The 56,207-nt window shown below is 36.2% G+C and carries 59 protein-coding genes and 1 pseudogene; 38 read left to right on the top strand and 22 right to left on the bottom strand.

The features are described 5' to 3' along the window. Window positions 1–221: LarC family nickel insertion protein (locus L6N96_02260; GenBank protein ID MCP8322988.1), on the bottom strand; the 221-nt coding region annotated here is incomplete at its 3' end. A gap of 92 nt (window positions 222–313) precedes the next feature. On the opposite strand from L6N96_02260, the gene larB reads away from it, so the two are divergent. Further along, on the top strand, window positions 314–1,099 hold the full coding sequence (gene larB, locus L6N96_02265; GenBank protein ID MCP8322989.1) for a nickel pincer cofactor biosynthesis protein LarB: 786 nt from the start codon (window positions 314–316) through the stop codon (window positions 1,097–1,099). A gap of 144 nt (window positions 1,100–1,243) precedes the next feature. Further along, on the top strand, window positions 1,244–2,086 hold the full coding sequence (locus L6N96_02270; GenBank protein ID MCP8322990.1) for a hypothetical protein: 843 nt from the start codon (window positions 1,244–1,246) through the stop codon (window positions 2,084–2,086). A 47-nt stretch (window positions 2,087–2,133) separates the two neighbouring features. Here L6N96_02270 and L6N96_02275 read toward each other — a convergent pair whose 3' ends face one another. After that, complete coding sequence (locus L6N96_02275) at window positions 2,134–3,837, bottom strand: ATP-dependent DNA ligase (protein MCP8322991.1); 1,704 nt, start codon at window positions 3,835–3,837, stop codon at window positions 2,134–2,136. Between the two features lie 141 nt (window positions 3,838–3,978). Here L6N96_02275 and L6N96_02280 point away from each other — a divergent pair, with 141 nt between their 5' ends. Then, window positions 3,979–5,142 (top strand): hypothetical protein, encoded by a 1,164-nt coding sequence (locus tag L6N96_02280; GenBank protein ID MCP8322992.1) that lies wholly within the window; start codon window positions 3,979–3,981, stop codon window positions 5,140–5,142. Between the two features lie 26 nt (window positions 5,143–5,168). On the opposite strand, the gene L6N96_02285 is transcribed toward L6N96_02280, so the two are convergent. Next, complete coding sequence (locus tag L6N96_02285) at window positions 5,169–6,257, bottom strand: site-2 protease family protein (protein MCP8322993.1); 1,089 nt, start codon at window positions 6,255–6,257, stop codon at window positions 5,169–5,171. 359 nt (window positions 6,258–6,616) lie between these two features. On the opposite strand from L6N96_02285, the gene rimI reads away from it, so the two are divergent. Beyond that, window positions 6,617–7,114, top strand: coding sequence for a ribosomal protein S18-alanine N-acetyltransferase (rimI, locus tag L6N96_02290; protein ID MCP8322994.1), 498 nt, complete (start codon window positions 6,617–6,619; stop codon window positions 7,112–7,114). A 24-nt stretch (window positions 7,115–7,138) separates the two neighbouring features. Here the strand turns inward: rimI and L6N96_02295 are convergent, their stop codons facing one another. After that, window positions 7,139–7,615 carry a GIY-YIG nuclease family protein gene (locus L6N96_02295; protein MCP8322995.1) on the bottom strand — a complete coding sequence of 159 codons (477 nt, stop codon included), beginning with the start codon at window positions 7,613–7,615 and terminating at the stop codon, window positions 7,139–7,141. Window positions 7,616–7,736: 121 nt separating this feature from the next. Between L6N96_02295 and L6N96_02300 the strand changes: the two genes are divergently transcribed. The 4 genes and pseudogenes from L6N96_02300 (at window position 7,737) to L6N96_02315 (ending at window position 13,700) form a co-directional block, all read left to right on the top strand. Further along, window positions 7,737–9,179 (top strand): TldD/PmbA family protein, encoded by a 1,443-nt coding sequence (locus L6N96_02300; protein ID MCP8322996.1) that lies wholly within the window; start codon window positions 7,737–7,739, stop codon window positions 9,177–9,179. 16 nt (window positions 9,180–9,195) lie between these two features. Beyond that, window positions 9,196–10,512: a TldD/PmbA family protein gene (locus L6N96_02305; protein ID MCP8322997.1), complete on the top strand. Its 1,317-nt coding sequence runs from the start codon at window positions 9,196–9,198 to the stop codon at window positions 10,510–10,512. A gap of 245 nt (window positions 10,513–10,757) precedes the next feature. Further along, window positions 10,758–12,247: pseudogene (locus L6N96_02310) on the top strand (thermosome subunit). 115 nt (window positions 12,248–12,362) lie between these two features. Then, window positions 12,363–13,700: an NAD(P)/FAD-dependent oxidoreductase gene (locus L6N96_02315; protein ID MCP8322998.1), complete on the top strand. Its 1,338-nt coding sequence runs from the start codon at window positions 12,363–12,365 to the stop codon at window positions 13,698–13,700. Window positions 13,701–13,781: 81 nt separating this feature from the next. Here L6N96_02315 and L6N96_02320 read toward each other — a convergent pair whose 3' ends face one another. After that, complete coding sequence (locus tag L6N96_02320; GenBank protein MCP8322999.1) at window positions 13,782–14,102, bottom strand: hypothetical protein; 321 nt, start codon at window positions 14,100–14,102, stop codon at window positions 13,782–13,784. A gap of 39 nt (window positions 14,103–14,141) precedes the next feature. On the opposite strand from L6N96_02320, the gene L6N96_02325 reads away from it, so the two are divergent. Further along, entirely contained in the window at window positions 14,142–14,774 is a 633-nt protein-coding gene (locus L6N96_02325) for a hypothetical protein (protein MCP8323000.1), read from the top strand. Between the two features lie 38 nt (window positions 14,775–14,812). Here L6N96_02325 and serS read toward each other — a convergent pair whose 3' ends face one another. The 8 genes from serS to L6N96_02365 form a co-directional block, all read right to left on the bottom strand. Next, window positions 14,813–16,087, bottom strand: coding sequence for a serine--tRNA ligase (gene serS / locus L6N96_02330; protein ID MCP8323001.1), 1,275 nt, complete (start codon window positions 16,085–16,087; stop codon window positions 14,813–14,815). 128 nt (window positions 16,088–16,215) lie between these two features. Further along, complete coding sequence (locus L6N96_02335) at window positions 16,216–16,470, bottom strand: hypothetical protein (protein ID MCP8323002.1); 255 nt, start codon at window positions 16,468–16,470, stop codon at window positions 16,216–16,218. Beyond that, window positions 16,460–17,875, bottom strand: coding sequence for a DHH family phosphoesterase (locus tag L6N96_02340; GenBank protein ID MCP8323003.1), 1,416 nt, complete (start codon window positions 17,873–17,875; stop codon window positions 16,460–16,462). Before L6N96_02340 ends, L6N96_02335 begins: the two co-directional genes overlap by 11 nt. A 16-nt stretch (window positions 17,876–17,891) precedes the next feature. Continuing rightward, window positions 17,892–18,419, bottom strand: a complete 528-nt coding sequence (locus L6N96_02345; protein ID MCP8323004.1) for a 30S ribosomal protein S15 — start codon at window positions 18,417–18,419, stop codon at window positions 17,892–17,894. After that, window positions 18,401–18,994, bottom strand: a complete 594-nt coding sequence (locus tag L6N96_02350; protein MCP8323005.1) for an XTP/dITP diphosphatase — start codon at window positions 18,992–18,994, stop codon at window positions 18,401–18,403. The genes L6N96_02345 and L6N96_02350 overlap by 19 nt, the downstream gene beginning before the upstream one ends. Next, complete coding sequence (locus L6N96_02355) at window positions 18,960–19,589, bottom strand: Kae1-associated serine/threonine protein kinase (protein MCP8323006.1); 630 nt, start codon at window positions 19,587–19,589, stop codon at window positions 18,960–18,962. The genes L6N96_02350 and L6N96_02355 overlap by 35 nt, the downstream gene beginning before the upstream one ends. Further along, on the bottom strand, window positions 19,586–20,653 hold the full coding sequence (kae1, locus tag L6N96_02360) for a N(6)-L-threonylcarbamoyladenine synthase Kae1 (protein MCP8323007.1): 1,068 nt from the start codon (window positions 20,651–20,653) through the stop codon (window positions 19,586–19,588). The genes L6N96_02355 and kae1 overlap by 4 nt, the downstream gene beginning before the upstream one ends. 240 nt (window positions 20,654–20,893) lie before the next feature. Then, window positions 20,894–22,279, bottom strand: a complete 1,386-nt coding sequence (locus L6N96_02365; protein ID MCP8323008.1) for a TrpB-like pyridoxal phosphate-dependent enzyme — start codon at window positions 22,277–22,279, stop codon at window positions 20,894–20,896. Window positions 22,280–22,379: 100 nt separating this feature from the next. On the opposite strand from L6N96_02365, the gene L6N96_02370 reads away from it, so the two are divergent. From L6N96_02370 to L6N96_02380, 3 genes are all read left to right on the top strand, one after another. Continuing rightward, on the top strand, window positions 22,380–22,814 hold the full coding sequence (locus tag L6N96_02370; protein MCP8323009.1) for a hypothetical protein: 435 nt from the start codon (window positions 22,380–22,382) through the stop codon (window positions 22,812–22,814). 428 nt (window positions 22,815–23,242) lie between these two features. Further along, complete coding sequence (locus L6N96_02375; protein ID MCP8323010.1) at window positions 23,243–23,446, top strand: hypothetical protein; 204 nt, start codon at window positions 23,243–23,245, stop codon at window positions 23,444–23,446. 6 nt (window positions 23,447–23,452) lie between these two features. After that, the gene (locus L6N96_02380; protein ID MCP8323011.1) at window positions 23,453–23,779 is read left to right on the top strand and encodes an Rpp14/Pop5 family protein; all 327 of its coding nucleotides are present in this window, start codon (window positions 23,453–23,455) and stop codon (window positions 23,777–23,779) included. A 41-nt stretch (window positions 23,780–23,820) separates the two neighbouring features. On the opposite strand, the gene L6N96_02385 is transcribed toward L6N96_02380, so the two are convergent. Beyond that, window positions 23,821–24,279, bottom strand: coding sequence for a PadR family transcriptional regulator (locus L6N96_02385; GenBank protein MCP8323012.1), 459 nt, complete (start codon window positions 24,277–24,279; stop codon window positions 23,821–23,823). A gap of 249 nt (window positions 24,280–24,528) precedes the next feature. On the opposite strand from L6N96_02385, the gene L6N96_02390 reads away from it, so the two are divergent. From L6N96_02390 to L6N96_02465, 16 genes are all read left to right on the top strand, one after another. Continuing rightward, window positions 24,529–25,806, top strand: a complete 1,278-nt coding sequence (locus tag L6N96_02390; GenBank protein MCP8323013.1) for an anthranilate synthase component I family protein — start codon at window positions 24,529–24,531, stop codon at window positions 25,804–25,806. Continuing rightward, window positions 25,803–26,384: an aminodeoxychorismate/anthranilate synthase component II gene (locus tag L6N96_02395; protein MCP8323014.1), complete on the top strand. Its 582-nt coding sequence runs from the start codon at window positions 25,803–25,805 to the stop codon at window positions 26,382–26,384. The genes L6N96_02390 and L6N96_02395 overlap by 4 nt, the downstream gene beginning before the upstream one ends. A 2-nt stretch (window positions 26,385–26,386) precedes the next feature. Further along, the gene (trpD, locus tag L6N96_02400) at window positions 26,387–27,448 is read left to right on the top strand and encodes an anthranilate phosphoribosyltransferase (GenBank protein ID MCP8323015.1); all 1,062 of its coding nucleotides are present in this window, start codon (window positions 26,387–26,389) and stop codon (window positions 27,446–27,448) included. Further along, entirely contained in the window at window positions 27,441–28,220 is a 780-nt protein-coding gene (locus tag L6N96_02405) for an indole-3-glycerol-phosphate synthase (GenBank protein ID MCP8323016.1), read from the top strand. The genes trpD and L6N96_02405 overlap by 8 nt, the downstream gene beginning before the upstream one ends. A 1-nt stretch (window position 28,221) precedes the next feature. Continuing rightward, window positions 28,222–28,851 carry a phosphoribosylanthranilate isomerase gene (locus tag L6N96_02410; GenBank protein MCP8323017.1) on the top strand — a complete coding sequence of 210 codons (630 nt, stop codon included), beginning with the start codon at window positions 28,222–28,224 and terminating at the stop codon, window positions 28,849–28,851. Continuing rightward, on the top strand, window positions 28,848–30,047 hold the full coding sequence (trpB, locus tag L6N96_02415) for a tryptophan synthase subunit beta (protein ID MCP8323018.1): 1,200 nt from the start codon (window positions 28,848–28,850) through the stop codon (window positions 30,045–30,047). Before L6N96_02410 ends, trpB begins: the two co-directional genes overlap by 4 nt. Further along, complete coding sequence (trpA, locus tag L6N96_02420) at window positions 30,044–30,853, top strand: tryptophan synthase subunit alpha (protein ID MCP8323019.1); 810 nt, start codon at window positions 30,044–30,046, stop codon at window positions 30,851–30,853. Before trpB ends, trpA begins: the two co-directional genes overlap by 4 nt. A gap of 224 nt (window positions 30,854–31,077) precedes the next feature. Beyond that, a complete protein-coding gene (locus L6N96_02425; GenBank protein MCP8323020.1) occupies window positions 31,078–32,292 on the top strand; it encodes an aspartate kinase in 1,215 nt (404 codons plus the stop codon). Between the two features lie 157 nt (window positions 32,293–32,449). Next, a complete protein-coding gene (locus tag L6N96_02430; protein ID MCP8323021.1) occupies window positions 32,450–33,253 on the top strand; it encodes a 2-amino-3,7-dideoxy-D-threo-hept-6-ulosonate synthase in 804 nt (267 codons plus the stop codon). Further along, on the top strand, window positions 33,231–34,313 hold the full coding sequence (locus tag L6N96_02435) for a 3-dehydroquinate synthase II (protein ID MCP8323022.1): 1,083 nt from the start codon (window positions 33,231–33,233) through the stop codon (window positions 34,311–34,313). The genes L6N96_02430 and L6N96_02435 overlap by 23 nt, the downstream gene beginning before the upstream one ends. Before the next feature lie 6 nt (window positions 34,314–34,319). Further along, on the top strand, window positions 34,320–35,009 hold the full coding sequence (gene aroD, locus L6N96_02440) for a type I 3-dehydroquinate dehydratase (GenBank protein MCP8323023.1): 690 nt from the start codon (window positions 34,320–34,322) through the stop codon (window positions 35,007–35,009). Beyond that, window positions 34,996–35,862 carry a shikimate dehydrogenase gene (locus tag L6N96_02445; GenBank protein ID MCP8323024.1) on the top strand — a complete coding sequence of 289 codons (867 nt, stop codon included), beginning with the start codon at window positions 34,996–34,998 and terminating at the stop codon, window positions 35,860–35,862. Before aroD ends, L6N96_02445 begins: the two co-directional genes overlap by 14 nt. After that, complete coding sequence (locus tag L6N96_02450) at window positions 35,859–36,725, top strand: shikimate kinase (protein ID MCP8323025.1); 867 nt, start codon at window positions 35,859–35,861, stop codon at window positions 36,723–36,725. The genes L6N96_02445 and L6N96_02450 overlap by 4 nt, the downstream gene beginning before the upstream one ends. After that, window positions 36,726–38,018 carry a 3-phosphoshikimate 1-carboxyvinyltransferase gene (gene aroA, locus L6N96_02455; GenBank protein MCP8323026.1) on the top strand — a complete coding sequence of 431 codons (1,293 nt, stop codon included), beginning with the start codon at window positions 36,726–36,728 and terminating at the stop codon, window positions 38,016–38,018. Continuing rightward, the gene (aroC, locus tag L6N96_02460) at window positions 38,019–39,131 is read left to right on the top strand and encodes a chorismate synthase (protein ID MCP8323027.1); all 1,113 of its coding nucleotides are present in this window, start codon (window positions 38,019–38,021) and stop codon (window positions 39,129–39,131) included. A gap of 10 nt (window positions 39,132–39,141) precedes the next feature. Further along, a complete protein-coding gene (locus tag L6N96_02465) occupies window positions 39,142–40,554 on the top strand; it encodes an aminotransferase class I/II-fold pyridoxal phosphate-dependent enzyme (GenBank protein ID MCP8323028.1) in 1,413 nt (470 codons plus the stop codon). Between the two features lie 70 nt (window positions 40,555–40,624). Here the strand turns inward: L6N96_02465 and L6N96_02470 are convergent, their stop codons facing one another. Beyond that, window positions 40,625–41,218, bottom strand: coding sequence for an Hsp20/alpha crystallin family protein (locus L6N96_02470; GenBank protein ID MCP8323029.1), 594 nt, complete (start codon window positions 41,216–41,218; stop codon window positions 40,625–40,627). A 130-nt stretch (window positions 41,219–41,348) separates the two neighbouring features. Between L6N96_02470 and L6N96_02475 the strand changes: the two genes are divergently transcribed. After that, the gene (locus L6N96_02475; protein MCP8323030.1) at window positions 41,349–42,461 is read left to right on the top strand and encodes a DUF763 domain-containing protein; all 1,113 of its coding nucleotides are present in this window, start codon (window positions 41,349–41,351) and stop codon (window positions 42,459–42,461) included. A 1-nt stretch (window position 42,462) separates the two neighbouring features. On the opposite strand, the gene L6N96_02480 is transcribed toward L6N96_02475, so the two are convergent. Further along, a complete protein-coding gene (locus L6N96_02480; protein MCP8323031.1) occupies window positions 42,463–43,386 on the bottom strand; it encodes an acetoin utilization protein AcuC in 924 nt (307 codons plus the stop codon). Window positions 43,387–43,557: 171 nt separating this feature from the next. Between L6N96_02480 and L6N96_02485 the strand changes: the two genes are divergently transcribed. The 7 genes from L6N96_02485 to L6N96_02515 all read left to right on the top strand — a co-directional run bounded on the left by L6N96_02485 (window position 43,558) and on the right by L6N96_02515 (window position 50,380). Beyond that, window positions 43,558–43,788 carry a hypothetical protein gene (locus L6N96_02485; GenBank protein MCP8323032.1) on the top strand — a complete coding sequence of 77 codons (231 nt, stop codon included), beginning with the start codon at window positions 43,558–43,560 and terminating at the stop codon, window positions 43,786–43,788. Window positions 43,789–44,081: 293 nt separating this feature from the next. Continuing rightward, the gene (locus L6N96_02490) at window positions 44,082–44,333 is read left to right on the top strand and encodes a hypothetical protein (GenBank protein MCP8323033.1); all 252 of its coding nucleotides are present in this window, start codon (window positions 44,082–44,084) and stop codon (window positions 44,331–44,333) included. Between the two features lie 18 nt (window positions 44,334–44,351). Then, window positions 44,352–44,801 carry a hypothetical protein gene (locus L6N96_02495; GenBank protein ID MCP8323034.1) on the top strand — a complete coding sequence of 150 codons (450 nt, stop codon included), beginning with the start codon at window positions 44,352–44,354 and terminating at the stop codon, window positions 44,799–44,801. Between the two features lie 429 nt (window positions 44,802–45,230). Continuing rightward, window positions 45,231–46,028, top strand: coding sequence for a sulfide-dependent adenosine diphosphate thiazole synthase (locus tag L6N96_02500; GenBank protein MCP8323035.1), 798 nt, complete (start codon window positions 45,231–45,233; stop codon window positions 46,026–46,028). Between the two features lie 139 nt (window positions 46,029–46,167). After that, a complete protein-coding gene (locus L6N96_02505) occupies window positions 46,168–48,504 on the top strand; it encodes a right-handed parallel beta-helix repeat-containing protein (GenBank protein MCP8323036.1) in 2,337 nt (778 codons plus the stop codon). Between the two features lie 141 nt (window positions 48,505–48,645). Further along, entirely contained in the window at window positions 48,646–49,074 is a 429-nt protein-coding gene (locus tag L6N96_02510) for a hypothetical protein (protein ID MCP8323037.1), read from the top strand. 73 nt (window positions 49,075–49,147) lie between these two features. Then, on the top strand, window positions 49,148–50,380 hold the full coding sequence (locus L6N96_02515; GenBank protein ID MCP8323038.1) for a nicotinate phosphoribosyltransferase: 1,233 nt from the start codon (window positions 49,148–49,150) through the stop codon (window positions 50,378–50,380). A 134-nt stretch (window positions 50,381–50,514) separates the two neighbouring features. Here the strand turns inward: L6N96_02515 and L6N96_02520 are convergent, their stop codons facing one another. Further along, complete coding sequence (locus L6N96_02520) at window positions 50,515–51,093, bottom strand: hypothetical protein (protein MCP8323039.1); 579 nt, start codon at window positions 51,091–51,093, stop codon at window positions 50,515–50,517. Between the two features lie 43 nt (window positions 51,094–51,136). Then, window positions 51,137–51,640 carry a rubrerythrin family protein gene (locus L6N96_02525; GenBank protein ID MCP8323040.1) on the bottom strand — a complete coding sequence of 168 codons (504 nt, stop codon included), beginning with the start codon at window positions 51,638–51,640 and terminating at the stop codon, window positions 51,137–51,139. A gap of 154 nt (window positions 51,641–51,794) precedes the next feature. Between L6N96_02525 and pyrE the strand changes: the two genes are divergently transcribed. Continuing rightward, window positions 51,795–52,427, top strand: a complete 633-nt coding sequence (gene pyrE / locus L6N96_02530) for an orotate phosphoribosyltransferase (protein MCP8323041.1) — start codon at window positions 51,795–51,797, stop codon at window positions 52,425–52,427. Window positions 52,428–52,429: 2 nt separating this feature from the next. Here the strand turns inward: pyrE and L6N96_02535 are convergent, their stop codons facing one another. Next, window positions 52,430–52,987, bottom strand: coding sequence for a TATA-box-binding protein (locus L6N96_02535; GenBank protein MCP8323042.1), 558 nt, complete (start codon window positions 52,985–52,987; stop codon window positions 52,430–52,432). 97 nt (window positions 52,988–53,084) lie between these two features. Then, the gene (locus tag L6N96_02540) at window positions 53,085–53,630 is read right to left on the bottom strand and encodes a signal peptidase I (GenBank protein MCP8323043.1); all 546 of its coding nucleotides are present in this window, start codon (window positions 53,628–53,630) and stop codon (window positions 53,085–53,087) included. A gap of 192 nt (window positions 53,631–53,822) precedes the next feature. On the opposite strand from L6N96_02540, the gene L6N96_02545 reads away from it, so the two are divergent. Further along, window positions 53,823–54,464, top strand: a complete 642-nt coding sequence (locus tag L6N96_02545; protein ID MCP8323044.1) for a restriction endonuclease — start codon at window positions 53,823–53,825, stop codon at window positions 54,462–54,464. Window positions 54,465–54,492: 28 nt separating this feature from the next. On the opposite strand, the gene L6N96_02550 is transcribed toward L6N96_02545, so the two are convergent. Beyond that, entirely contained in the window at window positions 54,493–54,744 is a 252-nt protein-coding gene (locus tag L6N96_02550; GenBank protein ID MCP8323045.1) for an Lrp/AsnC ligand binding domain-containing protein, read from the bottom strand. Window positions 54,745–55,035: 291 nt separating this feature from the next. Further along, window positions 55,036–56,207 (bottom strand): hypothetical protein (locus L6N96_02555; protein MCP8323046.1); only part of this gene is annotated, 1,172 nt, incomplete at its 5' end.

Raw genomic sequence — 56,207 nt, forward strand, 5'->3', positions numbered from 1 at the left:
ATAGCTCTTACTTCGACCCTTTTCGCTTTGAAACCCCTTCTTTTTACCTCTTTTACTTCTACATCTAGACTCTTGACCCCTTTCATGTATCCTCCTGCCAATTTCATCATTCCTTTTACTTCATCGACATCAACTCCTAGATCGATCAAGGCACCTAGAAACATATCTCCAGAAATACCCGCAACTTGACAGTCGATAATGAGTACCCGATCTTGGACCATTTCTATTTTAATAAGTAACCGATCAGTTAAGTTTTGCTAAGATCTTTTTCGAGTAAAGAATAAAATAATGCCGATATTTCATGATGATCATAATGAGAAAAATTCTCGAGAAGCTTGCTAAAGGAGAAATATCGATAGATGAAGCAGAAACGATGTTGAAATTATCTGCTATAGAAGAGATAAGTAATATTGCAAAGGTAGACATCAGTCGAGAATTAAGGAGAGGAATCCCTGAGATCATATTGGCTACAGGAAAATTGCCTGAAGAAACTGCAAGAATTGCCCTTCATTTAACGAATAAAAAAGGTAGAGCGATAATCAGTCGTGCAGATGATGATTCTATTAAAGCAATAAATAAGATAATTACATCTGACATAGATCTAACTGTATATCAAAGATCAAAAATGATTGTAATGAGAAAAAAAGGCATTAAATTAGAGAGGTCTGGAGGAAAGATCGGGATCATAACTGCTGGAACATCTGATATCAATGTAGCAGAGGAGGCAAAGGTGATCGCTGAAGAAATCGGTTGTGAGGTATTCACTGCTTACGACGTGGGTGTGGCTGGAATTCATAGACTATTCGGACCTTTAAAAGAAATGTTGAAAAAAGAGGTAGATGCCCTAGTAGTGGTTGCAGGTATGGAAGGTGCATTACCATCTCTGGTTTCAAGCCTCGTAGATGTCCCTGTTATCGGCGTTCCAACTTCTTTGAGCTTTGGATATGGGGAAAAAGGAGTAAGTGCCCTAATGGCTATGTTACAATCATGCTCTTTAGGATTGTCTGTTGTCAATATCGATAATGGTGTTGGTGCTGGCGCTTTTGCTGCATTAATAGCCAGAAGAGTTTCAAATAAGAAAAGATCTCTTTTAATTTAGTTTAATTATATTTAATTATATTTAATTAAATTTAATGGAACGCATCATTGAAATTCATGAGTATGGCTGTGTATTACTATGTAATGACTATAAAATCCATATTTTTATAAGAAAGTTATGAAATATTTCATAAAGGTGTACTGAATGGAAGCACTAATCGTGGAAACATTAAGTCAATTACTTGCAGATATTGTTGCCTATCTACCATTAATTATAGCAGCTATCATCGTAATAATAATCGGATACATTGCTGGAGCAGCAGTCGGAAGGGCTGTGAATGCACTTATCGAAAAATTGGGCATAGAACAAAGCTTCGATAAAAGTAGTACTGGAAAAGCATTTAGAACTGCTGGATTGGATCTTTCAAGTTTTGTTGGAGGGGTTGTTAAGGCTTTCATCGTCGTTCTCTCTCTTATCCTCGCAATACAAATCCTGAATATTGGGGGTACATTGGGCGAGTATCTGGTTCTTGTAGCATCTTACTTGCCTCGACTTTTAGGAGGAATTGTGCTGATAGTCCTGGGCTTTGTTTTAGTCGATTTCCTTGCAACTCTTGTGGGCTCGATGTTGAAACCTCTCATACCAGAAGCGAAATCCGAAATAGCCGATATGCTAACAAATCTTCTTCAAATAGGTTTGATAGCGGTTATACTTCTCATAGCACTTGATCTTATGCTACTTGCAGGCAGCTTAGTGTATCCTTTGATACTTGGTTTTGTCATAATTGGTGTCGGGATATCTTTGACCGACGGTCTTATCAAGTCTATCACAGACGATCATATGGAATTTAGGTCGGTCGCAGGATACGCAAAGTTTGTACTATACAGCGTTTTCCTTATTATCGGCGCTGGAGCGATCTTTGCGACATTTGAAGGAGTAACAAATGTTATCGCTAATATTTCATGGGCTTTTGCTATAGCTTTAGCAATAATGCTGGTTCCTGTGGTTTACAGTATGGCTAAAAAGATGTCGAAAGAAGTTACATGAAAGTAGCATTTAAAGCTACTAACCACCTTCTTTTTTTAATTGTAATTTTAATTTAATAACCGATCTATTTTATATCTGCCTTTTTTTATAAACTGTTTTTCAAAGATTTTTCTGACTTTTTGTATAGTATCAGCTTCTTCTGGAGTTTTGTCTTCTCTTATGAAGTCTATTCTTGCAAAACGTAATGCCATGCCAGATCTATATTTTGAACTTTGCTGTATCTCATTATATAGGACCTGGACAACGATTTTTGGAATTACGACCACCCTTCTATCCTCTACTTTTATCGTAATTTCTTTAAGTCTCTCTGTCATTTCAATGATTTCCATATCCGACAATCCCTTGAAGGTCTTCCCAACCATTAAAAATTCTTCCGTTTCAGGATCCAGAGCAGCCAGATAATAGTCTGAGAGCCATCTATGTCTTCGGCCGTATCCATATTCTGCCGCAACTATAACCAAGTCCAAGGGTTCGAGAACGGGTTTTATCTTTAGCCAAAGTTTTCCACGAGTTCCTGGTACATATTGGCTGTCCAATTTTTTTGCTACGAGACCCTCATGTCCTGAATCTGTAGCCTTTTTTAAGAATTGTACACTTTCTTCCAAGTTGTTGCTAATGAGTTGATCTGTTAAAGATATTTCTCCAAAATTTTCAGCTAAAATTCGTCTCCTCCTTGTATATGGATCTGTAATCAGGCTTTCTCCATCAAGATATAAAATATCAAACAAGTACAGTTTAACTGGAATTTTTTTGATCATATCCTCTATTGCACGAACCCTTTTAAATCTCCTCATAAGATGCTGGAAAGGAATTGGATGGCCTAGACTGTTGACGGCTATGATTTCACCCTCAAAAATTACTTCTTTCGCTCTTACATTTTTCTGAACCTTATTTACGATCTCAGGAAAACTTTCCGTTACATCCTTTAATCTTCTACTAAAGATCTTTACCTCTTCACCAAGTTTGTGGATCTGAACTCTGACACCATCTAACTTGTATTCGAAGGCTGTTTTGCCATGCTCTCTTAATACTTCGGGGATATCATTAGCCATCTGAGCCAACATGAGCCTAACAGGTCTGAAAACTTTAAACTCGATCTTCGATAATCCTTTTTTACCTTGCCTTTTTGCTATAACAGATACTTCTCCTATGTCTCCTGTGATCATAAATCCTTTTTGTACCATTTCTAGTGGGATCTCAAAAGCTTTGGAAACCGCTTGTTCCATCAATCCCTCAGAAAAGCCGATCCGCATTTCGCCGATAAAGATTTTTACTAAATATTTGGCTTCAACAGGTGAAGCTTGACTGAACATAACTTCAATGAGACGTTCCTTCTTTTCTCTAGAGCCAGGACCAGTGGTTTTCGCTATGCTTTCTATACTTTTTCTAACCTCGATTATTGTCAACTTTTTTTCAAAAAGTGTTGATTGCCTACCAACTTTGCTACTTTCAAATATTATCTTTGTGGCTGAGCCTATATCCCCCGTCTTGCCGAATACATCTATAAGTACTCTATCATCAGCTTTTGTTATTCGCTTTATTATGTGACGAAGGGTTACCCAACTTACATCAAGGTTTTGTTGGCTCCATCTTGGTAGATACCTTCCCAAGATCATAGATACAGCAGGCTCAACCTCTTCTACTTTCAACTCTTTTAAGAAGTCTGCAACTAAGCTAATCATTCGAAGTCGCTTATCAGTTGCCTCTAGTTTTTCACACAGCTCTGCTATGGATTTGAAGGTTTTTTGCATGCATTATGATATATCATGTTTTTGAAAAATAAACATTTTTTAAAAGTGTCAGGAATTCGGTGACTCAACTCTAGTGCAAATCAATACCCAGTATCAATCCTGAAATGCTTAATATCAAGCACTACTTAACACTCTACAATCTTGCCAGAAATTTGGATACCTTATGGCGAAGTCGAGGTAGCCGTCGACATAAAGGCTGAAAATTTAGCAGAAGTTTTGAATCCAGATGTCCCAAAGCTCGATGATGAAATTCTATATGAAAGATTAGATAGCGTTGAGACAGAAGGTAAATCTATAATCCTTCTAGCAGATATAACAAATGCGACACTCAAAGTCTTAACTTCTCTCTTAGATTTGCAGATAGAAAAAGGTAAATCCCAGAACGATTTTACAGTATCTGTACATAAAGATAGTCTGTATAATGTCAAAAGGGCCTTTAAGGATAGGCCGATAGATATTATCCCGATTGGAGAGGCTGATAAAGAGGTAGGTATTGTTGATGGTTACAAAGTCAGGGTACCAACACCATTCTTTAGAAATAAAATGATAATGATATCAGAAGTCGGTTTTGACCCTTTATTCGGCTTTGGAGGAGGGCCGGTATCCATTATTAAAGCTACAGACTCTGGATTTATGGCAGAGGCGTTTAAAAGACGTCTTGATAACCACCCCAAACCTGGTTTGGATACGAAATCAGCTTTATTCGCTTCAAAGTTAGTCGAGGAGGCGGGTCTTCATGTATCTACCTCAATTGAGGTTATGAATAGAAGCGGTGATGTATCGGAACTCTTTCTAGGCGATATAACGGATACCCATTCGAAGGCATCCTCAAAGCTTTATGAATCCGCAAAAAGGGTTTTAAAGCAACCAGCACGTGTAATGCTTGTCGGTCTCGGCGATCCTTTAAAGAGCTTGACTTTATCATCGTCCATAAGATCACTTTGGAATGTAATAGGAGGGCTAGATAAAAAAGGGATGTTGATTCTTTTTGCAGAATGTTCAGAGGGTCTAGGATCAGAAGCCCTCAAACTTTTCGTTACTGATAGGTTGAACGTAGATGAATTTATCAAACGTAGAGATTATGTAGAAGGTCTAGAAGATCTGATGTATCTTAAAAACAATCTGCAAAAGCATAATATGATGTTGGCTTCTTCACTTCCTTATTATTATACTGAGAAACTTGGTCTACGTACTTCAAAGAAGGCTAGTGATATATTAAATCATATACTTCAAGAACTTGGTAGGAGAACAAAAATATTATTGATTTCAGATGCTTTAAATATCCTTCCAACAATCCCAAGTTAAAATTCCTGATGATTGTTAGAAGGAAATCAGAAAGGTATTGGTATTAAAAGTACGGCAAGAATTATTATGAATATGAAAAGATATTTCCTTCCGTTCGATATCGATGTTACATCATCTAGTGGACGCATCTCGATCCTTCCCATAGATAAAAATAATACTAGAAGAGCCATCAACCAATAACCCAACAAGAACAGGAGAAGTATGCTCAAGTAAGTCGCTATCCTATGTTTCTCTCTTCCTAAAACACCTCTCGCTATGTGTCCACCATCAAGCTGCCAAGCAGGTAACATGTTGAGAAAGGTGATTATAAATCCGAGCCATGCTGCAAAACCTAGTGGAGAAAGATAAATTATCATACCCTCTTGTACCATTCCTGTCAATTCAAAAATCCCTAGCATGAGCAAGCTTGGACTAGTTATGAACATTCCTCCTAAATCCATCATTTGAGTAACCTCTGAAGAGGGTAAAAGTATGGAAGTTAGGGCTCCAGGGACCGTTACTATTAAAGTTACAATAAGGCCAGCAATTGGACCAGATAATCCTAGATCAAAGAGTGCATCTCGATTTAATGGAGGCTCACCAGCAGTAATCAATGCACCAAAAGTCGGTAGAACACCTGGAAAACCTGGAATAAAATATGGTAGCGATGATTTGATACCATGGGTAGATGATGCTATCATGTGACCTAACTCATGAACTCCAATAATACCCATTATGGAAAGCGTATAAACTATAGTAAAGAATATTGGGTCAAAATTTAATTCAAATCTGCTTATGAAATCTGTTGAACGTAACCAGCCATCGATTAGAACAACCCCGATGACGATCAGAAAAAGAAGTAAAGGTTTTCTTCTACTAAAATGAGTGACTACAGCCATCTTTCCTACAGTTAGAATTATGTCACCGTTCGTCCTCCTTAGGAAAGCAATGAAACCTTTCGACTTAAGTTCTTTCGCAACTTTTCTAAAATTCTGTTTTAAATACTCCGTAGAGTCGATACTAAATTCTATAACATCATTGTTCCGAAGGTAACGGTCCTTGATAGTAAAATGGGAATTGACAATATTGACTATCGTTTCATAATCATTTAACGCATTCCCATAACTCTCTGACATTAAGAATCAGATTATATTAGAATCTTGGACCTTAAAAATATCATCATTTTTAAATAAGGATCTTAGAAATAATATTAAACTTGTTATATTATGACGCTTATATGCCAGATTTTAGCCCTAAAAAAAGAGTACAAATGAAAGGTTATGATACCTAATTTTTCGAGCTTCACACTAAACCAAGTGGTATATGTACAGGATGGAGAAGAAAGGGTTACACTATTGATGGTTGCATTCATTGGTTGGTAGGTTCTGGTCCTTCTATTAATTACTATAAGTTCTGGAATGAGCTAATCGATATATTAATTCTTATTCCCCGCTATGTTTAAAACTTACTTAAAATACTCATATTTGTGATAGAGTTGCAAAAGGCATCTCTAAAAAAGATAGGTGAATACACCCTCAGACAGTGTAAAAATGAGGACCTGAGTCAGGTCGCTAAAATAAACCTGTCTAGCTTACCTGAGCATTATTCAGACTACTTCTTTGAGGTAACCTTAAGAGAATTACCTGAAGCTTTTCTTGTCGTTGAAAAAGATGGAAAGATAGTGGGATATATAATGTGTAGGGTCGAATATGGCTTATCTGCTATTCAAAAGTTTAGAATAGCTAGAAAGGGACATATAATCTCACTTGCAATGCTTGAACAACATCGTAGAAAAGGCTTGGGACTTAACCTTGTCCAAGAAGCTTTGCAAGCATTAAAAGATAGAGGCTGTTCAGAAATCTATCTTGAAGTAAGAGTCTCCAATTTATCTGCTGTAAGACTTTATAAAAAGTTAGGCTTTAAGATAATTTCTACGATTAGAGGATATTATCGAGATGGAGAAGATGCTTACATGATGGGAAAAACTCTTTAATGTCCCAAAAAAAATGGGAATTAACTAATCGAAGTGATTATTTAATGCCAGCGTGAATAATTTCGGCATCAGACTCAAATTATGATAAACACCGATGATATCTTCAATGATTAGATTATTATCTATAAAATAATGAAGATGGCTTTTACATCTCTTCCTACAATCACCAGACCCGAACATTCTCAGGGGTTCTACGTTCAACGAGTTAACCATTTCTCTCACGATCTCACATTCAAACCTTCTCTCAGTGCTTGCATAGATTACAGCTCTTACTGATGCATATTTACTTTTTAAAAGGTAATCTATATGCCAGAAGCACTTTTTTTCTTTTTTCAAATGTCTTTGAATCCTCCCCATCAATCCTGTTGAGCCAGAACCCAATGCAGACCCTGTATATGTGTAAAATCCTCTACTAAATTCGATAAAACCTATGCTACCGACCCTAACATCGATATTCTTAACAATATGGATTATAAGAGTGTAGACCCCCTTATTATTCACAATTTTCAAAAGCATTCAATTCGATAAGATATAATATTCATGATATAATAATCGATCTTATCACGCTATAACAAGTAAAGTTTTTCTCATAGTCTTCTCTTGTAGTTAAAACGTGTGTCTTTTGGATGAAGATCTGATAACTTTATCAGTCGATCTCGCACAAAAACTTGGTGCAGACTATGCTGAAGCTAAGTTGCATAAGATAAAAAGGATAAACTGTCTCTTACGAAATGGAATTCCAGAACCAGCTACAATCAGTGATGCTTATGGGATAGGTATGAGAGTAATCTGTTCTGGCTCTTTAGCCTTTTCAGGTACAAATGATTTATCAAAAGAAAATCTAAAAGTAATTGTAGAGAAGGCTGTTAAAAGAGCAAAAGCATCATCTATTCTTTTAAAGTATAAGATTCATTTAAGCGAAGAGAAGGCTATCTGTGCTAATTGGAGAGCAGAAGAGAAGAAAAATATTGAGAATATTGGTTTAAAAGATCTTTTCGATCTTTTGAGGGAAGCGGATTATCAGATAAAGAATGGTAGGGCTGGCGTCGACTTTCCGAACAGGTTATTGGTCGCGACAACTCATCTTGAAGAAAAAATATACATGAACAGTGATGGGGCGAAGATAAGAAGCAGGGTACCTAGATTAGGCTTTTATAGCTTCATAACAACTTTATACGAAGGTAAAACAGCCACTATAACGATACCCTCAGGCTATTCACAACTTGGTGAGAGTGGAGGATGGGAAGTAGTAGATCGACTTAAGATTTTCCAATATATCCAGAAAGAGGCTGATAATCTTGCTCTTGTTGTAAAGAATGATCAGAAGCCTCCAAAGGAGATTATTGATGTAGTTCTGGGCCCCAATGTCAGTGGTATAATTGCTCATGAATCAGCAGGTCATCCTGAGGAAGCTGATAGAATATTGGGCAGAGAAGCTGCACAAGCTGGCGAATCTTATCTGAAGTCTGATGATATTGGGCTGAAGATAGGGAGCGAGGAAGCTTATGTGAGCGATGATCCTGATATCCCGCACTCTAGTGGTTATTACTTATACGATGATGAAGGTGTCACTGCAAGAAAAAGAAAGCTAATCGATGCTGGAGTTATCTATGAATTTTTACATGACAGATCCACAGCGTATGTATTCAATATACCAAGCAATGGTGCATCAAGGTCTTCAAGCTATGATAGAGAACCCATCATAAGGATGGCAAATACCTTTGTTGAGCCTGGAGACTATTCTTTAGAAGAACTCTTAGAAGATATCAAACTTGGCGTCTACATCAAATCCTTCATGGAATGGAATATCGATGACAAGCGTTTCAATCAAAGATACGTAGGTCTCGAGGCTTATATGATTGAAAAAGGAGATATAAAAGGTATGGTAAGAAATCCAGTTTTAGAGATAACAACCCCTAAGCTTTGGAGTAGTGTAGATGCTAGGGGCAAAGAAGTTGAATTTGTAGCTGGGACATGCGGTAAAGGCGATCCTATGCAGGACGCTCCCGTATGGACTGGAGGACCTGACATGAGGCTGAGGGCGATAAAGATAGGGGTGAGATGATATACAGAAAGTCGAATTGACCGATTTAGCACTTAAAGAAGCATTGAAGCTTGGTGCAACAGATGTATCTGCCATATGTGCCCAAACGATTGAAAACCAGATCAGGTTCAGTAATAACTCAATTACTGTTACCAAGAATATAAAGAACTTGGAGCTCTTCCTTTATGTTGCAAAGGATAAAAAGAGGATGATAGGTGCTACATCCAATCCTAGTGTGGTAGGTTTAAAAAAATTTACCTCAGATCTGATAAAAGCATGTGAGCTGATCTCACCAAGTCCTGAGTATACACCATTACCAAGAGGAGAATTCGAATATTCATCACATAGGATGTATGATAAAAAAATAGTTGAAGATGAAATAAAATTGATAGAATTTGCTAAGGAAGCAGTAGATGCAGGGATCGATGCAGGCGCGACTAGAGTTTCAGGTTCTTTGATGGCATCAGAAGAAGAGCTCAATATCTTAACATCAGGTAATGTTACTGGTGAAGATAAAACCACAAAGATACTACTTAATGTAAGGGCTTTTACTGAAGAAGAAACGAGTGGTCACGGTCTATCATGTGCCGCAAAGCTCACCGACTTTAAACCTTCTGAAGCAGGAAGTACAGCAGGAGATTATGCAAAAAGTTCGATCGATCCCCACCCTTGGGAAGAGGGAATATATGACCTTGTTACAATGCCTACTGTAACAGCAGATATAGTTCAGCATACTGGCTCTTTTTCATCAGCTTTTATTGTAGATGCTGGGCTCTCTTTCTTGGCCGATAAAGTTGGTCAGAAGGTGGGTGTTGATGAATTTACTCTAAGAGACTATGGTGTGATCGAAGGAGGTTTTGGTGGAAGGATTTTTGATGATGAGGGCTTACCAACTCATGAGAATATAATTATCGAGAAAGGTGTATTGAAGGGTTACCTCCACAATAGCACTACAGCTAGAAAATTTGGTAAGTCTCCTACTGGCAATGCTGGAATAATAGAACCTCATCCTTGGAACCTTGTTGTGGACCCTGGGAAGATGAGTGTAGATGATCTAATAAAAGAAGTAAATAGAGGTATTTTAGTAACGAATAATTGGTATACAAGATTTCAGAATATCAGGACTGGAGAGTACTCGACGATTCCTAGAGATGCAGCATTCTTGATAGAATATGGTAAGATAAAACACCCGGTCGCAGGGCTTAGAATAAGTGATAGCATTCCAAGACAGCTTACTAGTATCCTTGGCATATCTAATGAAAGAAAGTGGGTTGAATGGTGGGAAGTATCTATCCCAACTCTTGCTCCTGCGATGCTGATTAAAGATGTTACAATAACGAAGGCTTTAATATGATTTTACTATAAGAGTAAAATATAAAAGATAGAAAAATTTCATTCATATACAAAGTTATAGGTGAACAAAAAAAAATGTGTGCACAAGCTATTCCTGCAATCACTCAATCTGGACAGCCGATCCTAATCCTGAGAGAGGGTACTGCGCAAACAAAGGGTAAAGATGCCCAGAAAAATAACATAACAGCAGCTAAACTGGTCGCGGAGGTCGTAAGGTCCTCTTTAGGGCCTCGTGGGATGGACAAGATGCTCGTAGACGGTCTAGGTGACGTAACAATTACCAGCGATGGAGCAACAATTCTGAAGGAGATCGATATCCAACATCCATCTGCAAAGATGATGGTTGAAATCGCAAAGACTACGGACAACGAAGTTGGAGACGGAACAACCTCTTCAGTAGTCCTTGCGGGAGGTCTTTTAGAGAGAGCTCTCGAACTAATTGAGAAGGAAGTTCATCCGACAACTATCGTTCAGGGTTATAGAAGTGCAGCCGAGCAAGCATTAAAGGTACTTGAGAAAATAGCAATGAAGATACCCCCTGACGATAAAGAATGGTTGGCCCGTATAGCTAAAACAAGCATGGAAACCAAGATGGTATCATCGGAAAGTGGAATATTGGCTGAAATTATAGTCGACGCCCTTCTTCAAGTGTCTGAAAGGTAAACGATACATACAAAGTCGATATAGACGATGTTAAAGTAGAGAAAAAACCTGGCACCTCTTTAGGTGAAACCTCTCTAATAAAAGGCGTAGTAATCGACAAAGAAGTAGTTCATGCTGGAATGCCTAAGAAGATCAAAGATGCAAAGATAGTCCTCATTAATGCTCCTCTTGAGGTAGAGAAGACAGAGTTCGATGCTAAGATCAATATTAACAACCCTGAACAGATAAAGATGTTCCTTGATGAGGAGAACCGCATGTTGAAGGATATGGTAGACAAGATTTCTGATGTTGGCGCCAATATCGTTGTCTGTCAAAAGGGTATCGATGATGTCGCACAGCACTATCTTGCAAAAACTAACATGATGGCGGTTAGAAGAGTAAAGCAGAGCGATATGGATAAATTGGCAAAAGCTACTGGAGGCAGAGTAATAACAACCCTTGAAGACATGTCTGAAAGTGACTTGGGATTTGCTGAACTGGTTGAAGAAAGGAAGATCGAGGAGGATAAGTGGGTATTCATAGAAGGATGTAAGAATCCTAAGGCTGTAACGATTCTGATTCGAGGAGGGACTCAAAGAATAGTCGATGAGGCGGAAAGGTCGATGCATGATGCTATTTGCGTAACAAGAGATGTTATGCAGAAACCTGCTATAGTTGCGGGTGGTGGAGCACCAGAAGCCCAGATAGCTCATGAATTACAAGAGTGGTCACATACACTTACTGGGAGAGAACAACTAGCGGTTCAAAAATTTGCAGAATCTATCGAAGTCATTCCTTTAACATTGGCTGAAAATGCTGGACTTGACCTAATAGACACATTGGTAGAGTTAAGGTCAAAACACGGTCAAGGTCAAATATGGGCTGGTATCGGAATCAAGGACGGAGGAATTATCGATACATATGAGGCAGGTGTCTATGAGCCAGTGGTCGTCAAGGAGCAGATAATAAAGTCAGCTACAGAAGCTGCATGTATGATACTCAGAATCGATGATGTAATAGCAGCCAGTAAAATGAGAGAGCCATCGAGGCCACCTGGTGGGATGCCAGGTGGAATGCCTGAGGAGTATGATTAAACCCTCCTCAATTTTTTATTTCAATTTTAATCATCATTTTTTCTCTAATTATTTATAAACTAATAGAGCACCCCTGATTTATAATACTATATTTAATGTAAATCAGGTGTGAAGTTTGCTGAAATACGATCTCATAATAGTAGGTGCTGGAACTGCTGGATGTATGGCTGGTATAGCTGCTGCTGAGCAAAGTTCGAAAGTATTGATGCTGGACTGTAAAGATTTCAAAGAGATAGGTGAGAAAGTCTGCGGGGATGCTATAGGTAAACATCACTTCAAAACTGTGAAATTAAAGAATCCTCCAAGTAATGTTATAAAAGGTAGGATGGATGCCATCTTTGTCTATTCTCCCTCTGGAAGGCATGGATATGAAGTTGAAGGGGATGGTTATGCTTTAAATAGATACGAGTTTGGTCGTTGGCTCTTAAATCAAGCTTTAGATAAAGGTGTAGAAATGAAATCTAATACAAAAGTAATTTCACCCATTTTGGATAAAGAAAAGGCTATTGGCGTGAAAGTATTAAATAAAAAACAGGGAGTAAGTCTATCGTTCTTGGGTAGAACAGTTATAGATGCAAGTGGCTGGACTGGAGTTTTAAGAAGAACTTTACCTGAAATGCATGGAATCGTCAAAGAACCGCCTTGGGAAGATTTTGCAGTATGCTATAGGGAAGTCAGAGAGTTAAAAGTCAACATAGAAGATCAAAATTGTGCTAAAATCTATTTAGATGCGAATATTGCCCCTCAAGGATATTGGTGGTTCTTCCCTCAAGGTGATAATCTCGTAAATATAGGTATAGGGGTTAAAGGTGGATGTGGAAACGATCCAAAGCATATCTTCAAAGATCATTTAGCAAATCTTCCTATTCTTAAGGATTCGAAGATCCTCACAGGAGGCGGTGGAGTTGTACCTACTCGAAGACCTCTTCATTCTCTAGTAGTATATGGAACAATATTTGCAGGTGACTCTGGTTTTACTGCAAATCCAATACATGGAGGCGGTATTGGACAGTCAATGATAGCTGGAAGTATAGCTGGGAGAATTGCCATAGAAAGTTTGAGTGATGATGATCCAAGCAAAATATTATGGAAAGTCAATAAAGAGTTTGTTGACGCTTATGGAATGAAAGCTGCTAGTTTAGAGATCTTTAAAATCTTTTTACAAGAGTTAGATAATGAGGACCTTGAGTTCGGTATAGAAAATAGGCTGATCACTAACTCTGACTTGGAAAGGCTTAGTTATGGGAATGGTGATTTATCAATAACGGAAAAAGCTAGAAGAATGATTAGGGGAATGAAGAGACCAAGCATTCTTAGAAATTTAGCTGAAACAGCTAGATATATGAATAAAGTCAAAAAACTCTACGAAAATTATCCTGAAAAAGAAGATTATGAAATTTGGTCTAAATCTGTTCTTGATATATTTTGCGAATTCAAAAAGATTAGGATTTGATCACTACTATCTGAAATGGAAGATAACTTCAATGTTATCTTCCATTATTATGCAAAGTTTTGGAGGGAGGCTATCAATAGGTTAAGTCTTTAAGATTACTTCTTTTACTTTCTTTTTAGATCTGGAAACTGACTTTTTTGATTTACGTGAATTTCTCTTCTTTTGTTGAGGTTTTGGTGAACTGTCATGGAATTGAGCTGTTTCAGATTTTGTAGATAAAGACTCTGTAGAACTGGGCGCCTCATAAGCAACTTTTATAGCTTCTATGAGATCATCTGCTTTAGAATTTTGATCTCCAGTCTCTATTGTTACTTTTTCGGGGCTTACCTCATTAATAGGTGTCATGGGAGGTGCACTTTCTACTATATTAAACCAGCTTTTTATCCTATTTAGAATTCCCATCTTAAAAAATTTATTTACATTAGGAAGATTTGTAAATAATTGTCAACTTCTTTAAACAATCATGTCAAAGACAAAAAGATTGAGTATCATTTATTAAGAGTTATAGTTAAAAATTTCATAAAAAGAGGTACTTTTAAATGCATTGTTGTACATCCTTTATCTAGATTGTGGAAGAGAATTCAAACTCAGTTTAAAAGGCAGAAAAGTAGGTTAAATGTTGTTAAAAAGATGGTAGAGGTAGGTATAAGAATAGATGGAAGAGGTAAATTGTATATAGATGATATAGAGATCGATGATACAGCAATTGCTAGATCAGTTGGTGTTGATAGAAGAGTTGTGAAGAGTGCCGCGAAACAGATTCTAGCCAATCCAGAGTTACGCGGAATATTCATGAGAATAAAGTCTGTTGGAGCTAGTTTAGTCGAGGTATCGGAAATTCTAGGATATAGTGTTTTAATCGTAAGATCAGATCCACATAAACCAGGTGTTATTGCTAGTGTAACAGCTATATTAGCAAAATACGGTTTGGTAGTTAGACAAGCTCTTGCTGAAGATCCTGATTTAGCTCCTGAGCCTAGTCTAACTCTCGTAATAGATGGAAAGATGCCAGTAAAAGCCATACATGAAATAGCAGATCTTCCATTAGTAGAAAGCTTAACAATGTTGAAATAGCAATTATTCCACAAAAACTTTCTAAAAATTATTGGTTATTAACTCTTTGCAATTACGTCTAGTCCATTCATATAAGGTTTAAGAATTTTTGGTATCCTGATAGAACAATCCTTTTCTTGATAGTTTTCCATTATAGCTATCAATGTCCTTTCAGTTGCTATAGCAGTGCTATTTAACGTGTGAACGAATAATGGCTTTTGGTTAGGTCTTTCTCTATACCTTATATTTAGCCTCCTAGCTTGATATTCTAAGCAGTTGGAACAACTTACCACTTCTCTATATTTTCTTTGACCTGGTAACCATGCCTCTAAATCGAATTTCTTTGCAGCGACTGTTCCAAGATCTCCTATACAGACGTTCATTACCCTATATGGTATATTAAGTAGTTGAAGTATTTCTTCAGCATTTCTTAATAGTAGTTCATGAATCTCCCATGAATCATTAGGTTTACAAAATGTAAATTGCTCTACCTTTTCAAATTGGTGCACTCGAAAGATTCCCTTTGTGTCTCTCCCATGTGCTCCAGCCTCCTTTCTATAACAAGGGCTTATGCCAGCATATTTTAGAGGAAGAATCTTTCCTCCAAGAATCTCATCTTTATGTAGACCGGCTATGGAATGTTCAGATGTAGCTAATAGATAGAGATTCTCTCCTTCTACCTTATAAATGGCATCCTTGAAATCTGATAGAGCTACACAACCAGCTACAACATCTCTGCGAAGCATATATGGGGTCTGAACAATCGTAAAGCCTTTTTTTCTCATAAAATCCAAGCCAAATTTAATTAGGGCAAAGTTCAGTAAGACTAAGTTCCCTTTTAAGTAGTAGAACCTTGAACCGGCGACCTTTGCTGCCCTTTCTATATCTATTAAGTCCAATTTGAGTCCAAGGTCGATATGATCTTTTGGTCGAAATTTGAAATTCGGAAATTCACCCCATCTTCTTATCTCAACATTATCGCTCTCATCCTTACCATATGGAACTGTTTTATCTGGTATATTCGGAATAACCATCAATACATCCTGCATTTTTTCTCCTAGCTCCCTAATTTTTACATCAGCATTTGCGATCTTATCCGAAATTTTCTTCATCTCTTCAATATCTTTCTGCACATCTTTGTTCTCTTTTTTCATCTTCGCAATCTTCTCAGATACCAGATTTCTCTCATGCTTTAACTTTTGAGTATTAGTTATGATCTTTCTTCTCTTTGTATCATAATCGATTAGACGGTCTAAAGGTACATTCATGGCCCTCATATTTAGCATTTCCTTGATCATAACCTGATTTTCGCGAATAAACTTAATATCAAGCATAATAGCCACCAATTATAAACTTGAAAAAGATCTATTAGTAATTATCGTTATATAACTAATAGTAGTTGGATTATTCGTTCTTATAGTGTCTTTTGATCACTTTTTCTATTATGATAATTATTTTCATCTTATTCGAATACTAAAAGCTCTAGTAGAGTATTTATTGACGCTTGACAACATGCTAAAAGATCATCTATTGCCGAGATCAATGTTTCCAATCTTTTAGTTGAGAAGAAAATAATTATCACGTGTTTTCCCCTAACTTTCATTTCTATATCCAAACCTTCAGGTATATTTGTATTGTCAGGTTTGAGAGAACTATAAATTGTCTTTGCTACAATACTTTCCTTTAAATCAATCGATATTTTAACCTTAATTTTCATTTAACTGCCTAAGCTTATCTTCTATAACTTTTAAGAATTCATCTAGTTTTTGCTGAGGAACTCTTGATCCTGCTGCTATATTATGCCCGCCTCCTTCACCACCAAATTTTTTGGCCTCTGCCATTATCGACCCCAAATTCAAAATTGGGTTACAACCTTGAGTTAACCTAGCAGAAAAACTAATTTCGTTATCTTCTGTAGTTGTTCTGACTAAAAGTGGTTTTCCTCTAAACTTCTTTATATCGCTTAAAATTGAGGCCAATGAGCCTAAAATATTCTCATCTATAAAACCATCACCTATAATCATGAACGACCATTCCCCCTCAACTACTCTGCTATTATCGCTTATGATATTTTGGACGTATTTGCCAAGTGTAGATCTATATTCTGCCAGAACTTTCTCTCCTTCCTGTAAACCAAGATACCTATCTCTAAGGCAAATCGAGATTCCTACCCCTCCTTTCCTCATCCTTCCACAAGCGTTCAACAATGTGGCAAATTCTCTACAATCTCTAAGAGGTGTATCTTTTTCCTCCATCTCTAAAATGTAGACATCTCCTATCAACTCTTTCACTTTTTCTGTAGCAGTAGGTGTTTGTACAATATACGGTATGATAGCCTCAATGACTTTCTTTTTTTCCTCCTCTGATAATTCAGCTATCGTCCTCCATTTTACACCATCTCTAAGATTTATGCCTGACGATGTGAGAGCTGCTAAACAAGTATCCCTATTCCCTGTTAGTCCTGATAAAAAGGGCGCTATCGTCGAAGCTACGGCTTCATGTACAGGCCTTGTCTCTCTGCCATAAACCATAATATCCCTTATAACTTTGAGATATCCACTTTCAATAGCGTCCTTTACAATATTTTTATTCAATCCAAGCATGGACCTTCCCTCTCCTTGATCCTGCCTATCACCAAGAGCACCGATTACAGCTAACCATGATAAATCTGTGTTTTTTTCATCCATTTGTAAAGATACTACGTAACTCATACCAGCCGCGCTTATTTCTTTTGTTCCATCTATGTCAAATTGCCATGAATTGATGACATTATCAAGTTTTTTTTCATCATCGCTAATCTGATGATGGTCTATGTTTATCCATTTATCGCCTAGAACTTCATTCATCTCCATCGCCATTCCTGCCCCCAACTCACAAAATATATAGAAGTCGTAGTCTCCTTCCTTCAAATCTTGGAGTGTTTTAGGTCTTAAACTATTGGTTATCCTCGTTATAAAACGTCCATCTTTTCTTTGTATCGTATTAGCTATTATACTTGCAGAAGTTATACCATCTGCATCAAAATGACCTACAATAATTATATTCTTTCTTTCTCTTATCTCTTGTAGAATTCTATTTCCGATACTTTTAGCCTTATCGTATAACCCTTCGATTTTTTCCATTACTTTATCTCTCAATTTACATTAATTGAGCCACAACTGTCGAGTATTTCCATTTAGCCTGTAACTTTCCTTTAGATTTATAATATTTTGCCAATCTATGAATCTTTGCTTCGATTAACTCAAGTGATCTAACATTCTTTCTATCACCTTTGTGTGTCTTAAGGTGAACTTGTAATTTCTTTGCTCTTTTTATAAGATTGTCTAATTCCTCAGGAATAGTCAGTCCTAAATCATGTTCTTCTAAAACTTCCAATATCGATTTTTGCAATATAGGCTTGACCAAAGGTATGTTATATTCGTCTCTTAGCTTCACTCCTATCTCGCTCGGAGTCAGACCGTCCTTAGCCATTGTGACTATCTGAGTTATGATCTCATCCGGGCTATATGTCAACCATGAAGGAGTTCTCTTAGAAATCGGGCGCACGGATTGTGATTTTCCCCTGCTAGGCGAGTGTATTCGAGCCAAGGTTCTCTTTTTAGTTGAGAATGCAATAAATAAATACTTTATCTTTCCATTTTTGGAAGCTACACACTGATATACCATTTAGCAAATTTATGGAATGTCCTTGCCCTATGAGAAAGATAATTCTTTTCTTCTAGAGACATCTCTCCAAAAGTTTTTTTTGAGCCTTTTGGTATGAATATCGGATCGAAACCAAATCCTGATCTGCCTTTAGGTTGTAATGAGATTTTTCCTTTCACTACTCCTTGAAAAGTCTTAATAATACTTGGCTTATTGCCAAAAACAACTACCGACCTAAACTCAGCATCTCTATTTTTCATGCGGTTCATAAGTCTAAGGATGCCATTTACGCCCAACATCCTGTAGACATACGATGAGTAAGGTCCTGGAAAACCATTTAACATTTTCACGAAAAGTCCAGCATCTTCGATAATTGTAGGACGCTCACCTTGATCTAAAGCCTTCGATAAAGCATACACAGCTATCCTTCTCAAACTATCGTCTTGAATTTCATTAATTTTACCTTTAACCATCTTCAAATCGATTTCATAATTTGCAAGGATATTTTTAGCTTCATTGAATTTGTATTCATTACTTGTAGCAAAATATATCAATTTACGACTATTCGACACGAGTATATCTGCCTCTTCTTCCAATTTCTCTCACTTTTTTAAGTAAGTCTTTAACAATCTTTGTTCCAACAACTTCTGAATAACCTTCTAACATCTTGTTAAAAACTTCGTCAGCAACCTTGCTATGAGCACTTGTCAAAGCTTCCTTCATCAAATGTAAATCTACTGCCTTGTCTTCAAGCCTTTGAGAGGAGAATGATAGTCCAAAATCGATTAAGACTAAAATTTTATTCTTCATGACTATGAAGTTAGAAGTAGTGAGGTCACCATGTATTATATTTTCTTTGTGAAGCTTAGCGATGCTTCTACCAACATTTAAATAAAGAATATCATTATATTTTCCCCTACAATTAGTGATTATCTCTTTAAGTCTTTTTCCAATTATACATTGCATGACGATCTCTGCCTCATCTAGATCTATGAAGTATACCAAAGGTGTTGGAACTCCGGAATTTCTTGCATCAACTAAGAATGATGCTTCATGCAGCGTTCTTTTTTTTCTCAATCCAGCATCTAGATCAGGTTGCCTATATCGCTTTGACTTTCTAATCTTAATGATTGCCTTTCTTCCAAACCATTCTCCCAGGTATATATCTGCTTCAGCTCCCTTTCTAATCAATCTCTCCATTTGATGTCCACTCGATCTAACCTCCAAGATTGCTTTATGAAGCTTTTTTCAACCCCTACGGAAATACCTACTAAGTGTGCTAAGAGACCGGTCCATGCTATCTGGGCGCCACAATCTCCACTGTATTTCTTTGGCACTACGAAGAAATCAGCACCATGTCTTTCGCTAACCTCGATAAGCATCTCTTGTAACCTTTTATTCGCAGCCACGCCCCCCGTTAATAGAACCTCTTTTTTTTCAGTAAAGGCAAGAGCTCTTTCGGTAACTTCAGCCAGCATTGCAAAAGCTATCTCTTGAAGGGAGAAGCACAAACTCTCCAAATCTTTACCATTGTGTAGCAACTTTTTTACAGAGGTTAAAATACCTGAGAAAGAAGTATCGTTTCCTTTCACAGTGTATGGTAAAGGAATAAAATTGGATGACTTTTCAGCCAAATTCTCTATCTGTTGTCCACATGGAGAGCTATATCCAGCCACCCTCCCAAATTGATCTATAAGTTGTCCTATAGTTAGATCAAGAGTCTCGCCAAATACTCTCCATCTGCCGAATGAAAAGGCTGTAATAAGCGTATGACCACCAGATACTAGTAAGACGATAGGATCTTTAGCTCCTGTAAGCATATTTGCTAGTTCTATGTGACCTATCGCATGATTGACGGGGATTAATGATTTCTTATAGTAAAAAGCAAGAGAACGAGCAACTGTGGCCCCAACTCTTAAACATGGCCCCAATCCTGGACCAGCAGAAAAGGCTATTGCGTCAACTTTGTCTATAGATGTCCCAGCTTGGATTAAGGATTGTTCAACAATTTTTGGTGCGACTTCAACATGATGCCTTGAAGCCTCTCTTGGATGAATTCCTGAGCTGGGGGGAGGTGTGTAAATACTTCTAATATCTGATAAAATCTCTCTATTATCACCATTATCGTTAGAACTTACTACTGAACATGAAAATGTATGGGCTGTAGACTCTATCCCAAATACTTTTAAAATCTTATTTTGGGCATGGTTTGAAAATGAAAGTTCACTTTGGGTAGGGTTGTTTACCAAATCCAATGAAATCCTTAGTATAGCTTTTTCTTATACCTTTTCTCCTTACGAAAGATATAATATCTCTTATGACCTTTAATTCTCTTGAATAAAACTACTATATGGATAAGTTATCAATTATATTTTACTTAAACGGTATCCTAGAAGTGTCATATTTTTCAGAGTACCAAATAAGAGTTTTCCATTAACCTTCCAATTTTACGTTTAAACTAGTATTTAACCGAGTAAAAAATGGAAAGGAATCAGTTAGTAAGGTAGGGTTTCTAACCATGGATAAAGCTTTCTTAACTTATTCATAGCTTTACGAACTTCTTCTTCAGGATACTCGTAGGGTTGTAGTTTACCTTGAAGATAATCGTCGAAGGCTTGCATATCAAAGTGGCCGTGACCGCAAAGTAAAAAGAGAATAACTTTTTCTTCCCCTGTTTCCTTACATTTCAAGGCTTCATCGATGACGCCCTTAATAGCATGAGATGGTTCTGGAGCTGGTATTGTACCTTCAGATTCGATAAAGAGCTTCGCGGCGTTGAAGATCTCTATTTGATTATATGCTCGTGTCTTTAACATCTTCTCTTGTTTTAAGATACTTAGAGTAGGAGCAATCCCGTGATAACGCAGACCTCCAGAATGGATAGGGGGAGGTATGAAATCATGGCCCAATGTATGCATCTTGACTAAAGGTGTAAGCTTCGCCGTGTCCCCATGGTCATACATATATTCACCTTTGGTGATGGAAGGGCAAGCTGTAGCTTCAATAGCTATAAAATCAGTTTCCTTTGGAGCTTTTCCTGAGACTTTATCGTAGTAGAAAGGCCAGAATAGACCTGAGAAACTACTACCTCCACCTATACAACCAAAGATTACATCTGGATAATCCCCGACGAATTCAAGTTGTTTTTTAGCTTCTTGACCTATAACAGTTTGATGTGTTAGGACATGGTTGAAGACGCTACCTATGCTATAGTTGGTTTCTTCATTGGTAAGAGCATCCTCCACAGCTTCACTAATGGCGATACCTAGACTTCCAGAGCTCTCAGGGTCTTCTTCTAAAATCTTTCTACCGGATTCTGTTTTAGTGCTTGGGCTGGCATGTACCTCAGCATTCCAAAGTTCCATCATAATTCTCCTATAAGGCTTTTGATCGTAACTAACCCTAACCATATATACAGTGCATCTAAGATTGAAAAATTGGCAGCCGAAAGCTAGAGCTGAACCCCATTGCCCTGCTCCTGTTTCCGTAGACACACGTTCTTTTCCTTCCCTTAAATTGTAATATGCTTGTGCGATAGCAGTATTAGGTTTGTGACTTCCTGGGGGGCTTACTCCTTCATACTTATAATAAATCCTAGCAGGCGTCTTTAAAGTTTTTTCCAAACCCATAGCTCTAAAGAGTGGAGTTGGTCTCCAAAGACGATAGACGTCCCTTACTTCGTCTGGGATATCTATCCATCTTTCCTTACTCATTTCTTGGGCAATAATCTCCTTTGGAAATATTAAGGGAACTATTCCAGGCCCAGGTGACCTCTTCTTCGGTTCTATTAATGGAGGTAATGGTTTAGGCAGATCTGGTAAGATACAGTACCATTGCTTAGGTATCTCTTCTTCATCTAATAGCACTTTTTTATTAATCATATATTTTCACTTTACACTACTTTGTGACACAAATGTCCATTTATATGCTTTTTCTATAAGAATATTATTATATCCTTCTATCTTTTTGAAGGTGTGAATATTGAAGGGGAAAATAGATTTTTTAACAATTGAAGTTGATTGGATAATTCATGCAACAGAGGATGAAGAAAAGGTAAACAAGAGGATTACTTCATTTTTTCCTTTAAGTGGAAGGTATATTAAATCCTTAAAATCAAGGGGCCATTTTGGCAACCCTATCATCCTTTGCAAGGTTAAATTGTCTGGTTCTGAGTCTGATGAGTTTTTACGTATTTTATTTTCTTCTTTTAACGCTGATGATAAAAAGAAATTGGAATATGAACTTTTAAAACATTTAGATGAAAATGGTGCTTTTTATATCCGTATAAGTAAACAATTATTGTTCGAAAACAAGATTAGTATATCAGAGACAGATGTAATAAGAATAAAGCTCAAGCCTAAAAGTAGTTTAAATCTTAATGAGAAGCTTTCATTTTATAGGAGGTTGCTAAAATAGCGGCAATAGATTCCCATGTATGTATTAAAGATGATTTTAAGAGAACCATAAAGATTGCAAAGCTCCTAGGCTTTTCTGTACTTGCTTTTGAATTAGAAGGTAATTGTGATATAAGAAATAATGTTGTAAATATATGTAAACAAGAAAAAGTAAAATGTATTTTCAGAGCTAATGTCAATGAGTTAAAAAAATCGAAAAAATTTGAAGATTCAATAATTTATGTAGCAAAAGATGTAAATGAGGCAAAAGCATATGACATTCCATTTTATATTCTTGAGGCAGGTAGGACCATTGATGAAGTTTCAAAAGTTAAAGAATTCTGCGCAAAAAAATCAAATGTAAAATTTATAGTTGAATTCGATTTTTATCCGTTGCGTCTATATTTTAATTTCACTTTATCTAATTACTTAAAAAATCTGGCTTTATTGATGAATATCTGTAAGAGAAGAAAGATAACTACGATATTCTCAAGTGCAGCAAGAAGTTATACTGAAATTGTTCCGCCAAGGGTACTTTACAAATTTTACAAACTTATAGGGGGCGACTCGATGATTCGAAGAGAGATATTGTTAGAGATTCCAGATAAACAACTTATAGAGAAGTTGGATCTTGGCACAAAAAATTTTTGGTAGATATTAATGATACATGCAAAAAAGAGGTACATCTTAATCTATTCTGAAGTAGGGTATTTTGAAGATAAAGAGTTGATTAAGACGATGAAAGCAAGAATAATAGATCTTTATGGTGCAATAGGACTACAATCTATCAATCTAAAGATAATGATGACAAGGTCCAATTATCTTATTGTCCGTTGTAACCATGACCGTGTAGATGATCTACTCTTCATAATAAGCTCAATGAAGTTTAAAAATTCTGCTCTTCTTCCATTAAAAGTTTCAGGTACTATAAAGAAGCTTAAAAATATCATATCTGATTTATCGAAAACAATTTTTTTTCAGTCATAGAACCCTTTTTGGGTTCATTTTCTTTATCCCCTTTATATAATTTATAGTTTTTCTATTGTTAAAAATAATTGTTGAAGAGTTTTTCTTATATTATCATCTTTTCTCTTATTTTTATCGATAGTCAGTTCAGCGAGTTCTACCAAAATTTTTGCCATATCGTTTTCAGCAATTTGAGCAATAATTCCTATAAAGAGAAACTGCTTAATTAGGACTTTATCTGCGGATGTAAGGAATGAAGATAATATTCTCCTTCCTTTATTAGTTGTGATATACCTTTTTACATTCGAACCAAAGCCAATCACTTCAGAGATCATCTTCAATGACAAAAGCTCGTTCAAAATGAAATAAATTGAGCCTGGACTAGCTCTCCACTTACCTCGGGTACTTAAATTGATCTGATTTGAGATTTCTATACCACTAATTGGCATTTTAGAAGCAGCTTTAAGGATGAAGATTTTAAGTAAACCCCTTGGTGCACTTATAAAGCTTGATGAATTCAAATATTATCGATTTCAGGAATTTACTGGAGATTATTTAATTTTTTATTGAAATGAATATATATGTACACAAAAGTCTTAAATAGTGCACAATTATAATAAATATGAGGCGATAAAATAGCATGGGTGACTTAGTTTGGCTACAAGAAACTTAAAAGTAGCTCGAATATAAAGTTAAACTTCAAATCATTTCCATACACACAACCCCTAAATATATTCACGAAGATCTATGAACAATTTGATACATGTTATATCCTAGAGTCTGTTACGGGATCAAATAAATTAGCTCAGTATTCATTTATTGGATTTAATCCTAGAATTGTAATAAAGGCGAAAAAGAGAGAACTAGAAATAAGGGATTTAAGAGAAAATAATATAGAAAAAGATTATCTAAAAATCGATCCACTACAAATTATAAAATCGATGAATTTGGCGTTTGACGAAAAATGGCCAAGGTTGATTGGTGGGGCCGTTGGCTATATATCTTTTGATGCTATTACATATTGGGAAAATATAAAATCGAAAAAAGAACATGAATTGAATTCTCCTTATATCGAGTTTGGTATCTATGATGATGGTTTTGTATTCGACCATACAACTAGACAAGCCTTTTATTATTTCAGGGAAAAGGATCTGAGTAACTATATCGAATTAGCGCTCGGAGAGTCTATAAATAAAGATAATCTTTCTTATTCGAAACCTAAAGTGAATATTGATTTTGACTCTTTTTGTGAAAAGGTGATAAAGATAAAAGATTATATATCTTCTGGAGATGTGTTCCAAGCTGTTTTATCGAAGCGATATGAGTTCAATATCAGAGGAGACCTTATCTGCTTTTATGAAGCTTTAAGACGTATAAATCCATCTCCTTATATGTACCTTTTGAAGATGGAAGATCGGCAGATTGTTGGGTCTAGTCCAGAGATGCTTGTCAGAGTAGATAACGGTATAGTGGAGACATTTCCTATAGCTGGCACTCGACCTAAACTAGATGACGAAATAGCTAATTATGCTATACAAAAAGAACTCCTTGTTGATCCAAAAGAATGTGCAGAACATGTTATGTTAGTGGATTTAGCAAGAAATGATCTTGGGAAGGTATGTGAGTTTGGGAGTGTTTGTGTGCCTGAGTTCATGGAAGTGCATCAATACAGCCATGTTCATCATATAGTTTCAAGAGTCCAAGGAAAGTTGAGAAGGAATAATGATGCTTTTGATACGTTTAAAGGAGTGTTTCCAGCTGGAACAGTTACCGGAGCACCTAAGATAAGAGCTATAGAGATAATAGATGAATTAGAGCCCACAAGAAGGGGACCCTACGCAGGAGCTATAGGATACTTTTCTTACAACGGAAATGCAGATTTTGCAATAACTATAAGAACCTTAGTATCAAATGGTAATAAGGCATACATTCAAGTTGGAGCTGGTATTGTAGCAGATTCCGATCCTTTAAAGGAGTGGGCAGAGACTGAGCATAAGGTAAAAGCTTTGATGAAGGCCTTGGAAGCTTCTGGGATGAGCAATAAATGAGAATTCTAATAATAGATAATTATGATTCTTTCGTATATAATTTAGTTCAATATGTAGGTGAGTTAGGTTGCAAGCCTTTAGTATATAGAAATGATCAAATTAACTTCAAAAAAGTAAAGAATCTTAAATTGGATGGTATAGTAATATCACCAGGTCCTGGAACTCCTGAAGATGAGAAGTACTTTGGTAACTGCTCATCGATAATTAAACATGTAGGTAATGAAATCCCTATTTTAGGTGTATGCTTAGGTCATCAAGGAATAATTCATGCATTAGGAGGTAGAATAATTCGTGCCACTAAGATAATGCACGGTAAGACTAGTATGATCAAGCATGATGGATATGGAGTTTTTAAAGATATAGAGAACCCTTTTAAAGCGACTCGATATCATTCACTTGTAGGCGAACGGTCAACGCTTCCTAATTGTTTAAAAGTGACAGCTGAATCTTTAGATGATGGCGAGATTATGGGGGTCAGGCATAGAACATACCCCATAGAGGGACTTCAATTCCACCCCGAATCTATACTTACAGAGAATGGCAAGAAGATAATTAGTAACTTTTTAAATTGTGATTAAGAATGATTAAGGAAGCAATTCGAAAGATTGTATGTGGTAGAGATCTGAACTATCCAGAAGCTGGAGCTATTATGAAAGAACTAATGTCAGGTAAAGCCACAAATGCCCAAATAGCCTCCTTGTTAACGTCTTTGAGGATGAAAGGTGAGAGTGTTGAAGAGATTTCAGCCTTTGCTAAGGTAATGAGGGATTACTGCTTTCAGATACATCCTGATGTAAATAGGCGTATTGTAGATATTGTTGGTACAGGTGGAGATCGAATTAAATCCTTTAACATCAGTACAACATCAGCTTTTGTGGTTGCTGGTATTGGTATAACAGTAGCTAAGCATGGCAATCGTTCATTCACAAGCAAATGTGGTAGTGCGGATGTTCTTGAGAAACTGGGTTATGACCTAAACACAGATCCAGGTTTAGTTGAGAAAGCAGTGGAAAAGATAGGGGTAGGCTTTATGTTCGCTCCAAGATTTCATCCTGCTATGAAATATGCTTCAGAGCCTAGGAAAGAGATTGGAATAAGAACTGTTTTCAACATCCTAGGCCCCATAACCAATCCAGCTAATGCAAAAGGATTCTTGCTTGGCGTTTATGAGAGATCTTTGACGGGGACTATTGCTTCTGTGTTAAAGAATCTAGGTAGTGAAGAGGCGATGGTAGTACATGGCTTAGATGGATTGGATGAGATATCTACTATTGGGAGGACGGAAATAGTAAGGTTAAAAGATGGTGAAATAACCATTATGGATTTTTCTCCCAAACAATTTGGTATTAGATTAGCAAAGCCAGAGGAAATCTCGGGATTTAGTCCAGATGAGAACGCCGAGATCGTTTTTAAAATCATCAACGGATACTACACTGATAGAGACCCAAAGTTGGATATTGTTCTTATAAATTCAGCTGCTGGTATAATAGTTGGTGGACTTGTAGATAAGTTTGATGAAGCATTAGAATTAGCTAATGAGTCTATCAAGAGCGGTGCTACTTATACAAAGCTCAAGGAGATGATAAAGTTTTGCAATGGAGATATGGAAAAACTGGAGGGGTTGGAAACAAAATATGGCTGACTTTCTAGATTTTATAGTTCAAGAAGTTCAAAAGATAATAGAAAAGGGTTATTATGATATCCCAGATAATGGAAGGAAAGTTCATAAGAGTTTAAAGAATGCTATCAAACTTTGTAAGAGGGCACCTATAATAGCTGAGATCAAGCCAGCTTCCCCATTAAAAGGTATACTAAGAGAGAAGATGAAGGTAAAGGAACTAGCACTTGCTATGGAAAGGGGAGGGGCGGTGGGCATATCTGTACTTACTCAACCAACTCATTTCAGGGGTTCGTTACAAAATATAACTACGGTTAGAGAACTACTGAATCTACCACTTTTAATGAAAGACTTCATAATAAGTCCAATTCAGATTGAAGCTGCTGAAAAGATAGGTGCAAATGCCATTCTATTAATTAAGTCGATATTTGATCGTGAATTGAGTTCAAAAAGTTTACATGAGATGATCGAAATTGCTAAGTCGAAAGATATTGAAGTCTTACTAGAAGTTCATAGTGAAGCTGAATTCCAGTCGTCCCTTCAAACTGAAGCTGACATGATTGGGATAAACAATAGAGACTTATCAAGTTTGAGCGTTAGTTTTGAAATTACAAAAAGAATTTTGAGTAAGATCGGAGATGGAGGACGGATAATAATAAGCGAGAGCGGAATAGCCACTCCTGACGATGTAAGGTTGCTATATAATTTAGGTTCACGCGCATTTCTTGTAGGTACGGCTATAATGACTAATAATGATGTTGAGGTCAAGGTCCGTGAACTAGTTGAGGCAATATAAAATGGTAAAAGTAAAAGTGTGTGGTATTACAAATGAGAGAGACCTTGAAGATGCAGTATCTGCAGGGGCAGATGCATTAGGTTTTATTATAGACGTGAAATCATCACCAAGAAGTTTAACTATAGATAGAGCAAGAGAATTAATGAGTAAGGTACCGATATTTGTTAGCTGCGTAGTTGTAACGGTTGTAAATAATTTAGATAAACTTATCATAATACATGATAAGTTAAAACCTGAACACATTCAGATACATGGTGACATTAGTTTACCTAATGTATTTTGTAAAACACGTCTAATAAAGGCTATAACTTTGAAACCTGACAGACCTATGAAAGCTTTGAATGATTTAGAAGATTTTGACGCCGTACTTATTGACTCTTACCTCGAAGGTAAGCATGGTGGAACGGGAATAATCAATGATTTTTACATATGTACAAGAGTAAGGGAGACAATAGATCCAAAGCCCTTGATATTAGCCGGAGGATTAAACCCTGAAAATGTAGAGAAAGCTATTAGAATAGTTAAACCTTTTGCAGTAGATGTCTGCAGTGGGGTTGAGTTATACCCAGGTATAAAGGATCATAAAAAAGTTCACGATTTTATAAAAAACGCAAAGAGGGTTATTGTTTGATAGGTTTTAAGAATCCAATAAATGGGAAATATGGGAGATATGGAGGGCGATTTGTTCCAGAGACTCTAATGAGTGCTATTCTTGAGCTAGAGAAAGCTTATTCGAGGTTAAAGGACGACCCAGACTTCAAAAATGAACTTGAATATTATCTCTCAGAATATGCAGGAAGACCAACCCCATTATATTTCGCTAAAAACTTGACAAAAGAGGTGGGCGGTGCAAAAATCTACCTCAAGAGAGAAGACTTGTTACATGGGGGCGCTCACAAGATTAACAACACAATCGGTCAAGCTCTTATGGCAAGAAAGATAGGTAAAACAAGAGTTATCGCGGAGACAGGAGCTGGACAACATGGTGTGGCTACTGCAATAGCATCTGCAGTCCTTGGTTTGAAAGCTGAAATCTATATGGGTACTGAAGACATCGAACGCCAAAAGCTAAATGTCTTTCGAATGAAATTATTGAATGCCAAAGTCCATCCAGTTAAATCAGGATCGAAAACGTTAAAAGATGCAATAAATGAAGCTCTCAGAGACTGGGTAACGAATATTCAAAATACATATTATCTAATTGGCTCTGTTGTAGGACCTCATCCCTACCCTATGATAGTAAGAGACCTTCAGAGTGTCATAGGAAGAGAGATAAAGTCACAGATAATGAAAAAAGAGCAAAGATTGCCAGAAGCTTTAGTTGCTTGTGTAGGAGGAGGAAGTAATGCAATAGGTACTTTTTACCCTTTTATAAATGATCTCTCTGTTAAGCTATATGGGGTTGAGGCAGCAGGTCAAGGTATAGGGTCAGGTAAGCATGCCGCTTCACTTTGCGCTGGTTATGAGGGTATTTTACATGGGATGCTCACTCACTTTCTTCAAGATGAAAATGGTCAGATATGTACGACTCATAGCATATCAGCAGGACTCGATTATCCTGGAGTTGGACCTGAACATTCTTACTTAAAAGTGATAAATAGAGCTGAGTACTCGAGCGTAACAGATAGTAAAGCTATTGAAGCCTTCCTTAAATTGTCTAAAACTGAAGGTATAATCCCTGCTTTAGAACCATCCCATTCCTTAGCCTTTGCTATTGAGTTAGCAGGAAGTATGAAGAAAGATGATTGTATTATTTTAACTCTATCCGGCCGGGGAGACAAGGATGTCCAAGTCGTCTCAGATTTTCTTAAAGTGAAGGGCAAATGAGTCTAGAGAAAACCTTTAAAAAACTTAAAGAAGAAAGAGAGGGTGCCCTAATCAGCTATATTATGGGTGGAGATCCCCGACCTGACCTGACCCCAAAGATCGCTAGGGCTTTAGTAGAAAATGGGACAGATATCTTAGAATTGGGGATGCCTTTTTCTGATCCTATTGCAGATGGTCCAACAATACAAGAAGCGAATCAAAGGGCATTGAGCTCTGGGACAACCCCTCGAATAGTTCTAGACTTAGCTAATGAGATAAAAGACGAACTTGATATTCCTATTGTTATTCTTACCTATTATAATCCGATCTTTAGAATGGGATTAAAAAAATTCTTCGATATTGCTAAAACGAATAAAGTCGACGGAGTTATTGTTCCAGATCTACCAGTAGAAGAAGCACAAGATTATAAGCTTATAGCCGATATGCATGGATTGGATACCATATTTCTTTCTTCTCCTTCAACATCGATTGATCGATTAGAAAAGATCATCAAATACACTTCAGGATTCCTTTATTTAATATCCCTTTTTGGAGTAACTGGAGCAAGAAAGGAACTTCAACAATCAACAATCCAGATTGTTAAGAAAATTCTCCCCTATACTAAAGGAAAAATACCTATTGCTGTAGGTTTTGGTATTTCTCAATCACATCATATCCATAGCATCATAGAAGCAGGTGCTGATGGAGTTATAGTTGGTAGTGCTTTTGTAGAAATAATCAAGAGAAGTAGCTCTGTAAATAGTATGTTGAATAAAATTAAAAAATATACGAGTGAATTGAAAAGAGCTACAATGCAAAAAGTTTGATATTTGAATTATTATAAATGAATAAATCAATGATTAGATTATTTATAAAATATATAATCAATCTTGTTGAAAGCTTCGTAAAAAAAGATTTAAATATAAATATCTAATTTTCCTTCTAAAAGAGGCGATACACTTTATTTATTATAGATTGCCAATATTTTGCTTAAAAAACTCTATAGATGTCATAATTCCTAGTTCAAGATTTGTTTCTAAAAGGTGATTTTTTGAAGAAACCGATAATTGTAGTAAAATTCGGTGGTTCAGTTTTAATGAATGAAAAGAGCGTGAAAAAAGCTGCTGATATGATAAAATCTGAAGTTGAAAAAGGTTCAAGAATTGTTGTAATTGTATCAGCTCTCAAGGGTCAAACTGATGAGCTTCTTAATTTAGTAAAGAAAATAGCCCCTAATCTTTCGGCTTCTGACCTTGATGAGATATTAGCAATGGGTGAAAAGACAAGCGCTAGAATCATGTCAGCAGCCCTTACTTCGAGAGGTTTGGATTCTTGTGTTATAGATACAGAATCTCCCAATTGGCCTATTATCACTGATGACAAGTATGGCAATGCCGATCCTTCATTTGATGAAACTAAAAAAGCGGTGGATAAAAATTTGCTTTCATTAATAGAATCTGGTAAAATACCTGTCATATGTGGGTTCATAGGTAAAAATAGAGCCAATAAAGTAACAACTATGGGTAGGGGAGGTAGTGACACTACAGCTGTGCTATTGGGTAGTTGTCTAAATGCAAAGGAGGTAGTACTAGTAAAAGATGTAGGTAATATACTTACTGCCGATCCATCAAAAGTAAATGGTTCTGTGCCGATCGATGTTCTTGATCCTGAGGAAGCCTATATACTTGCAGCTGGAGGAGCGAAGATACTTCAAAACAAGGCTCTTAGATATAAAAATGATGATCTCATTGTTAGAATACTAAGTCTTAATAATAAGAGTCTTACCTTAGGAGGAACTGTAATTGGAAAAGGCTCTCTTGGTTACGAGTTTGAATGCTACGATAGACCTATAACTATGGTGACTATAGTAGGTAAAGAGGCATCTGATTCAAGATCGTTAATATTAATTATGGACGAGGTACAAAGATCAGGTGGTGATATAATTTCAATCACATCCGATGAAAAATCATCTATCGTATATATATCTAATGGACGAAAAATATTGAACATATTGCATGAATTGCTAGTTGAGAAAAAGATCGGTAAAGCCGTAAGCTCTTTTGAGAACTTATCTTTAATATCGATCAGAGGAAGGGAGTTAGAGACAAATCCAGGAATTATTCAACGCTTTATAACCCCTTTGGCCGATCAAGGAATAAATATATATGGTTTAGTCACTATAAGTTCATCCCTTAAACTCTTCATATCAAATAATGAAACGGAGAAGGCTCTCACATTACTTAGAAGAACATTAAAAGGAGAGTGAAGACAAAGGTATTGGGCGTAACTAGAATGATAGATCAGAGTTATCTATACTTTTTAGTGAACAATCCCTGGTTTCAAAGAGATCCCAGTATTCTTTGGTTACATTTCCTAAGCCATAAGGGAAGGTTCAGGTTTATCAATATCAAGATGATGTAGGGATGGTCACAGGAAAAAATATTCGTCTAGAAAGACTTACTAAAAATGGTAAAATGATATGTATACCAATGGACCATGGTGTTACAATAGGACCGGTAAAAGGTCTTACGGATATGGATGATATGATTAAAAAGGTCCATAAAGGAGGAGCAACGGCAGCATTAGTTCATAAAGGGATAATCAAATCATTGAAAGAACCCCCGAAAATAGGTTTAATAATGCACCTTTCTGCTAGTACAAATCTTTGTTTAACACTCAATAGAAAGATGAAGATTGGATTTGTTGAAGAGGCTGTAAGGCTTGGAGCCGACGCAGCCTCAATACATGTTAACATAGGATGTAACGAAGAGCCTGAGATGCTCGAAGTATTGGGGAACATAGCCAATGATTGTGATATATTTAATATGCCTCTTATGGCTATGATGTACCCAAGAGGGGAGAATATAAAAGACCCGAATGATCCATCTACAATAGCCCATGTAGCAAGGATAGGAGCCGAGCTTGGTGCTGATATCATTAAGACTATCTACACTGGTGATCAAGATTCGTTCAAGACAGTCATCGAAGGATGCCCCGTGCCCATAGTTATAGCTGGAGGACCAAAGTGTGAAACAAGTCGTGATGTATTGGAGATGGCATATGGATCGATAAATGCAGGCGCTATTGGTGTTGCATTTGGTCGGAATATTTTCCAACATGATCATCCTGAAGCCATAGTACGTGCACTTGATATGATAATCATGCAAGGTAAGAGCATAGAAGAGGCTCTGGAGGTGTTAAAGTATGGTTCTAGAAACAATGGATAGAGAAATCATACTCGTATTGCCAGATGATAAAAATATTACATCTAAAATAATACAGACAGCTATTGAAAATAATATTAATTCTTTTTTCTGTGATCCAGAACTGATCGACAATACTATACGTAGGAAAGTGAAGGTATACTCCTCTTCAGATAAGGGAGATGTGATATTGTTGGACTCTCTGCAAAAAGCAGTAGATGTCAATAAAATGGGAAAAGAATTCGCTTTAAAGATTAAGATTACACAAAAAGCAGATGAAAGTATCGTTGTAAATGCTTCCGAGCAAGGAGCAATGGGCGTCTTTATTGAAACTGAGGATTGGAAGATTATACCCTTGGAGAATTTGGTTGCTCAGTTACATAAGAAAGATACAAAATTATTTGCTAAGATAGATTTTTTAGAGGAAATTCAGACTATGTTCGGTGTGCTCGAGCTAGGTGTAGATGGTATAATATACACTCCAAAAAGTCCTGATGATTTAAAAAGTCTTTTGAGCCTTCTTTCGTTACCAAAGAGCCTTGAGTTGGTACCAGTCAAGATAACAGAAGTAAAGGATATTGGCATGGGAGATAGGGCTTGTATCGATACTGCATCTATGCTTGAAATCGATGATGGAGCACTTATAGGAAGTCAATCAAGTTTTTTCTTCTTAATTCGGAGTGAAGCGATAGCATCAAAATTTTCTGCTCCAAGACCTTTTCGTATCAACGCTGGAGCAGTCCATAGTTACATACTTCTCGCAGATGCTAGCACAAAGTACCTCTCTGAAATAGAAGCAGGAGATGAAGTTCTTATAGTTAACAGTAAAGGCATAACGAAATCGGCGATAGTTGGAAGGTCAAAGATAGAGAGAAGACCCTTGCGCTTATTAAAAGCAATTTATAATAATCTTAAAGCAAGCATACTTGTCCAGAATGCAGAAACGATAAGGCTAGCTGGAAAAAAAGGCGAATTGATTTCAGCTACAGAAATAAAGCCTAACGATGAAGTTCTTGCTTATGTTCAAGAAGTTACGGGTAGGCATTTCGGCATTCAAGTGAACGAACATATCTTAGAAAAGTAGAGCCTTTTGAAATTAATTAACAGACAAGTAAAGATATGCACCGCGATAGGTGTAAAAGATACATACTTGCTTAAGGAGAAGGTAGAAGAAGCTCTTGTTTCTCACTCAGATCTGATAGAAATAAGGATAGATTACTTCGACAAAATTGATTTTTTATATATAAAAAAAGTCATTAAAGGATACGAAAAAAGAGTCATATTGACATGTAGAGCAAGAAGTGAGGGTGGTAAGTTCAAGGAAAGTGAAATAGAAAGACAAAAAATATTGATAAAACTAGCAAAGTTTAAACCCGCGTATATCGATATCGAGTTAAGTCTAGCTCAAAGTAAGCCTGAACTTATAGATATTATAAGAAAGTCGGGAGTTTTATTAATCATATCTTGGCATGACTTCAGAGATACGCCTCCTTTTCAAATATTAAAAAATACCTTCAATAAAGCAAAATTCTTAGGAGATTTAGTAAAAATTGTACCTATGGCAAATAATTTTATGGATAATCTTTCTATCCTAAAACTATATGAAATCTCAGAGCTAGATAGGCTAATAGCATTCTGTATGGGTGAGAAGGGGCAGATTTCTAGAATACTTTGCCCACTCTTCGGTAGCCCCTTTACTTATGCCTCTCTCTCAAACTTACCAACCGCACCTGCCCAAATAACGATAAAAGAGTTAAGAGAGTTTTATGGTTTATTTTAATTGGAGAATTAACAGTAAAACACAGCTGTATTGTGTAATAGGTCATCCTGTAGAAACCTCACTCTCACCTATAATGCAGAATGAAGCTTTTCGTGCTAAAAATCTTGATTATGTCTACCTCGCATTTGACGTTGAGGACTTAGAACAGGCTATTATTGGTTTAAAGGTTTTAGGGGTGAAAGGTTTCAACGTCACTATGCCCCATAAAGTTTCTATAATCAATTTTCTTGACAAAATAGATGAAAGTGCATCATTAGTAGGTGCTGTAAATACTGTAGTGAACCATGATGGCGACTTGATAGGTTATAATACGGATGTAGATGGAGTAGTATCGGCGCTTAAAACTGTCACTAATTCATTACTTGGTTCAAGAGCCTTATTAATAGGTGCTGGTGGAGCTGCTAGGGCATGTATAGTAGCTTTAGTATCTTTAGGTTGTAATGAAATTGTTGTACTAAATCGCACACTTGACAAAGCGAAATCAATGATAAAAGAATTGAGTAAAAAGTTGGATATGATTTGTGCTGTTGGAGAGCTTACGTCGAGTTCTTTAAAAAGAGCCATGAGTTCAATTAATATTCTTTTAAATGCGACTCCTATTGGTGCATATCCAAAATTGAATGAGAGTATAATAAAACCAGAATTTTTCAGGGTTAAGGATATTGTAGTCTTTGATGTTGTCTATAAACCGAAGAAGACGAAGTTAATTAAGGATGCTGAAAGAGTGGGAGCTAAGATAATCCCTGGTTATGAGATGTTCGTAGGACAAGGTGCTAAATCATTTAAGCTTTGGACTGGAATAAATGCACCGATTGAAATAATGAAGAAAGCTGTCTTGGAGGTTCTCGAATGAAGGGGAAAGGTTTTGCTTTTGGAGCTGTTTCTATAGTGAACGCAATCGCAACTGGAAAAGGAGCTGCTCTAGGGATTCGATTGAAGACTGAAGCTGAAGTCGAGCTTATAGAAGGTTCTGAAGAAATCGATATCAAAATCGTGGGGTGTGATTGTGAAAGAGATAAAACTTTGGGAAAATATATTGTTAAGGAAGTATTAGCACATTTTGGGCATAAAAATTACGGAGCGAAAGTAACGACCAAATCCGAGATACCGATCGGTAAAGGTCTAAAGAGTTCAAGTGTAGCTGCAAATGCGATCGTTTTAGCAATAGTTTCATCTTTAAGAGAAGAGTTGGATGATTTTACATTAATTAATTTAGGCGTAAATTCTTCCATTAAGGCTGGTGTGACGATAACTGGTGCTTTCGATGATGCTTGCGCATCATTCTTTGGGGGTTTGGTTGTAACAGATAACAAAGATCGTATAATAAAAAGAAGAGAGATCCTTATGGAAAAAAATTGTATTTTAATATATGTCCCACCTGAAAAAGCATATACAAAAGATGTTGATGTGATTATGCTCAATAATTTTAAATCTCTCTTTGAAGAAGCCAATTTAATGGTTATGAGAGGAAAATATTGGGATGCAATGGTTTTAAATGGTCTAGCTTGCTCAACTGCATTGGGATTCAGCACAAAGCCAATGATTAGTGCACTCTCGGCAGGGGCTATATGTGCAGGTCTATCAGGTACTGGACCGGCCGTAAGTGCAGTCTGCTCTTCAGATAAAGTTGACGATATCATATCAGTCTGGTCGAATCTCCCTGGAGAAGTTATATCTACGAGGATAAATAACGAAAAAGCAAGGATGGTTGATTGATTGACAGCTATAAAGATATTCCCTAGTGAACTTAATGGTAATGTTTATACTCCACCAAGCAAGAGTTATACACACAGGTCAATAATCCTCTCTAGCCTTACTTCTGGGAGATCGATCGTTAAAAACGCTCTTATCTCAAGGGATACTCTGGCTTCAATAAAGGCATGTTCAGCTTTTGGCGCTTTTATAGATCATAAAAATAATGATCTTAAAATAAAAGGAAATCCAGACCTAACAACACCTGAGAATGTTATAAATGTAGAGAATTCAGGGACTACTATGCGGTTTATAACGTCTATAGCATCATTAGCTCCAGAAGGCTACTCGATAATTACTGGTGATGGGAGCATCAGGTCAAGGCCTATGCAACCCTTACTTTCAGCATTATGGAGTTTGGGTGTAGACTGTTTTTCATCACGTAAAAATGGACTTCCTCCTATTATTGTGAAAGGTGGAGGCATACAAGGTGGAGAGACTACGATAAAAGGAGATATATCATCCCAATTTATATCTTCACTATTGGTCGCAACACCAAAAGCTAAAAGTCCGACATCTATAATAGTTCGTGGAAAGACAGTATCCAGACCTTATATAGATGCGACTTTAACTATGATGAAATTATTTGGTGTAGATATTTCATATGAGGATTATAGAAAATATACTATCCCATCAAATCAAGAATACCATTGTGTAGGGTTTAAGGTACCAGGAGACTTTAGTTCTGCATCTTTATTAATGGCATGCGCATTACTAGCTGGTAAAAAAGTGACTATAAAAAATCTGAACTTCAATCTACCTCAAGCAGATATGCGTATTGTTGATATATTGGAAAAAATGGGAGCCGATTATAGTATCGATAGATCAAAGGGTACAATAACTTTATCAAAAGGTTATAATTTAAAAGGCGGGGAATTTGATTTATCAGACTCCCCTGACTTACTCCCAGTTTTATCAGTAGTCGCTCTAAAGTGTAGAGAAAAGACGTTCATAAAAGGTGTTGAGCATGCTAGGTTCAAAGAGACGGACAGAATCTCCATATTAGCTAATGAATTGAGGAAATTTGGTGTTGATATACAAGAGTTGAGAGACGGGATGTTGATACAAGGTAGTGAGGAATTGAAGAGCTGCTCATTAGATGCACATGATGATCATCGACTTTTCATGGCTTTCTGTGCAGCATCTATGGCTTCATCTGGACCTTGCACTGTAGAAGGTGTAGAATCAGTCGATGTATCTTACCCTGATTTTATTAGAGACATGAAATCATTAGGAGCAAAAATAGAGGGCGTATAAATGCCAGGCAACTTGCTTGGAGAAAGGTTCATAGTAGTTAGCTTCGGTGAGAGCCATGGTAGATGTGTAGGTTCAGTAATAGACGGTTGCCCAGCAGGTTTACCATTAGGAGAGGGTGATATTCAGAAAGATTTAGATTTAAGGAGACCTGGTGTATCAACTACGGCAACTAAAAGATCTGAAAAAGATAAGGTGGAGTTACTCTCAGGAGTCTTCGAAGGATACACAACAGGTGCTCCCATATGTGCTTTAATCTGGAATAAAGATGTCGATTCTGAACCTTATAAAAAGATAAAGAAGATTCCAAGACCAGGACACGCAGATATTACAGCTTTCTGGAAGTATGGTGGCTATAATGATTGGAGAGGAGGGGGTAGGTTCTCAGGAAGGGTGACGGCGACGTTTGTAATAGCCGGGGCCATTGCTAAGAAACTCATCTCCTACATACTGGGAATTGATGTCTTTGCCTATTCTATCGAAATAGGTGGAATTAGGGCAAAGGAAGTATCTGATGATGTGGCTAAAAAGTTTAGATATTCTAATGAAGTGAGATGTCCAGATTTCGAAGCTGCAAAGAAGATGAAATCAAAGATATTGGAAGAGCAGTCAAAAGGAGACAGTGTGGGTGGGATAATTGAATGTAAAGTATTAAACGTTCCGGTAGGCCTAGGTGAACCAGTATTCTCCTCATTAGAGTCTGATTTGAGTAAAGCGCTATTCTCTATACCAGCTTTAAAAGGTATTGAATTTGGAGTTGGTTTTGAAGCATCAAGGTTAAAAGGATCAGAATGTAATGATCCTTTTAGTGTAAAGGAAGGGAAGATCGTTACTATAACCAATAAGGCAGGCGGGATCCTAGGTGGCATTTCAAATGGAATGCCAATAATATTTAGATTATCATTTAAGCCTAGTTCATCTATAAGCAAACCACAGAAGAGTATCAACCTTGATATCTTGAAAGAAGTTGATCTAGTCATTGTTGGTCGCCACGACCCATGTATCGTTCCAAGAGCAGTTCCTGTCGTTGAAGATATTGTAGCTTGCGTTATAGCAGATCATTCTATCAGGGCTGGTCTTATACCTCCTGTCCTAAACAATAATCCAATAGATTAGTGAGCTATAGTTGTCGGAACAATTAAAACTGGAGAGTTTGCGTGAGGAAGTTCAAGATATAACTATTGATATAATAAAGCTTACAGGCAAACGCTTTAAGCTTACAAAAAAGATCGATAGAATAAAACGTTCTCTGAACTTGCCTATTGTGGACTATAAAGTAGAGAAGAATTTGAAGAGTTCAATTGTAGATGCTTGCAAGAAGTATAATGTAAATGAAATATTTGGATTAAGGATCTTGAATCTCTTGATAAAAGAGGCTGTGAGAATGCAAAAAAGCAAGGACAAGGTTATGAAAGCTATTAGTATCATTGATATGTTTATTCTAGCTAAAAAGATGGAGAGGAAAGGATATTCGGTAATACATTTAGAGGTTGGTGAACCGGATTTTGGTCCTCCAGAGAGGGTTAAAAAAACAACGTGTGATTCAATAAAAGAAGGTTTTACCCACTATACTGAGCCTTCAGGGATTCCAGATTTAAGAGAGGCGATCGTAAATTTTGTGAATGAACGTTACAAAAGAAAAATATCCCCTGAACAAGTAGCTGTGACATGTGGAGGGAGATTCTCAGTTTATGCAAGCATTTTAACAAAGCTTACATCAGGTGATGAGGCTATAGTGATACAGCCTGCATGGCCGGCTTATGTAGATTGCATAGAAGCTGTAGGAGGTAGAGCCATTTGCTTTAAAACAAAGCTTAGAGATGGCTGGAGACCTGATATTGAATCTTTATCAGAACTTGTTAACGATTCTACTAAATTAATCGTTATCAACTATCCAAATAATCCAACGGGTAAAGTTCTTGAAAAACATGATCTAAAAGCTATTGTAGAATTGGCAAATGAAAGGAAGATAACTATCTTGAGTGATGAAGTGTATTTGGATTATGCCTTCGAACCCTATAACAGCATCTTGGAGTTTCATAATTCCAAATCGATATACGTCTCGTCTTTCTCTAAAAGCTATGGCATGACAGGCTTTAGGATAGGTTATGCCATTTCGGATATTGAAACTATAAAAAAAATTTCTGGAATTCAAGCTTTAGCAGCGACAAGTGTGCCAGAATTTATTCAATATGCAGCGATAAAGGCCCTCAAATGTAGGGATGACGTTAAAGAATACATAAATCTGATTAAAAAAAGAATTAAGTTAATATGTGAAGAATTGAAAAAGATAAATGTAAAATATTATGAACCTAAGGGAGCATTCTATATATTCCCTCAAATCAGTCAAAATGAAAATTTTGATATTATTAGCTTTTCCTTTGATTTATTAAAAAAGAAAAATGTGTGTGTGGCGCCAGGTACAACATTTGGCGATTACCCAAACTACATTAGAATAAGTGCATGTCAAAAGGAGCACAAAATTTTAGAAGGATTGATGAGAATTGGTGATTTATTGTATGAAGGAAGCGGAATTTGAGATGCTTCCCTCAATACCTATCTACGTTTGATATCTGATACCTAAATTTTTGTTCCTGTCATTCCTGAAATTATTCTATCTCTATACGCTTTCCCTTTGGAGTCGGTACTGCTTTCTTGAGTTTTACTTCTAAAATGCCATTAGTATAAGATGCTTGAGCACTTTCTGGATCTATCTCTGAAGGTAGTTCGACCTTCTTATAATACTTTCGAGCTTCAGTATCAACAGAAATGGTTACAGTATTTTTAGCACAATCGAGTTTTATATCTGACTTTTCGACTCCAGGTAACTCTGCTACTACTTTTATCGAGTCTTCAACATCAAGTACATCTACTAAAGGCTCTCGTTGCTTTTTAACTTCCATCTTAGGCTTTCCAAAAGGAAATGTTGGAGAAGAAGGTCTGACATTACCGAACTCCCTAACAACAGGCTTACCATCTGGACCTATTTTTACTGAATAACCATAGACAAACGGTCCAAACTCCTTAATCGTACGCCCATCAGGAAGTTTACGCTCTTTTGCTAAGTCTTCAGGAACTTGCGTTTCGATATCTTTAAAGATATCTTCAAACATCTTGTCTATATCCTCAAAGAATCTACTACTGAAGAATGGCCAACGCCAACGTCTTTTTACCCATTCATCAATGTCTTCATCTCTAAACAAATCTCTCACAATAATATAAATGATAAAAGTTGTTTATATTCTTTATTTCTATGATTACATATAGTTAAATAAATAATAATAATTAATTAGTATTTTTATGTATTTTAATATAGATTAGTCGGAGATTTTTTTGAAGAGAACAGGGTTCACTATACTCCCCTTGCATGGTGGACATGCGCCAAGATGGTTGCTCCTAAGAATGGAGAGACTATCAAAAGAAATTATATGGCTAATAGTCAATGAATATGGAACTCATGAACTCTTGAGAAGAATCTCAAATCCTTATTGGTTTCAAGCTTTGGGTTGTGTATTAGGATTTGATTGGCACTCATCAGGATTAACTACAGTTCTTACAGGCATTTTAAAAAGGGTTCTTTTAAATGAAAATTTTGGGATAATGATGGCAGGGGGTAAAGGAAAAGCCTCTTTAAGAGCTCAATCTGAGATAGATTATATAGGTAAAAAATTTGACTTATCATCTTTTAAAATTGAAAGATTAAAGTATGCAAGTAAAATTTGTGCAAAAGTCGATAATGTAGCCATCCAAGCAGATTATAGACTATATCACCATGCATTTTTCATAGTAGAGGAAGGAGAATGGTCTGTTATTCAGCAAGGTATGAATTTACAAGATAAAACCGCAAGGCGTTACCATTGGCTTTCTGAAAATGTAGAAAAATTTGTTGTTGAACCTCATGAAGCGATAGTCGGTGAGGTAAAAAGAAGATATGTGCTCAATATGACTGCAAAAGAAGCAGACGATAATAGAAAGACATGTGTGGATTTGGTAAAAGGGAACCCTAACAACCTTATCTCGTCTATTAAAAGAATTAGTGCCCCTTGTACCTTGGACCTTTGGATTCCGGATCATAGCTCATTCAAGATTGTCAGAGGATTTTCGATGCCAAAGAAATTGAATTGGGAAATTTTTAAGAGATTGTATGATTTTCAGCCGAAAGACTATGAAGAGCTATTGACCTTTAAAGGCGTTGGACCATCTATTATTAAGGCCTTAGCTTTGATATCTGAATTGATTTATGGTAAGACAACCAGTTGGAGAGATCCTGTAAAGTATACATTTGCCTTCGGTGGGAAGGATGGAGTTCCGAGACCTATTGATAGAAGGGAGATGGACAGATCGATTAAGATACTTTTTCATGTTATTGAACAAACACAAGTAGGTCATCAAGAGAAGTTAGAGGCTATTAAAAGGCTACAAAAATTCGTTTTTATAAAAAATTAAATCAGTCCATAAAGCCTTTCACTACTTCAAGCCAAGCAGCAGCCACATTGTTCAGATTATAACCCCCACCACCCAGAGCGATTATTCTACCATCACAAAGTTCATGTGAAATAATATGTAATTTTTCTGTCGCATATCTATGTGCTTCTTTTGTATAGCGCAGATGTGTAAGCGGATCATTACTTAATCCGTCTGCACCACATTGAAAAAAAATGAGTTCAGGTTTTACTTGATAAGAAAATTCTTCAACTTTGATAAATGCCTCCTTGAACTCCTCATCTCCTGCTTCAGGCTCTAAGCCGATATTCAACTTGGTTCCCTCCGCCTCCCCAGAACCTGTCTCATGGCTGAATCCAGTCCCAGGATAAAGGTAACTTCCATCTTCATGTATGTCTGCTGTAAATACAGTTGGATCTTCAAAGAACTCGTAACAAACACCATCACCATGGTGAGCATCTATATCAACATAAAGAATCCGATCAAGACCGTATATCTTCTTTGCGTGATTTATAGCAATTGCAACATCGTTAAATACACAAAATCCAGCAGACCTATCTTTCCTAGCGTGGTGGTATCCGCCAATCGGGTTAAAAGCATGATCTATTTCTTTTTTCATAACCATTTCTAAACTCAATATAGTAGATCCTACAGAATAAGCCGATGCTTCATAGACCCCTTTATAAGCAGGGGTATCTCCCCTATCAAGGGCTCCAAAACCTTCTTTGGAGGCTTTCTTTACAAAATTTATATGATCTTCTGTGTGAAAAAGGAGTAAAACATCTTCACTTGCTTTTTTAGGTTTGATAATCTTGATATTTTCTCTGTCAATAAAGCCTTCTTCTTTTAGTTTTTCCCAAAATGATTGGACTCTTTTACTATTCATTGGATGATTTGGGAAAGAATATTTTAAAGAGTCATCTCCCAAGATAATTCCAACAGAACACATATCATAATAAACAAAGATGTAGAATTTAAATTTAAAGTTAAAATTTATTCTTTATTTATAATTCACAAGTTAATAATACACCCATTATTTATTCACTTTTTAAATAAAAATAATTAAATCTCGACATAAAGAAACCTATGTTGAGGGTATATGTCAAGAAAGGGAAGAACAACAAAATTACCAAGACTACTTACAGAACCTAGAGACTATGTTGTCGTTTTTTTCGATGATGAAAAACACTACAACAAATTCAAGAAGGGGTTAAAAGAGTCAGTTGAGTTCTTAACAGAAGAAAAGCAAAATTCTTTTCTCCTATACCAAGGAAGATGGCTTAAATGTTTATTTGCCCACGGTGAATTAGATTCAAAAGAATTATTATGAACTTGAGTTTGTTCACTAGTAATATAAAAAATGCATATCTAAGTCTAGAGTATATGCATATACTATATACAACAAAAAAGGCAAGGTTCTAAAGAAAAATTTAACCTTATGATTTTATAACTAGCCATAACAGAAACAAAATCAATAATAGAAGGAAGTAATCTCTTTAATCGACAACCCATAAGTATTATTCTTGAACAGTTTCCGTTAATCTTGTTATCTAAAGAGTTTTACCATTACGCCGATACTTTTTCACTTTAAAGGTGAAGTACGAAAGCTAATACTTAATCAATATGGAATTAATTCAATCTTTTGAAGATAAGAAAAAAGAGTTTGAAGTGAAGATACAAAACCTAGAAGCTGAAAAAGCTGCGCTAATCGAGGAGATACCACACCTGAGAGAGAACCTCACATTGCTAAAGTTAGAGCATCAAGCGACCTCATTAGAGAATGAAGTCTACGACCTAAAGGCGGAAAGAAGCGATCTGGAACAAGAAATAGCTAAATTCGCTAGACCACAGGGAACTGAACTTACTGCTATGTAAATCAAAGTTTGTCGGCTTATGCCCACTTGCCCTACTTGTCGCTCTAAAGTATTAGAGCCTCTTAAAGCTTGGCCTATAGTGGAGCCTCAAAAAAATGGTGAGATAAAGGATTACACAGTAGGGATCTACTGGTGTACTAAATGCAATACTAAGTTTCCTTTCGTATTGGGCAAACGGAGTCTAAAGTTAATCGAAACCAATACTTTAGTTGAGCTCCATAACAAGTTCAAGACTCTAGAAAAAAATAAGCAAGAGTTATTGCAAAAAGTCGAAAATTTAGAGCAAGAGAAGAGGGTGGCAGAGATGGGTCTCATCTTGACTAGACTAAAGGATAAGGCTGAGAACTTAAAAGTTGAAGTTTCCTTACTTAAAAAAGTAAAAAATGATCTAGAAGGAATGATCCAATTTCTTGATAATACTCTCGCATCAGAGCCAAATAATTTAATTAAAAACAGTATAAGCCATTAATTCTTATATGAGGGCCACCTTCTGAAATAAAGAAACCTTTCTCTATATTTGGGCGCAAGGTTGCCAACTTCCCTATAGCATCTACCATTTGAATCGCACGTTTCATTCCATCAATAACCTTTAAGTGCCTAATACGTGTCCCGACCTCTTTTTTATTTATAAGATAAGCTATTTGGAATCAATTCAAATTTGCCATCTGATGTATCAATTTCAGCCCTTATCGAACCTTTGATATATATTCCATTTCCTGTGTCTTTAAATATCTCATTCAATCTCCAATCAGAAGGCCCTATATACACATTGCTGACAGTCGGGCGGGGTATATGAGTGATTCCGTGAGCGTAAAAGGTCGGATATTAATTCTGTGCCTTATTATTAACAATAACAAATGTCAACTTTAAAGCTTAATAAGCCGATTGTGAGTTTTCTTTGAGAATAAGATTGGCAGATATTAAACCTGTAGATGAGACACTGATAACAAGAGCCATTATACAAAGAGCTTCAGAGGATTGGATTAACTTTTCAAAATGTGATGTAATAGTTGTAGGAGCTGGCCCAGCTGGACTTACAGCATCAATGTATCTTGCGCGAAGTGGATTAAAAACCCTAGTTTTAGAGAGGAGATTGTCTTTTGGTGGAGGAATAGGTGGAGGCGGAATGGGATTTCATAAATTAATCATTGAGAGACCTGCGGATGAAATATTAAGAGAATTAGGTTGTAAATTAGAAATAGTTGAGGATGGTGTATATTTAGCTGATACTTCGGCAATGATAGCTAAACTGGCAACAGGAGCGATAGATTCTGGCGCAAAGATAATTCTTGGCATAACTGTAGATGATGTAGTATACAGAGAGTCTCCATTTAAGATCATTGGCGCAGTAGTTCAATGGACGTCTGTTGTTATGTCTGGCCTTCATGTCGACCCTCTCCCAATTCGATCAAATGCTATCATAGATTGTACTGGTCATGATGCCGAAGTTCTAGCTGTGGTATCGCGTAAGATGCCTGAGCTCAATTTAAAGATATTTGGGGATAAGTCTTTGTGGGTTGATATGGGTGAGAGATTTACGGTTGAAAAGACTGGAGAAGTTTGTCCCGGACTTTATGCTGCTGGGATGGCAGTAGCTGCTTTACATCAGACACCGAGAATGGGTCCTATTTTCGGTGGTATGTTACTCTCAGGTAGGAAGGTTGCTGAACTCGTCATAAAGAAGATAAAATCATGATTAAAATAGGATCTATGATATCAATCAACCCTGAATTGATCTGTTACTCTGAATTAAAATGAAGTTATTAATATATCTAGAATATTTCTAATGTGATAAGATTTATTAATAAATATAGATAACCAATACCGAATAAAAAATGAAAAAGGTAATCGGAACTGTTACGATTATATTACTTCTAATGATGCCTATACTTCTTGTGATACCACTACCAGCCATTGCAGAGCCTACTGAAGCACTATCAGATGCAGTAGGCGGTGGTACAGGTGGTGAATTCTGGCTGGATCCTAGCATTCTGTATACTGGCGGTGTTACAATAACCGGTGATACAAGAATATTTGGTCAAGGTTCCATGATCGACCTACAAAAGGAGAGTATAACCGTTGTAGGTGCATACCTTTACATTGAGAGATGTACACTTACAAATGGTACAGTACTTCCAGGTGGTCCAAATGGTGATGAGCATTTAGGTGCTATCGAATTCTATTACGGTGCAAGCGGATTTGTATATGACAATATAATCGTTGACAACGCTGTGGTCGGTATATATATAGAGGACTGTGATGAGGGTGAGATCATCATAAAGGAGAACTCGATATTATATAATGATGTCTGCGGTATATACTTCGAGGATTCGACAGACATAACGATACTTGAGAATATTATCGCCAACAATGGCGTAGAAGAAGGCTTAACCCCATTTGGAGGCGGTATTCTAGGTCTAAATGATGTTGCTGTTTATGAGGATGATCCAAATTCAGTACATAATATAAAGATAAAAGGTAATAAGATCTTTCAAAATGAAGGTCCGGGCATATTCCTAATGTATATGAATGACGTATCCATCTCGTCCAACTTAATTTACAGTAACAGCTTAAACGCATTTAAATTCGACGGTGGAGATAATGATGGCGGGTATGGAATGGGCGATGGCATAGCTCTTTTCTACTGTCCGATAGTATCCATAACTCACAACAAGATATTGGCAAACGAAGATGGTGGTATTTTGTATGTTGGAGATAGAGATTGGCCAATCGTGGAAGTAGATGGAACTGATGTAGAAGTAGAACTTAGTGTGACTATAAGCTACAACAAGATAATGGGTAACGGAGTAGACCTTGTCAATTTAATAGAAAATGTATTGCAAGATTTAGAGACTTTACTTGGATTTGCTGGAGTATCCGTTGCATACGGACAGAATGTAGTCATAACATATAACGAAATAGAAGGAAATGCAGGCGTTGGAATATTACTCTGGGGAGAATTTGATGATGACTATCTGATGGAGCCTGTAACGGTAGCATATAATACCATCAATGGAAATACGATAGCTTCTGTTATGTTCGGTGTATCTGATGTAAAGATCATCTTCAACAAGATAATGGGAAATCTTGTTGGAATGATTACTTTGGGCGATATATCTGGAGAAATTGGTGACCTAATTTCTGAGAACTTACTGATCAAAGGTAATATCTTGAAAGATCAGTATATTGCATGGATCATAGGAGGTTTCGGCAATCCAATAACAATTGAATGGAATACAGTAACCAATAACATGATAGGAATGGTCCTACTAGGATGTGAGAGTCCACAGATACTACATAACACAATAATGTATCAGCGTGGATTCATACTGGATCTTGGAGAATTAGAAATAATCCCATTAGAGCTCGATTTTAGATATGCATTAGTGGTTGGGGTATATCTCGATATTCCAGGTCTTCTTGAGATATCAATACCCTGTGATGGAGCAAGAATTGCCTACAACACCATATGCTACAACGTAGGCCACCAAGTAGGTATCTTCGTATCCGATGATGTAATCGTGGAAGATAACATGATCGTAGGTGGCAGCGAAAATGGTATCTGGGCTGGTGGGTGTGAAGATCTGACCATACAGCGCAACAAGATAACAGACAACGACCATGGTATTAGATTGGAAGAGTGCACCGGCTTGATAACAGATAACATCATAGGTTATAGTGGTTCTCTATCAGGTAATGATGTAGGTATAAATGTAACCCGCCTCTTCGAGATACGCAGTCCAATAACGATAAGTGACAATAACATCATAGGCAACAACATCAGCATCTACTGCTTTGCCACAGACCCAACCATAATAGGCAACTATATCGCCAACAACGTTTACGGAATTTATCTATATGATTCGAACGCTACAATAGGTGGCAATACCGCCAATAGGAACTACATAATAAGGAACTTCGCAGATGGGGTATACATAGCCAATAATCAATCCGATCCTATAATCACCTACAACAACATATACGAGAATGTTGGATATGGTATCAACAATCCTGATTGGGAAGATGACTTCCAAGATGAAGCAAGATACAACTGGTGGGGTGCAATAAGCGGCCCAGGTGATCCAGCTACGTTCGGAGTAGGTCCAGGGATAGGCGATGAGATAACGCAGAATTTCACATATTCGCCTTGGCTCGTATCGATAATTCCATAAACAAACATCCCCCCTTTTTTTGAACTTGTTAGGTTTTCTTCGGGTTAGAGATGATCACAAAAACAGGCTTTAACTCTCAACAAGTCTAGGAGACTTAAACATTTTAGTATTTGATTTTTTAAATATACTAATGCCTATTAGTTGAGAAGATCAGAACTTTTAACTCATTTTAAAAAGATGTATCCGAAGTGTTCAGATAAGGATATAGAGAATCTCATAGAAGCTATAAAGGGAGATAAATATTGGAATGTTAGCCCTAACCACAACGATATGATCTACGTAGTGGCTCTAACAAGGGCAAAGATTCCTAAGTCCGATGGATTTCAAGCTAAGGTTACATTCTTAAAGAAAGTTACTATATCTTATGAAGTTGCAAATTTCTCAAGAAAGGGAAGGGTCGTGATAGTGGTAAAAAATGGTTCAAATTATATAGGAAAAAGTGTGATAACTTGGCCGGCTTTTTTAAGGTTGATGAATGAAAACTCGAATTTAATTTATAAATTGGTTGTTGAAGGAAAAATCCCGCCTTGCATAAATAACAAGAATTTTTCTTCAATTTTTCATAAGTGACCGAATATGTAAGAATTCGATAGTTTATTTTAATATCACCAAACTTAAATTCGAAGGATTTTTGATGGAACGTATGGGCGTGGATGAAGGAAGAGATTTAACAGATAGAATGTTCTGGCTGGCTAAAGAAGATGAAATAAAAAGATCAGAAACTACGGATGTTTATTTTATATATACACTTCAAGTATTAGAGAAAAAAGGACTTAATCCTAAAGTTGTGATGGAAGTTTATCTTAGAAATTTACCATATCCAGATAACTGGGGAGTTGTTACTGGAATTTATGAAGTGGCCAAACTCTTAGAAGGTCTTCCATTGAATGTAAGGGCTATGGAAGAGGGGGAGATATTCTTGACATCATCAGACTCTGTCATTTATGAGCCTGTTCTTCAGATTGAGGGTAGGTATAGGGACTTTGCAGTGTACGAAAACCCCCTACTAGGTTTACTATGCATGTCTTCTGGGATATCTTCAAAGGCTGCGAGAGTAAAGATGTGTGTAGGAGATAAAATTGTATTCAGCTTTGGGACTCGAAGAGCTCACCCTGTTCTTGCACCTACTGTTGAAAGGGCAACATACCTTGGAGGATTTGATAGCGTTTCAAATGTTTTAGGAGCCAAAATGATGGGAAAAAAACCAGTTGGAACTATGCCCCATGCTTTAATTCAATGCTTTGGAGATCAAGAGATTACATGGAAGTCTTTTGATGAGGTAATGCCTCGTGAAGTCCCTCGCATCGCACTAGTCGATACATTCTTTGATGAGAAGACGGAGGCGATAATGGCCTTCGAAGCTTTGGGTAAAAATCTATATGGTATAAGACTTGATACGCCTCGCTCAAGAAGGGGAAACTGGAGGAAGATAATCGAAGAGGTAAGATGGGAATTGAAGATAAGGGGTGCACAAGATGTGAAGATATTTATATCGGGAGGCTTGAATGAGGATGCAATTTTAGAATTAAGAGACATAGTTGATGGTTTTGGCATAGGAACTAATGTGAGTAATGCTCCTACATTCGACTTCAGTGCAAAGATAGTTGAGTTAATTGTAGGAGAAAAGGATGTATTTAGGGCGAAAAGGGGAGACATTGGTGGTAGAAAAGAAGTTTATAGAAAGGAAGATAGTTTTGAAGATGTCGTAACTTTTTATAAGAATCCAAAACCAGAAGGATACTATCCACTATTGAGTGACCTCATAGTTGATGGCAAGATTGTTAGAAAGTTTAAGGGTCTAGATGAGATTAGAGATTCTGTTTTATCCAAGATTACGATATTGAGTGAAATTAAACCCAATTTATGTTGGATATAGGTATTCATAAACTTGACAAAAATCCTATTAACGTAAGGGATGGAGAGCTCCGATTAGATAGGCTAATTCACCTAATGATTTCTCATTAAGTAGTCATCCATATTATTTTTACTAAGTTGAACCAACTTTCAATTCTATTCAACTATACGGATGACTACGTCAGAATTCTCTTCTTGAGTTTTATGAAAATGTTTTTGAACAATTCTGACCATGTCTTTGACTCGTTCATCCTTACATTCTTCGGCATATTTTCTAATCTTTTCGAATTTTTCAAGAGGAAAGATATTTTCCTTTAACATTTCAGATAAAACAGCTAAAGCCTTTTTTGATTCCTCAGTCGTAAGCTCAGCTTCTTTTTGAGTTTGCATTACTTTCTTAATATTAATCTTATTTAAAATTACTTGTAGTACTTCCTGATCTCCTTTAAATTCAAAACTTCCTTCAGGATATTTTACCCTCCATCCATCTTGCTTCGGATCAAATAAATACTCTACTCCTTCTTCAACTAAAGTGAATGGACCACCTAAAGTATATCTGAAATATGATCTAGATTTTAAATGATAAGGGTCGCATATTTGAATAGGTCTAATAAAATTCAACCTTCCAGAAGCTTTGACGAAGTAATCACTTTCATAGTCTGGATTCTCTCCACTAAAAACAACATATTTTGTTCCACTATTTTCGAAAGTGCGAATTATGAGAGTCTCTCGCATAACCCTTTTAAGAAATTTTCCTTTTAATAAATATCTCTTGTTCTCAAACTACCTTGAAAAATTTTGTTTTCGATGCTCCACATATAGGACATTTATCTGGCGCTATACCTTCGACAGTATGACCACAAACCTCACAGACGTAATAATCAACTTTTTCCAAATCCTTTTTATTTTTTAATGCATCAACCGCCTTTGAGAATAAACCAGCGTGGACTTTCTCAACTTTATTTGCAACTTCAAAACTCCAAGTAGCGCGGTGATTTTCTTCTTGCTTGGCTATACTTAAGTATTCGGGATACATCTTTGTATACTCAAAAGTCTCGCCAGAAATGGCAGTATTTAGATTATTTACTGTTGATTTTATTTCATCCATTACCCTAAGATGATTCAGGGCATGAATCGTCTCGGCCTCTGCAGCTGCCCTAAAAAGCTTTGCAACTTGTTTGAATCCCTCTTCTTCAGCTTTTCTTGCAAAAGCTAAGTACCTTCGATTTGCCTGCGATTCGCCAGCAAAAGCATTTTTTAAATTTGTAACAGTCTTGCTCATCTTTCCTCAACTATGACTAAAAATTCAATAGCATTTAAAGTTTATAACATCAGTTATTAAATGATAACGATGGTCACCATTAAATTATTCAATATCAAAGAAATGAGGTAGATTTAAGAAGTCAAGATACCAAATAAATTAGAGTTGGTATTTTATGGGTTGGGATCAGAAAAGGTTTAAGCTTGTTGAAGAACTTGGAAAAGTTCTTGTAAAGACAGGAGCCCTCAGATTTGGAACTTTCACACTCACTAGTAGGAGGATGAGTTCATATTATATTGATCTACGTATTGTGCCCAGTTTTCCTGAAATTTTCAATAAGACAGTAGATGTTTTTGTTGAAGCTCTTAAAAATATGGTGGGTCTTAAAAATATAGATGCTATTGGTGGGATACCTACTGCTGGTTTAACTTTTGCAACAGCTGTAGCATATGACTTAAAAAAACCTTTAATATATGTTAGAAAAGAGGCGAGGAAACACGGCGCTTTAAAGAAAGTTGAAGGGTTACTACAACCGGGTTGGAGAGTTACAATATTGGATGATTTGATAACTACGGGTAACTCCATCCTTAAAACTGCAAAGGCTATAAAAAGTGAAGGGGGAATAGTCGAAAATGCCTTAGTCTTGATCGATAGGATGGAAGGAGGTAAAGAGAGATTAGCAACTTTTCAAATAAAACTTAAAACTCTTGCAAAGATAACGGAAATTGCAGACTTACTTTATGATAAGGATATAATTGATATCGATCAAAGAATGGCAATCTATAATATGGTTAAAAGTGATGTTTGATTTTAGTATATCATTAACTCTTTCTCTTCCAATAAGTTATGTAGATTGCTAACGGCTTGGTAAACTTCGGCTTCCTTTTTTGCGCCTGTGCAAACAAGTTTACCACTAGCAAAGAGAAGAATAACAGTTTTAGGTTCTCTCATCCTATGGATTAATCCGGGAAATTGCTCTGGTTCGTACATCGATTGCTCTAATTTCCTAGCAGCTTCTTCAAGATGAACCTTGCCACCAAGACCAGCTGAGGCTACAATATTTTGTATAACTATAATTGGTTCATGAATTATTTCAATACCACCTTTCTTTAACTTTGTGACAACAGCTTTAACAGCTTTCTTGGCTTGTGTTTCTGATTTTGCACCAGTGCAAACCATCTTACCAGAATTGAAGATGAGTGTAGCAGTCTTTGGGGATCTCAATCTAAAGACAAGTCCTGGGAATTGTTCTGGATGATATTCAACATCGGGAAAGAGTCTTACGATTTCATTTAAATCGATAGTTTGATCAACACTGGCAGAAGCAACTACATTTTCAATACTAATAATGGCTTTCGTCTGGGGCAATATAAACTTCACTATATAAGGTCAAATAAAACTAGTATTTAAATAATGACTAAGTTACACGAGAGATAAAAGTGAAAATATATATTTAAATAATGAGTTACACATAAGTTAGTCTTGGTATTTTCATATTATTTTCTTTATCTTCTTCTTTTCTTAATGGATATAATTCTATAAGCAATATAATTAAAAGAATGATTATAACTAATGCATAATTCAGAGGTAAGGGAAATAATTGGGCAAGGTACCCTAGATAGGGAATTTTAATGCCTGTAAACTTACCTATATAATCTTCCTCTTCTATATACCAAGGGTCAGGATAGTTATTGTTATCGCCCTTAGTTCTTAAGACTTGTTCAGAGTTTAGATTTATATCGTAAATACGGTGTACAATTATCTCATTTTTATAGTCATAAGGGTGGTAGAAAACGATGATATCGCCTATTGATAAAGAATCAAAAGTGTCGGCCTTAATGATAATATAGTCACCGTCGTTGAGAGTTGGCTCCATACTTGGGCCTGATACACTTAGAAAGGGTGTTGTCGTTCCTAATGCAACTCTGGGCACTACCCAGATGGCTCCCATAACAATCAAAATGATTGCCACATAAGAAACTGTCTTAAACAAATCTTTCCGATCGATCATAGAATCTTCTACTTCAAATCGACTATTATCAATCTCTGCTTTAAAAACATTCCACTTTATTCATTCTTAATTACAAATATAGAATAGTCAATTTTTCTTAGCTGAAAATATTCAATTGCCATTCACAAAATCAACTTATACAACCATTAAATATTAACTTCTTAGTTTTATCGCTTAAAGAGGAGATATGAAATGAGACTTATGATGATAAATTTAATTCCACATATTATAGAAGGAAAAATTAACTTAAGAGTTCTGGCTCGTAACTGTGGTCTTAATATAGATATGTTAAAGGAAGTATTAAGCTATCTCGAAAGTAAAAATATTGCTGAAATAGATGAAAATAGCGTTTACTTTCAAAAAGGAGGAAAGATCCTTACTGCAGTGTCAGCTGTGAAGATGGGCTCTTCTGTAGATGAAGTATCAAAAGTTATGAACTGGAAGGATTTTGAAGAATTTACTTGTTTTATCTTATCAAATAATGGGTATTCGGTCCATCAGAATTTTAGGTTGAGACACCCTCGAAGGGAGATAGACATCTTAGCAATTAAGGATGAGAAGGGTTTAGCCATAGATTGTAAACACCGTTACTCTACAATGGGAGTATCAAATATATCTAAAGTTGCAAATGCTCAAATTGAAAGGGTAAATGAATTAATTAAGAGTGAAGTAAAAAGAAGACTTAACGTATCATGTGTGATTCCATTGATAGTTACACTTTATAACGAACAAATATTTTTTATGAACAAAGTTCCTATAATTCCAATCGATAAGTTTCCACATTTTCTTTATGAGCTAGATGGCTTGCTCGATATGATTTTAATCATTAAATAATATTTATAATACTATATGCTTAATATCTTTATAAAGTTTCAATTACTAACATTGTAAGTGTTGATCTGACATTCTCTAAACGTCTAATTTTCCATGCAACTATCTCTTTGACTTCTTCCATAGTATCTGCTGATATTTTTGCTATAATATCATAGACACCATAAACAAAATGAGCTTCCTCTACATTCTTAATCTTCCCAAGCTTTATAAGTAAATCTCTTTCAGTTCCAAGGTCTGTGTTTATTAATACGAAAGCAACGGGCATTTCAGTAATCATCATTTTTAATATATTATCTTTAATAAATGTTAGTAATTTGAATATACATAATATCTACATTTTATGTCTAAATATTGAAAAAAATTACCTTAACATTCCATTGGATATGAGGATTATTTTGGCTGAGTTATAATGGGTGATTTAAGTACGCTGCATCAATACACTTTTAACGTCTATTTAGATTTGGGAGGATTCTACATCTGACCTAGAATTTTTCTCTCAAGATAACTATTCACTCCATTTATAAATAGTCAAAAACATTTTTGATATTTTTTCCTTTTCACGGTTTATAATTTACATCTGAAAATACATAACCCTTTTTTTAATCAGTTTTAACAGTCCAAAAAGTATTGATACTAAGTAAGTAATTAAAATTATAATTAGCAACAGTTGAAATTGTATAGAATAGCTTGAGGCAAAGATCATCGTTGTTAGAAACGGGGTAGCAGTAATGTAACCTCCCATAATAGGTAAAAAAAGAATGAGAACATAACCCAAGGATATCCCACCCTCTTTCGGCATTTTGATAGAAATTACGGTAAGAACTGTGTAAGCAGATGTAAAAGAGGCGATTGCAAGAGTGTTTAAAATAATCCATATAGATGAAAAGCCAGTGAAAGGTAGAGAAAGCAATATCAGCCCTAAAGGAAAGATGAGAGCGATTATTAAAAGTGCTAAAAAGAATGATTCGAAGTACTCAATTATATGCTTTCCAGAAGTTAGAGGTAACCATAAATTCTCTCTATCAGAATAATTCCAAGTAGTAGCTATAATAGATGGGACAAGAGCGCTATAGAAAGTTAAAAGAAATAGAGGTGAGGTTGTCGGTACATCTGTGTCTAGTGAAAGTATTGGAAAAACTATACTTATTGCCGCATAAATAACGAAAAGTAATATTATTGAAAATAAACTACCGTCTCGGATCATTCGTATCAAATGCTTCTTAGTTAAAAAGCTAGTCAAAGAGCCCTTAAGAGGATTTAAAGCTAAAAAAGTAGTTAAAGGTCCAAATTTTTCTATCATACTCCTTTGTTTAATAGCTTGAGCTTGGGGTCTACTTTCACCAAAGGAGAGCATTACAGTAGGCTTTATATGATAAAATAGGTTCTTTTCAGAGATAAAGTAATACAAAATAGAAGCTATAAAGATGAAAGATATCAGAAACAAGATGTTTGAGAAATCAAGTTGACCTTTACTTAACAGAGAGGTTATTACTTTTGCTGTAAATGTTGATGGGTATGGCATATTGGAATACTCGATAGGAAAGAGGTTTACAAAGTTCAAGCTGGGTAGTAAAAGTGCCGCTATAATCGAACCAATCAAGATATTTATCTTAATACTAGACGAGATTAGATTAAGTATGCCGAGTGTCTGCATAGCCAGTAATGCAAAAATAATAAAAAGCTCGTAGATGAGAATGATGATTAAAGTATCAACAAGCCCTATGATCGAATTTAAAGTTAAAC

Source organism: Candidatus Methylarchaceae archaeon HK02M2 (assembly GCA_024256165.1).
In the GTDB taxonomy this organism is placed as follows: Archaea; Thermoproteota; Nitrososphaeria; order Nitrososphaerales; family JACAEJ01; genus HK02M2.

Bases quoted from the DNA above. Each gene is read 5' to 3' on its own strand.
- larB (MCP8322989.1), top strand. From the start codon at position 314: ATGAGAAAAATTCTCGAGAAGCTTGCTAAAGGAGAAATATCGATAGAT.
- L6N96_02270 (MCP8322990.1), top strand. From the start codon at position 1,244: ATGGAAGCACTAATCGTGGAAACATTAAGTCAATTACTTGCAGATATT.
- L6N96_02275 (MCP8322991.1), bottom strand. From the start codon at position 3,837: ATGCAAAAAACCTTCAAATCCATAGCAGAGCTGTGTGAAAAACTAGAG.
- L6N96_02285 (MCP8322993.1), bottom strand. From the start codon at position 6,257: ATGTCAGAGAGTTATGGGAATGCGTTAAATGATTATGAAACGATAGTC.
- L6N96_02320 (MCP8322999.1), bottom strand. From the start codon at position 14,102: ATGGGAATTCTAAATAGGATAAAAAGCTGGTTTAATATAGTAGAAAGT.
- serS (MCP8323001.1), bottom strand. From the start codon at position 16,087: ATGCTTGATATTAAGTTTATTCGCGAAAATCAGGTTATGATCAAGGAA.
- L6N96_02335 (MCP8323002.1), bottom strand. From the start codon at position 16,470: ATGAAAATTAAGGTTAAAATATCGATTGATTTAAAGGAAAGTATTGTA.
- L6N96_02340 (MCP8323003.1), bottom strand. From the start codon at position 17,875: ATGGAAAAAATCGAAGGGTTATACGATAAGGCTAAAAGTATCGGAAAT.
- L6N96_02345 (MCP8323004.1), bottom strand. From the start codon at position 18,419: ATGGTATATCAGTGTGTAGCTTCCAAAAATGGAAAGATAAAGTATTTA.
- L6N96_02365 (MCP8323008.1), bottom strand. From the start codon at position 22,279: ATGATTAATAAAAAAGTGCTATTAGATGAAGAAGAGATACCTAAGCAA.
- L6N96_02375 (MCP8323010.1), top strand. From the start codon at position 23,243: ATGAATATCTGTAAGAGAAGAAAGATAACTACGATATTCTCAAGTGCA.
- L6N96_02380 (MCP8323011.1), top strand. From the start codon at position 23,453: ATGATACATGCAAAAAAGAGGTACATCTTAATCTATTCTGAAGTAGGG.
- L6N96_02395 (MCP8323014.1), top strand. From the start codon at position 25,803: ATGAGAATTCTAATAATAGATAATTATGATTCTTTCGTATATAATTTA.
- trpD (MCP8323015.1), top strand. From the start codon at position 26,387: ATGATTAAGGAAGCAATTCGAAAGATTGTATGTGGTAGAGATCTGAAC.
- L6N96_02405 (MCP8323016.1), top strand. From the start codon at position 27,441: ATGGCTGACTTTCTAGATTTTATAGTTCAAGAAGTTCAAAAGATAATA.
- L6N96_02410 (MCP8323017.1), top strand. From the start codon at position 28,222: ATGGTAAAAGTAAAAGTGTGTGGTATTACAAATGAGAGAGACCTTGAA.
- trpA (MCP8323019.1), top strand. From the start codon at position 30,044: ATGAGTCTAGAGAAAACCTTTAAAAAACTTAAAGAAGAAAGAGAGGGT.
- L6N96_02430 (MCP8323021.1), top strand. From the start codon at position 32,450: ATGGTCACAGGAAAAAATATTCGTCTAGAAAGACTTACTAAAAATGGT.
- L6N96_02435 (MCP8323022.1), top strand. From the start codon at position 33,231: ATGGTTCTAGAAACAATGGATAGAGAAATCATACTCGTATTGCCAGAT.
- L6N96_02445 (MCP8323024.1), top strand. From the start codon at position 34,996: ATGGTTTATTTTAATTGGAGAATTAACAGTAAAACACAGCTGTATTGT.
- L6N96_02450 (MCP8323025.1), top strand. From the start codon at position 35,859: ATGAAGGGGAAAGGTTTTGCTTTTGGAGCTGTTTCTATAGTGAACGCA.
- aroC (MCP8323027.1), top strand. From the start codon at position 38,019: ATGCCAGGCAACTTGCTTGGAGAAAGGTTCATAGTAGTTAGCTTCGGT.
- L6N96_02485 (MCP8323032.1), top strand. From the start codon at position 43,558: ATGTCAAGAAAGGGAAGAACAACAAAATTACCAAGACTACTTACAGAA.
- L6N96_02490 (MCP8323033.1), top strand. From the start codon at position 44,082: ATGGAATTAATTCAATCTTTTGAAGATAAGAAAAAAGAGTTTGAAGTG.
- L6N96_02495 (MCP8323034.1), top strand. From the start codon at position 44,352: ATGCCCACTTGCCCTACTTGTCGCTCTAAAGTATTAGAGCCTCTTAAA.
- L6N96_02505 (MCP8323036.1), top strand. From the start codon at position 46,168: ATGAAAAAGGTAATCGGAACTGTTACGATTATATTACTTCTAATGATG.
- L6N96_02515 (MCP8323038.1), top strand. From the start codon at position 49,148: ATGGGCGTGGATGAAGGAAGAGATTTAACAGATAGAATGTTCTGGCTG.
- L6N96_02520 (MCP8323039.1), bottom strand. From the start codon at position 51,093: ATGCGAGAGACTCTCATAATTCGCACTTTCGAAAATAGTGGAACAAAA.
- L6N96_02525 (MCP8323040.1), bottom strand. From the start codon at position 51,640: ATGAGCAAGACTGTTACAAATTTAAAAAATGCTTTTGCTGGCGAATCG.
- pyrE (MCP8323041.1), top strand. From the start codon at position 51,795: ATGGGTTGGGATCAGAAAAGGTTTAAGCTTGTTGAAGAACTTGGAAAA.
- L6N96_02540 (MCP8323043.1), bottom strand. From the start codon at position 53,630: ATGATCGATCGGAAAGATTTGTTTAAGACAGTTTCTTATGTGGCAATC.
- L6N96_02545 (MCP8323044.1), top strand. From the start codon at position 53,823: ATGAGACTTATGATGATAAATTTAATTCCACATATTATAGAAGGAAAA.
- L6N96_02550 (MCP8323045.1), bottom strand. From the start codon at position 54,744: ATGATGATTACTGAAATGCCCGTTGCTTTCGTATTAATAAACACAGAC.